Below are 48,712 nucleotides of genomic sequence, written 5' to 3'. Positions count from 1 at the left end.
GCCCGTGGAGTTCGAGGCAAACTGGACGCCGCACGGGGCTGCTGCGCAGCAGCCCCGTGCGGCCTAACGCTAACGCTATCACCTATTCCCTGTCTCACAACAGGGGTGCAGTCCAGCAGTAGGCAGTAGGCAGTAGGCAGTAGGCAGTAGGCAGTAGGCAGTAGGCAGTAGGGCTGTCTTCCTATTGCCTACCGCCCAATCCCTATTCCCTAGGCCGCGGCAGCGGCCAACCCCGCATCCAGCCCCTCGGCGATCTTCACCACATCGGCGGCGGTGATGATCAGCGGCGGCGACAGGATGATGTTGTTGCCGGAGACGCGCAGCATGACGCCTGCCTCGTAAGCGCCGTCCGCGACGGCGGCCATCGTCTTCTTGTCGACAGGCTTCTTGGCGGCGCGGTCCGAAACCAGCTCGAGCGCCGCCATCAAGCCCTGGTAGCGGACGTCGCCGACCAGCTGGTGCTTGGCCTTCAGCGCCTCCAGCGCCTTGCCGAGCTCGACGCCGCGCGCCGCCGCATTCTCGTTGACGGCCAGCCGCTTGGTTTCGGCGAGCGCCGCCAGACCGGCCGCGCAGCCGACCGGATGGCCCGAGTAGGTATAGCCGTGGCCGATCGCGCCGAAGCTCGTCTTGTCGGCCTCGAAGACTTCGGCGACCTTGCCGCTGATCACGGTGGCGCCAAGCGGGAAATAGCCCGATGTGATCGCCTTGGCGATGGTCATGAAATCCGGTTTCGTGCTGGAGAGCCGCGAGCCCGACCAGGCGCCGGTGCGACCGAAGCCGGTCACCACCTCGTCGGCGATCAACAATATGTCGTGGCGGTCGCAGATCGCCCGCACCATCGGCATGAAGCTCTCATGCGGGACGATGACGCCGCCGGCGCCGAGCACCGGCTCCATGATGAAGGCGGCGATGGTGTCGGCTCCCTGAAAGGCGATCTCCTCTTCGATCGCCCGGGCGCAAAGCTTCGCCAGCTTCGCCGGGTCGGTCTCGTCGAATGGGTTGCGATAGGTCATGGGTGCCGGCGTATGGAAGACGCCGGGCAAAAGCGGCTCGTAGTTGCGGCGGAAATTGGCGTTGCCGTTGACCGAGGCGCCGCCGAAATGCGTGCCGTGATAGCCCTTCTTCAGCGCCAGGAATTTCGTGCGGTCGGCCTGGCCGCGGATCTTCCAGTATTGCCTGGCAAGTCGCAGCGCCGTCTCGACCGAATCCGAGCCGCCCGAGGTGAAGAAGGCGCGCACCATGCCCTCGGGCGCGAACCATTCGGTGAGCTCGTAAGCGAGCTCGATCGACGGTCCGGTCGAGGTGCCGCGAAAACCGGAATAATAGGGCAGGGCGTCGAGCTGTGCCGTCATCGCCTTCTTGATCGGATCGCAGCTGTAGCCGAGGTTGACATTCCAGAGGCCACCGACGGCGTCGAGCACCGTGCGGCCCTCGGCATCGGTTACCGAAACGCCTTCGCCTTTCATGATGATCTTCGGCGGGCTTGCCCGCATTTCGGCCGGATGCGCCATCGGATGCCAGATCGGCTTGGCGTTGTTTTCGGTGAGGAAGTTGATGTCACGCATCGGGAGGGACTCCGTTTTTCCAATCAGGAGAGCGTCAGCCCGAAAGGACTGAGCGCCTCGGCATAGCTTCGCGCCGGCTCTGCGACGTCGAAATGAACGGTGAGCATGCCGGCGGCGACCGCGCCGTCGACATTGCGCTTCTGGTCGTCGACGAAGACGCAGGCCGAAAGCGGCAGCTGCATCGCCTCACCGACCATCGCATAGGCGCGGGCATCGGGCTTGAGGATTTTTGTGTAGGTCGCATCGACGATCGTCTCGAAAAGCGAAAGCAGCGGCAGGCGTTGTCGAAAATCGGCGCCATAGAACAGGTCGAGCTCGTTGGAGAGGATGGCGAGCCGCACGCCGGCTTGATGCGCGATGCGGATCGCACGCTCGGCCTCGGGCCGCACCACCGCCTGCGGATCGGCGCCGCGCGCCCGCTGCACGAAGGTCGACATATCCTGCCAGTCCTCGCCCACCAGTCGGCCGACCTCGTGTGTGCGCGTTCTCCAATAGTCGCGTTCGCTGATCTCGTCGGCCTGCATCGAGCGCCACAGCGCATCGGAAGCCGGATCGAAGGGCCCGCGCCAGTCGAGCGTGCCCGGCTTGAGCCCAAGCGCCTGCTCGGTCAGCGCATGCGTCTCGAACAGCGTGCGCGTGACCACGCCGCCGAAATCGAGCACCAGCGCCTGCGGCTTCACTTCGCTCATGCCGCTTGCCTGCCGGTCACGCCGGGCGGCACGATGCCTTCGGCCACCCAGCGGTCGAAGATCTCCAGCGCCTTGGCGCTGAAGGCGACGTCGTTGATGTGGCCGGAGATCTCATGCAGCTCGGCATTCTCCGGCACGCGCGTTCGCATCTCTTCGACAAAAGCCGACAGCGCCTCAGGTTCGTAGAGCGGCTCGCCTTCCTGGTCCCATTGCTGGATGCCGCCGGCGGGCAGGATGAAGGCCGTCGGACCGGTCGCTGCGGCGAGCTTGTCGCCGATGGCGCGCGCGATCTCCTGGCGAGTTGCGCCGTCGGAAGTCACCGAGGCGAGCAGCCGGTTATGCGCGTGGTACGGCCGCTCGGCGAAGCGCGACGGCACCGCCTGCCAGGTCGGGAAGTCCACCATGTCGATGGCGCCGGGCGCGACGATCTGCGGAATGCCCTGCCGCCCGGCATTCTCCAGCCGGTCGGTGCCCGAATTCACCACCGAGCCGGTGAGCTGGTTGGCGAGCTCCTGCAGGCTGAAGTCGAGCACCGCGACGAAACCCTTCTGCGCCGCGATCGCCTCCAACGCGCGTCCGCCCATGCCGGTGGTGTGGAAGACGATGACCTCATAGCCGCGCTTTTCCAGCTCCGGCTTCAGCGTCACCATATATTGCAGGCAGCTCTTGCCCAGCGAGCTCATGCCGACCTTCGGCCGCGACATGTCGGGTTTGACGACAGCCCGCGCGGCGCCGACGACGGCGCCGCTGGCCTGCGACAGCACTGCCTTGCAGGCGCTGTTGAGCCCGTAGAGGCCGCCGGCCCACAGGATCATCATCAGGTCGGTGGCGATGCGCTCCGGCGGCACGAGATGCGAATAGGCAATCGTCGAGACGACGAATTTGGGCACGCCGAGCGGCAATGCAAGCGCGACGTCGAGCGCAAGGTCGGTGCCCATCGAGCCGCCCAGCGCGATGAAGCCGTCGATCTCGCCTTCGTCATGGAGCGAGCGCGCGAGCCGCGAGGCGCCGAGCGCCATCAAGGTCATCGCCGTGTTCTCGTCACCGCTGGCGATGATCGCATCGATCGTCGTGTCGGCGGCCTTGGCCACGGCATACCGGTCGTGCTCCGGCCTGTAGGGCGGATCGCCAAGCACGCTGACGTCCATCATCACGGCAACGCCGCCGACGGCCTCGATGCGCTCGCGCATGAACAGAAGCTCGTCGGCCTTGGTGTCGCCGGTGCCGATAACCAGGATTCGGCGTTTCTCCTCCACGTCAATCTCCCTGCAGTCTCTTGTTGGTTGTCATGCCCGCTTCTGGCCGGGCAGCCGGCCGAACAGCCGTTCACCGATCTCGCGGCCCGCGGCGGTCACGCCGATGCCGAGCCGCTCGATATCGGCCTTTTGGGTACGCACTCTTGGCGCCGCCACCGCGATGGCGCCGATGGCGTAACCATCGGTGCCGAGAACCGGCGCGGCGACGCTCATCACGCCTTCCTCGAAACCCTGCGAGCCGATGGAATGCCCGCGCGCGCGGGCGGCGGCGACTTGTTCGGCCAAAGTGTTTGCATCGCCGATGGTGAAGGGCGTGAAGGCCGGCATCGGTCCGGCGAGGATGGCTTCGCGGATGCGCTCCTCGGTGAAAGCCAGGAAGGCGATGCCGGACGCCGTCGCATGCATCGGCAGCACTTCGCCGGGCGGCACGCTGACCCTGTTGGCTTTAGGCGATTCGACCACATGAACGGTGATCAGGCCGCGCCTGGAATATTCCGACAGATGCACCGTCTCGCCGGTCTCGGCGGCCAGCGCATCGACCACCGGCACCGCCATGCGCAGGAAGGGGAACTGCGCCTCGCGCATCAGCGCCAGCCGCGTCAGGCCGGCGCCGAGCCGGTAGAAGCGTGTCGCCTCGTCCTGCTCGACCAGCCCTTGCGCGATGAGCGAAACCAGCAACCGGCGCGTCGTCGCCTTGTCGAAACCGGCGGCCTTGGCGATATCGGCAAGCGCCGCCTCGGGCGCGCCGCTGCCCAACAGCTCCAGCAGCGAAATGGCTTTGGCCACGGTGCTCATCGCGTCTCTGTTCCTCCTCCAGATACTTAACGTGCGAATTAACTTGACAGCAAGTCGATTCCTTTGCAAGTCTAATATCGAAATGCCGTTGCAAATAGTGAAATGAACTTCGGACCCGCCAGAAGGTCCTCGGCATCTCAGGGACACTTGGTTTCCGCTAAGCGGAATGGAGGGAAAAATGACGACCATTGAAGCCGGCTCAGCGAACCGGCTAAGGAAGAACAGCCTTGGCGTCGGCGCCATCACCTTCATGGTGATCTCGGCCGCAGCACCCCTTACGGCCGTTGCCGGCGGCACACCGCTCGGCATGCTGATGGGCAACGGCGCCGGCTTTGCCGGCACCTATCTGATCGTGACGCTGCTGCTGCTCCTGTTCGCGGTTGGCTATGTCGCCATGTCGCGCCACATCGGCAATGCCGGCGCCTTCTACGCCTATGCCGCGCGTGGGCTGGGTGGCCTCTCCGGCGGCGCCGTCGCGCTGATCGCCATCCTGTCCTACAACGCCATGCAGATCGGCGTCATGGGCCTGTTGGGCGCGGCCACTTCCGGCCTGTTCGCTGGCTGGGGCATCAACCTGCCCTGGTGGGTGTGGAGCTTCATCGCCATCGCCATCGTCGCCGTGCTCGGCTACCGCCAGGTCGACCTGTCGGCCAAGATCCTGACGGTGCTGGTGCTTGCCGAATACGTCGTCGTGCTGATCCTCGACCTCACCATCCTCAAGACCGGCGGCGACAGCGGCCTGTCGGCGGCGCCCTTCAGCTGGAGCCAGATCACCAGCGGCGCGCCGGCCATCGCCATCCTGTTCTGCTTCGCCGCCTTCATCGGCTTCGAGGCGACGACCATCTATGCCGAGGAGGCGCGCGACCCGAAGGTGACCATCCCGCGCGCCACCTATTTCTCCGTCATCCTGATCGGCCTGTTCTACATGATCACCGCCTGGCTGATGGCGGTTGGCGCCGGCGTCGAAAAGCTCTTGCCGTCGCTGCAGGCCTTGCAGGATCCGACCACCTTCCTGTTCGGTCTCTCCGACCGCTATGCCGGAACACTGCTCACGCACGCCATGAGCATCCTCTTCGTGTCGAGCCTGTTCGCTGGCGTGCTGGCCTTCCACAACGCGGTCGCCCGCTACATCTACGTCGCCGGCCGCGAGAAACTTCTGCCGCAGTCGATCGGCGTGACGCATTCGGCGCATCAAAGCCCGCATGTCGCCTCGGTCATCCAGACCGTGCTTGCGGCCGTCGTCGTCGGGCTGTTCGCGGTGCTTGGCCTCGATCCGGTGCTGGCGCTGTTCTCGTGGCTCACCAACGTCGCTACGCTCGGCGTCATCGTCATGATGGCGGTGGCCTCGCTTGCGGTCGTGATGTACTTCCGCGCCAATCCGTCCAACCAGGAGAACGGCCTGAAGACCACGATCCTGCCGGCGCTGACCTTCATCGCCTTCGTCGTCATCATCTACCTGATCGTCATCAATTTCGGCAGCCTGTCGGGAGCCGGCGGTTTCCTCGGCGTGTTCCTGCCGGCGCTGGTGCTGATCGCCGCCGTGATCGGCCTGCTGCTGGCGGGCGCATTGAGGGGCCGGGATCCGACTGCCTTCGAAAGGCTCGGCCAGCCGCTCGGCGATTGAGGGATAGGCGATTGACGGACAAGGCAGGGCGGCGTCCGCGCCGCCCTACTTTAACGTAGCGGGAGCAGCGGCATGAGCTTTGCCGATGATATCACGGTCGAGGCGCTGGAAGCCGATCCTTATCCGATCTACGCCGAGCTCAGGCGCAGCGCTCCGGTCGCTTTCGTGCCGGCGGTCAACCTGTGGTTCGTCACCCGCTGGAAGGACGTCGAGCTGGTGGCGAAGTCGCCAGAAATCTTCTCCGCCATCGTCAGGGCAGGCGTCTCTCCGGTCGAGCGTTCCTTCGGCAAGCCGACCATCCTCACCACCGACGGCGAGGTCCACAAGAACCTGCGCCAGGGCGTCGACCCGAAATACCGGCCGCGCACCGTCGCCGCCTATGCCGGCGATCTCGTGCGCTCGATTGCCGAACCTTATCTCGATGAGATCGCCAAACGCGGTTCCGCCGAACTGATGGCCGACTATTTCGAGCCGGTGTCGACGCTGAGCCTGGCGCGCTCGCTTGGCTTGATGGACATCGACATGCCGACCTTGCGCCGCTGGTTCTATGGGCTCGCCCAGGGCGCCATCAACTTCGAAAAAGATCCGAAGCGCCAGGAGATCGCCGACACGATCGGCGCCGAGGTCGGTGCCGCCGTCCTGCCGACGCTTGAACGGCTGACCCGCGAGCCGGATGACTCGGCGCTGTCGCACATGCTGCATGACGGCATGCCCGAGGGCAAAACCCGCGCGGTCGATTTCCTGATGCCGACCATCAAGGTCATCCTGCTTGGCGGCATGCAGGAACCGGGACACGGCGCCGGCTCCATCCTCGTTGGCCTGCTGACGAACCCGCGGCAACTGCGCCAGGTGCTCGACGATCCGGAAACTTTCGTGCCCAAGGCGGTGGACGAGGGCCTGCGCTGGGTGGCGCCGATCGGCACGCAGACGCGCGAGACGACCCGCGCCGTGGAGATCGGCGGCGCGACCATCCCGGCCGGCGCGCCGGTCGCCGCGCTGGTCTCCTCGGCCAGCCGCGACGAAAGCCGCTTCACCGATCCCGACAGCTTCGACATCCATCGCGACGAGGGCAACCACGCCGCCTTCGGCTTCGGCCATCATTTCTGTTCTGGCCGCTTCTTTGCGCGCGAGCAGATGTGCCTTGCGGTGAGATTGCTGCTGGAGCGTTTTCCCGACCTGCGCCTAGTGCCGGGCAAGCAGCCGGTGTTCCGCGGCTGGGAGTTCCGCGCGCCGGCGACACTTCATGTAGAATTTGGAGCAAACTGATAATGATCAACCAGGACACCATCGACACGCTGCGCAAAGCGGAGGTCGGCGCGCGGCGTCTGTTCATCGATGGAAGCCCGGTGGACGCGCAGAGCGGCGTCAGCCTGCAGGTGATCTCGCCGATCGACGGCCGTCCCTTTGCCAGCATCGCCGATGGCGGCGCCGCCGATGTCGACCGCGCCGTCGCCTCGGCGCGTAAGGCGTTCGCCAAAGGCTCCTGGTCGCGCGCCGCCCCCGCCTTTCGCAAGAAGGTGCTGGCGAAATTCGCCGAGCTGGTCGAAAAGTATGCGCTGGAACTGGCCGTGCTCGGGGTGCGCGACAACGGCACCGAAATCGGCATGGCCTACAAGGCCGAGCCGCTCTCCGCGGCCGGCACCATCCGTTACTACGCCGAGGCGATCGACAAGATCTATGGCGAGATCGCGCCGACGGCCGACAATGTGCTGGGCCTGATCCACAAGGAGCCGCTCGGCGTCGTGGGCGCCATCGTGCCGTGGAATTTTCCGTTGATGATCGGCGCCTGGAAGATCGCGCCGGCCTTGGCCGCCGGCAACGCGATCGTCGTCAAGCCGCCGGAGATCGCCTCGTTGACATTGCTGCGGCTGGCGGAACTCGCCACCGAGGCCGGACTGCCGGAAGGCGTCTTCAATGTCGTCACCGGGCGGGGTTCGGTCGCCGGCGAGGCGCTCGGCCTGCACATGGATGTCGACGCCATCGCATTCACTGGCTCCGGCCCGGTCGGCCGCCGCCTGCTCGAATATTCCGCACTCTCCAATTTGAAGCGCGTCTTCCTCGAGCTCGGCGGCAAGTCGCCCAACATCGTCTTCGCCGACGCGCCTGATTTGAAACAGGCGGCGGTGGTCTCCGCCAACGGCATCTTCCGCAATTCCGGACAGGTCTGCGTCGCCGGCTCGCGGCTGCTGGTCCAGGCCTCGGTCTATGACCGCTTCATGGAGGAACTCGTCAAGGCAACCACGAAGCTGAAGGTCGGCGATCCGCTCGATCTCGGCTCCGATGTCGGCGCTGTGTCGAGCGCCGAGCAACTGACCAAGAATCTCGGCTTCGTCGCCAAGGCTACGGAGGAGGGCGCCCGCCTCGTCACCGGTGGCGAGCGCATCCTCACCGAAACCGGCGGCAGCTACATGGCGCCGACGATCTTCGAGAACGTGACCGAGAAAATGCAGCTTGCCCGCGAGGAAGTGTTCGGCCCGGTGCTCGGCATCATGCGCTTCGAAACCGAGGAAGAGGCGATACGGCTCGCCAACGCCACCGTCTATGGCCTTGCCTCGGCCGTGTGGACCTCGAACCTGTCGACCGCGCACCGCATGGTCCGCGCCATCAATGCCGGCGTCGTCCACGTCAACACCTATGGCGGCGCCGACATCACTGTGCCGCTCGGCGGCTTCAAGCAATCCGGCTTCGGTCGCGACAAGTCGCTTCACGCGATCGAGAAATACACCGACCTCAAAACGGCGTGGATCAGTCTCGGCTGACCTCAACGGGTCCCCAGGATGAAATCGGCGCAGCGGTCGCCGATCATGATCGCCGGCGCGTTGGTGTTGCCGCTGGTGAGGCGCGGCATGATCGAGGCATCGGCGATGCGCAGGCGCGGCACGCCGCGCACGCGAAGCTGCGGGTCGACCACCGCCCGATCGTCCGTTCCCATCCGGCAGGTGCCGCAGGGATGATAGACGGTCTTGGCGTGGCGGATGATGTGGTCGGTTATCGCCTCGTCGCCGAGATCATCGGCTTTGCCGGGCGCAAGCTCTTCGGCGACGACTTCGCGCAGCGCCGGCTGGCGCAGGATCGCGCGCGCGACCTTCATGCCGGCGAGCAGCAGGGCAAGGTCGTCGGCATGCGACAGGAAGCCAGTGGTGAAGCGGATCGGATCGCCTGGCTTTGGCGAGCGCAGCCGGACCGAACCGCGCGACTTGGGCCGCAGCACGCACGGGTTCAACTCCATGCCGTGGCGTTCGACCGAGCCGTGCTCGGCGTTCTCAATCATCACCGGCAGCACATGGAACTGTATGTCGGGCCGGCCGTCGCCGTCGGTGTCGAAGAAGCCGCCGCTCTCGACCACGTTGGAGGCGAGCAGGCCGCGCCGGAACAAAAGATATTCGAGGCCGTGCCGCAGCGCCTTGAGGCCGCGATCCTCGCCGAGCAGCGAGACGGGCCTGCGGGTCAGCGCGTAGAGCGGCGCTGCGACATGGTCCTGCAGGTCCTGGCCGACCCCAGGCATGTCGCGGATGACGGGAATCCCCATCTCAACCAGATGCGCGGCCGGGCCGAGACCGGACAGCATCATCAGCTTTGGCGTGGCGAGCGCGCCAGCGGCAAGGATCACTTCCACCCTGGCCGAGGCTGTATGGTTCTGTCCGTCCGGCGTCGTGTAGGACAGTCCGGTCGCGGCGCCGTTCTCAAGCGTCAGTGCCGTCACCAGCGCATCGGTGACGATCTTGAGATTGGCGTTGCCGGCGAGTGGCCGCAAAAACACCTTGGCGGCCGACTGCCTTTCGCCGTTTGCCGTCGTGGTCTGGTAGAAGCCGACGCCCTCCTGCCGTTCGCCGTTGAAGTCGTCATTGAAGCGGTATCCAGCCTGCTGGGCGGCGCGCACATAGGCGAGCGACAGTGGGTGCCGGTAGCGCGGATCGGAGACCGGCAGCGGACCGTCGCTGCCGTGCCGCTCGCCGGCGAGGCGTTCATTGCGCTCCAGCCGTTTGTAGACCGGCAGCACATCGTCCCAGCCCCAGCCCGGGCAGCCGAGATCGCGCCAGCCGTCATAGTCCTCCGGCTGGCCACGGATATAGAGCATGGCGTTGATCGAGGAGCCGCCGCCGAGCGTGCGCCCCTGCGGGATCGGCAGCGAGCGGCCGCCGACGCTTGGCTCCGGCTCCGACTGGTAGATCCAACTGCGCGCCGTGCCGATCACCTTGGCGAAGGTGGCGGGCATGTCGACGAAGCGCGTGTTGTCGGCCGGCCCCGCCTCGACGACGAGCACGCGCTTGCCCGCTGCGACCAGACGGCTCGCCAGCGTGCAGCCGGCCGAGCCGGCGCCGGCGATGATGTAGTCGTAAGCCTCCGTCATCTGGTCAGGCGTAGCGCATGATGGCGGTCTTGGTTTCGAGGTAGCCCTCGATTGCCGCGCGGCCGTGTTCGCGACCGATGCCGGACTGCTTGAAGCCGCCGAAGGGTGCCGCCGGGTCGAGCGTGTTGTGCGAGTTGACCCACACCGTGCCAGCCTTGAGGCCGTGGATCGCCGTCATCGCCTTGCCCATGTCGCGGCTCCAGATCGAGGCCGAAAGGCCATAGCGCGTGTCGTTGGCGACGCGGATCGCCTCGTCAAGATCGGCGACCGGCATCGCCGCCACGACGGGGCCGAACACCTCCTCGCGCACGATCTCCATATCCGCCTTCACATGATGCAGGATGGTCGGCGCCACATAGTGACCTTTCGCCGGCACCGGCCGCGCGCCGCTCACCCGTTCGACCCCGGCTGCCAGACTGCGCTCGACGAAGCCTTGCACGCTGTTGCGGTGCTTGGCCGAGACCAGCGGATTGATCTGCGCGTCCGCATCGCGGCCGGCGCCCATCGTCATGCCGTCGGCGATCTCGGCGAGACGCGCCAGTGTGCGGTCATAGATCGGCTTCTCGATCAGAAGCCGCGCCGCCGAGGTGCAGACCTGGCCCTGGTTGAAGAACATGCCGAGCCCGGCGAGCAGCGGCTCGATGCCGTCCTCCATGTCGGCAAGCAGGATCATCGGCGATTTGGAGCCGAGCTCCAGGGTAAAGCGGGCCACGCGGTCGACGGCGGCGTGGCCGATGCGCTTTCCCACTTCCGTCGAGCCGGTGAAGGTCAGCTTGTCGATGCCGGGATGCCGGATCAGCGCCTCGCCGGTCACGCTGCCGCTGCCGGTGACGATGTTGACTACGCCGGGCGGGAAGCCGGCAGCCTCGATCAGCTCGGCAAGCCTGAGCAGGCCGAGCGGCGTTTCCTGCGGCGGCTTCAGCACGATCGTGCAGCCGCAGGCCAGCGCCGGCGCGATCTTCCACATGCCGATCAGCAACGGAAAATTCCACGGCACGATGGCGCCCACGACGCCGACCGGCTCCATCACCGTCATCGCGTGGTGCTTGGCGCCTGGCGGCACCGGAATGGAAACCTGGAAGGTCGAACCTTCGATCTTGGTCGCCCAGCCGGCATAATAGCGCAGCCAGTCGACGGTGCCGCCGGCGCTCAGCATGCGCGCGACACCCAGCGACTTGCCGTTCTCGATGCTCTCGACCTCGGCCAGAAGGCCGGCATCGGCCTCGATAGCGTCGGCAAGCTTCAGCATCAGGTTCTGGCGGTCGACAGGCCGCATCGAGGCCCATGGCCCCTCGAGCGCCGCGCGCGCCGCACGCACCGCCTGGTCGACGAGTTCGGGGCCGCTCTCCGGCACATAGGCGACGACCTCGCCGGAAGCGGAATCATCGACAGCCAGCCCTTCGCCGGCGAGACCATCGACGAAACGTCCATTGATGAAGGGCCGATGCGGCCGCGACAGGAATGCGGCGGCAGCCGCGCTGATCGGCGGCACGGTTCTCTCGTTCACGCCATCCTCCTCGATGCTGATGAACATTTTTGCCGAGGGTTATGGAGCGCGCCGGCGACGTTCAAGCCGGCGCGGCCGCGAGTGCGCTCTCAGTCAAAACAAAGTTCCCGCTCGGACAAGACGCCTCGCTCGAGGCCAATCAAGATCGCGGGATGAGATCGGCCACGCCGGCACGTCTCCGTGGTCCTGGAAGGTGAAGACGATTTGAGCGCGGTTCTCGGCAATCCGATGGTCACCACAGCTGCGCTACCGCTGCTGCTCGGCATCACGCTGGCGCTCGCTGCGCGCTTTGCCGTGCCGGCCGCATCGCCGGTGGTCACGCTATTCTGGGCGGCGCTGCTGCTGTTCTTCTACTGGGACACGCTCGGGCCACCGGCCGTGCCGCCGGTCGCGGCCAGTCAGAAGCTGATCTATCTCGCCTTCGCCGGTATCGTCATCGGCCTGCCGCCTGGGCGGGTGCTCGGCCGTGCAACGAGTTTTGTCGCCGCCATCGCTTTTGCGGCTGCCTTCCTGTGGCTCGGTTGGCGGCGGCTGGCCGGCGGCTCGCTTGACCTGCAGATGATTGCCGCGCTGGCTGTCGGCCTATTGGCGCTGATCGGCGCCGCGCTGCTCATCGGACGGCAGCCTTCGCCGTCGCCCTCGGCGGAAGAGCCGTTCCTGGCACCGGCGGCGGTGCTCGCTTTGTCGTTCTCCGGCGCCATCGTCTCGGTGCTCGGCGCATCGATCGTCACCGGGCAATTGCTAGGCTCGATCGCCGCGCTGATCGGCGGCTGGTGCCTCGTGCAGTATCTCGCGGTATTGCGCGGCGGCGCGGCCGCTTCGTGGAGCAAGGGCGTCGAATTCCTGCTGCTCTACGCCTCGGCCACGGTGCTGATCCAGGTGGCGCTGCTCGCGCCCAAGGCCAATCCCGCGGCGCTCATCCTGTCATCCCTGCCGCCGGTCGTTGCCGTGCTTATGCGCGGCCCGCTGCAAGGCCTGCTTCCCGGCACGCGGCCCCTGCGGCCGCTCGTTGCCGGCATCCTGATCGCCGCTCCGGCGATTCTGGCCATCATGACGGCGATCGTCTGGGCGCCGCATGGGGCCGCCCTCGGCTTTTCCTGAGCCGGGTCCAAAACAACCAACAACAGGGAGAAACATGTGAGGACGAGAAAACTGATTGCGGCGCTCGCTTTCGCCGGCGCATCCATGCTGGCCGTGGCGGCTCATGCCGACAATTACGAGATCGACGGCCAGCACGCCTGGGTCACCTTCACCGTCAAGCACGGCATCTACGGCATCGCCCATGGCCAGTTCGACGGCGTCAAGGGCACGATCGCGTTGGACAAGGCCGATGTCAGCAAAAGCAGCGTCAAGGCCGAGCTCGATGTCGGTTCGATCCATACCGCCTTCGACCAGCGCGACAGCGATCTGAAAGGGCCCGACTTCTTCAACGCCGCCGAGTTCCCGACGATCAGCTTCGAAAGCACCAAGGTCGAGAAGGTCGACGACAAGACCGGCAAGGTCACCGGCAATCTCACCATCAGCGGCGTCAGCAAGGAAGTGACGCTCGATGTGAAGCTGCTCAACGAAGCGCCGGCGCCATGGGACGCGACGTTGACCAAGGCGGCTTTCAGCGCCACCGGCAAGGTCAGCACCGCGGACTTCCCGATGGCCAAGGCCGCCGACGGGTTCGGCCTAGGGCCTGAGGTCGAGATCGTCATCGATCTCGAGGCGATCAAGAAATAGGCCGCCGCTAGCCAAACGCATGATCCCGCGCGGCAAAGGTCGCGCGGCATCCCAGAAGAACGCAGGAGTGCGCTCTCAGTCAAAACAAAGTTCCCGCTCGGACAAGACGAAAAAGGGCAGCCGTCGCACACTCCAAACCAACGATCGGCAGCATTTGGGCCTCGCGCCCGCAAGGACGGCAGGATGAGATTTTCCGGCAAGACGGCCTTCATCACGGGCGGCGGCACCGGCATCGGCGCGGCTGTCGCCCGGCGCATGGCCGCCGACGGCGCCAAGGTCGTGCTGATGGGCCGGCGGCGCGAGCCGCTCGAGGCCGTGACCAGGGACATTGGCGGGCTGGTCGTGCAGGGCGACGCCGCCGATGCCAAGGCGGTGCGCGCCGCCCTTGCCGAGGTCCACGAGAAGATCGGCCCGGTCGATATCCTCGTCGCCAATGCCGGTGGCCATGGCGTCGGCCCGACGGTGACAATGAGCGACGAGACCTGGGCGCTGGCGACGCGCACCAATCTCGACACCGCTTTCGTCTGCGCCCGCGAATGCCTGCCGGATCTGATCGCGCAGAAGGGCAACATCGTCGTCATCGCATCGATCGCCGGCCTGTTCGCCGGGCCGGCGGCGGCGGGCTACGTCACCATGAAGCATGCCTGCGTCGGCTTCGGCAAATCGCTGGCGCGCGATTATGGCCGCCAGGGCGTGCGCACCAACATCATCTGCCCCGGCTGGGTGGCGACGGCCATGGCCGACGAGCAGATGCAGGTGGTCGTCGATAAGCACGGACTGGGCTCCATCGAGGAAGCCTACAGGCTTGTCACCAAGGACGTGCCGCTCGGCCGGCCGGCGACTCCGGAGGAAGTATCCAACGTCATCTGCTTCGTCGCTTCGAGCGAGGCGGCGATGATGAACGGTTCGATCCTGACCGTCGATGGCGGCGCGACCGTCGTCGACTTGCCCACACTTGCTTTTGTCGATTGATTTGGAGATGGCGATGAACGACCAGAACAGACCCGCCGACTGGAAGCATTTCGACGACTTCGCCGCCGGCATTGCCACCAACCGGCTGCCGAAGACCGATGCATTGCGCGGCCAGACCTTCAAGATCACGCTGAAGACCGGCCGTACCATCGATCTCGCCTTCACCGCCGCCGACACCGTGGCCTGGAGCGAAGGCGCAGAGGCCGGCGCAGACTGGTACGAGGCGCTGGAAGTCGCGCCTGGCATCTTCTTCATCAACATGACCTTTGCCGCGAGGCCGGCCGAGGACGAAGCCTTCATCGTCGACACCAGGACGCGGCGCGTGCTGTCGGTGCGCGAGCGGGTGCGCGAGCCCGGTGAAGCGCCCGGCGAGCCGCGCGTGGCGCAGACCTATTCCGCCGGCGTGCTGGGCGATCCCGCCGTGCCGCCGACCGGCCGCGAGCCGGCGCCGACGCGCGACCTGATCGGCCTGACCGCGCACTACACCTACAGCCCCAACCACGTTTACGAACATATTTACTTGAGCTCGCAGCGCTATGCCTGGCAGAATCTCGTCGGCGTCCAGCGCGGCCATGGCGACGTCGATCTCGCCACCACGTGGAAGTTCGCCGAGAACCTTTATGTCTTCGGCTTCCGCGAGTTCATCATCCCGGTCGCCTCACTGTTCTTCTACAACTGGGACACGATGCGCTCGACCGGCAAATTCCTCGGCGTGACCAGCCAGGGCAAGGTCGAGAACAAGCCCGCCGGCGCCTTCATCGAGAAGAAATCCAGGGCCGTGTACGACCACGGCCAGGAACCGGTCTGAGCGTTGGGATCAGCATCATGGGCAACAGCAATTACGACGCCATCAAGGCCCACTATGCCGGCTCCGACGCCAAGGATCTGGCGGCGATGATGGCGCCGATCACCGAAAGCACGGCCTGGACCGAGATGGCCGGCTTTCCCTATGCCGGCACCTATGTCGGCCCCGATGCGGTCATCGCCGGCGTCTTCAAGCGCATCGGCGAGGACTGGGACGGCTATACTTTCGCGCTGGAGAAACTGGTCGACGGTGGCTCGACCATCGTCGGCATTGGCACCTATTCGGGCACCTACAGGAAGACCGGCAAGCCGATGACGGCGCGCGTCGTCCATGTCTGGGAGATGCGCGATGGCAAGGCCGTGAGTTTCGAGCAGTTCACCGACACCAGGCTGGTCGCGGCCGCGATGGGCTGAGGAGGCATCGGCGTGAGTGAAATGCGGGCTCGCCTTGGGAGGGTTGGTCCGATGAAAACCTGGGAGGATGGAAATGGAAATCAGTCTGAAGGGAATGCTGGCCGGCCTGTTGCTGTCCTCGGCGCTTGGTCTCGGCGGCACGCTCGTCGCCAATGCCGCGGGCGACGAAATCGTTATCGGCGCGCCGATCTCGCTGACCGGTCCGCTCGCCGGCGACGGCAAGGAGCAGAAATGGGCCTATGAACAGGCCGTCGCCGACATCAACAAATCAGGCGGCATCATGGTGAAATCGGCCGGCAAGAAGCTGCCTGTCAGGCTTGTCGTCGCCGACGATGAAAGCTCCGAGGGCAAGGTCGCTTCGGCGCTCGAAAACCTGATCAAGGTGCAGAAGGTCGACGCGCTGCTGTCGACCCATTCCGGGCCGATGAACATCGCCGGCGCCATCGTCGCGGAGAAATACAAGAAGTTCTACATGATCACCACGGCCTTCCCGTTCGAGTGGCAGCCGTTGAAGCTGAAATATTCGGCGCTGTTCTTCTTCCATCCCGGACCCGGTGCCGAGGTGCCGTTCCAGATCTGGGACAAGCTGCCGGCCGGCGAGAAGCCGAAGCATCCGGCGCTGGTCTCGGAAGACTCGCCCGACGGCAAGGGGTTCGGCGGCGCCTTCGAGGCGGCAGCCAAGAAATACGGCTACAGCTTCGCCGTGGACGATCCCTGGGCGATCGGCGCCACCGACTATTCGGCTTTGATCACCAAGCTCAAGGCGGCGGACGTCGACGCCATGCTGGTCTTCGGCTCGCCCGCCGACACCATCACGCTGCTGCGGCAGATGAAGGAGCTCGGCTTCTCCGTGCCTTATTTGCATGGCTGGAAGGGCACCTGGACCGGCGAATTCCACGAAGCGCTCGGACCGGACTCCGACTACATCCTGACCGACGGCTTCTGGTCGGCGAGCTACCCTTACAGGGGCGCCAAGGAGCTCGGCGACCGCTACGAGGCCGAGTTCAAGAAGGACTCCGTCACCGTCGGCGCCTTCTACGCCAACGCGCAGGTGCTCGCGCAGGCGATCGAGAAGGCCGGCAGCACCGATGCCACCGCCATCCACGACGCGATCTTCGGCCAGGAGTTCAAGGACACCGTGGTCGGCGACCTGAAGTTCGACGAGACCGGCTTCGCGCTGATCCCCAGCGTCGCCACGCAATGGTGGCAGGGCAAGCATCAGCTCATCTATCCGGACGGCAACTGGACCTACAAGCCGGCCCCGGCCTGGGACAAGCGCTGAACGAACAGATGCGGTGGAAGCGGCGGGCGCATGATCGCGAAGCCAGGCGCCCGTTCGCTTCCCGCCTGCCCGTTTGGATCGCTTGGCAATGAGTCGGTTTGAGCGCCTAATCCTTTGTGCTCCCGCTGGAAGGAAACGAAAAACACGATGCAGGCGGACGAAACCTTGCTGCGCCTCGAGGCGGTCAAGAAGCGCTTCGGCGGGCTTGTCGTCCTCAACAACATCGACATCGCCGTCGGCGGCAACGAACTCATCGGGCTGATCGGCCCCAACGGCGCCGGCAAGTCGACGCTCTTCAACGTCATCACCGCCATTTATGCGCCGACCGAAGGCCGGGTGTCTTTCCGCGGCAAGGACATCACCGGCATCGCGCCGCACCGCATCTCAAGGTTGGGCATCGCCCGCACCTTCCAGCTGGTGCGCACCTTCCTCACCATGACCGCTTTCGAGAATGTCATGGTCGGCGCCGTCTACGGGGCAGGGGGCCGGGTCAAGCACGCGACCGAGGCGGCGAATGCCGCGCTGGAACTGGTCGGCCTCACTGCCAGGCGGGACATGCGCACCGCGCATATGACGCTCTCCGACCGCCGCATGCTGGAGATCGCGCGCGCCGTCGCCTCCGATCCGGCATTGCTGCTCCTCGACGAGCCGATGGCCGGCCTCAACCCGACCGAGATCCAGCGCATGGTCGACGTCATCCGCCGCGTGCGTGCCGACCGCGGCATCTCGATGCTGTGGGTCGAGCACAAGGTCGACGCCATCATGAAAGTGTGCAGCCGCGTGATCGTGCTCGACCATGGCGAGAAGATCGCCGACGGCACACCGCGCGAAATCACGCAAAACCGCAAAGTCATCGAGGCCTATCTTGGCGAACCGGCTGCTTGAAATAAGCGATCTCGAAGTCGCCTATGGCGATGTCGGCGCGCTGTGGGGCGTCTCGCTCCATGTCGATCCCGGCACGATCGTCGCGCTCGTCGGCGCCAACGGCGCCGGCAAGACGACGCTGCTTAGGACCGTTTCGGGCCTGCTCAAGCCGAAGGCGGGCGATATCCACCTGTCGGGCCAGTCGATCATAGGCAAGGCGCCTGAAGCGATCGCCAGCATGGGCATTGCCCATGTGCCGGAAGGGCGCGGCCTGTTCCGCCAGATGACGGTGCTGGAGAATCTCGAGCTCGGCGCGTTCCAGTCCAACGCTCGTCCGCGCACCAAGGAGCTGCTGGAGAAAGCCTACACGCTCTTCCCGCGCCTGAAGGAACGCGCGCAGCAGAAGGCCGGCTCGCTCTCCGGCGGCGAGCAGCAGATGCTGGCGATCGCGCGGGCCACCATGTCGGAGCCGTCGCTGCTCATCCTCGATGAGCCGTCGCTGGGCCTCAGCCCGCTCGTCGTGCAGCAGATGTTTGCGCTCATCCAGACCTTGCACGGCCAGGGCGTCACCATCCTTTTGGTCGAGCAGAACATCCACCAGGCGCTCAAAGTGGCCGACTACGCCTTCGTGCTGCAGACCGGCTCGCTCGCCATGCAAGGCACCGGCGCCGACCTCATCGCCGACCCCGAAATCCAGAAGGCCTATATGGGCGTGTTGGAGTAGGAAATGTTCAATCTCCCGCCACCCGAGATCCTCTTCCAGCTTTCGCTCAACGGCGCGCTTGGCGGCGCCATGTATGGCGTCGCCGCCGTGGGCTTGAGCCTGATCTTCGGCACCATGCGGCTGATCTTCCTCGCCCAGGGCGCGATGATCATCCTCGCCGCCTATTTCGTGCGGGCGCTCTTCTACGGCCTCGGCATCGACCCGTTCCTGTCGCTGCTGATCGTCGTGCCGGTCGGGCTCGTCGTCGGCTGGCTGATCTACCAGGGCCTGTTCCGCAGGGCCGCCGCTGAAGCAGACCGCAACGTCTCGCTGCTCATCGCCGTCGGCTTGATGTTCCTGGTCCAGAACCTGATGACGGTGATCTGGGGTGGCAACACCGCCGGCGTGGTGACGAGCTACACGGCGAGCGGCATCGAGCTTCTGGGCGTGCGTACTTCCTTCACCCGCTCGATGGGCTTCCTGATCGCGCTCGCCGGTACCGGCCTGGTGGTGCTCTTCCTGCGCAAGACGATTGTCGGCAAGGCCGTGCGCGCCGCTTCCGAGGACATGGACTCAGCAATGCTGATGGGCATCAGCCCGCACCGCGTCAACGCCATAGCATTCGCCATCGGCATTTCGCTGGCGGGCGCGGCCGGTGTCGCGGTGGCGACGACCTTTCCGTTCAACCCCTTCGCCGGCTTCATCTTCAGCCTGAAGGCGCTGGTGGCGCTGGCGCTGGGCGGCATCGGCAACGTCACCGGCGCTCTGGCCGGCGGCATCCTGCTCGGCCTGATCGAGGCCTATGTGCAGTTCTTCATCTCGGGCGGGTGGACGAATGCGATTGCCTACGGCGTCTTCCTCCTGGTGCTGATGTTCAAGCCGGAAGGCCTGTTCAGCCGGCCCTACAAGAAGGCGTGATGCGATGAGCCGAGCCTTGCAATGGATCGCAACCGTCGTCGTCGCGGCGCTCGCGCTGCTGCCGTTTCTGCCCGGCGCCGTCGACGCCTATTATTTCTCCTTCCTGTTCTTCGTCTTCCTCTATGCCATCATGGCGCAGAGCTGGAACCTGGTCGCCGGCTATGGCGGTCAGATAAGCCTCGGCAGCCACGCCTTCTTCGGGATCGGCGCCTACACCACCGCCATCCTGTGGAGCGGCAACTATCTCTGGGGCTCGCTCTATGACAGCCACCCAAACATCTACTATTTCGATCCGGTGACGATGCTTTTGGGTGGCGTTGTCGCGGCGCTTGCGGCGGTCATCATCGGCCTGCCGCTCCTGTCGAAACTGCATGGCGACTATTTCGCGCTCGGCACGCTCGGCTTCGGCGAGATCGTCAAGGTGCTCTTCGTTAATGGCGGCGACTTCACCGGCGGCGCCTTCGGCATCGTCGCCCCTGCGAGCAGCTTCGACACGCTGCGCCCCCACTACTGGGTCGGCCTCGGCCTGATGGTCGCCACCGCTCTGGCCATCCGCGCGCTGATGCGCTCGCGCTACGGCCTGGCGCTGATCGCCGTGCGCGACGACGAGATGGCGGCCTCCGCCAACGGCATCGACACGCTCAAGGTCAAGGTCGCCGCCTTCGCCGGCAGCGCCTTCATCGCCGGTGTCGCCGGCAGCCTCTACACCTTCTACATCTTCCATGTCGGGCCGGACTCGGTGTTCGACCTCGACTGGATGCTCCTGCCGCTGATGATGACGGTGGTCGGCGGCACCGGCACGATCCTGGGGCCGATCCTCGGCGCGCTGGTGATGTACGCCGTCTTCGATCTCGCCCGCATCGTCGTGCCGGACTACCACCCGGTGATTTCGGGTCTGACGATTATCCTGGCGATGCTGTTCCTGCCGAAGGGCATGATGCGGCTTGGCGCAATGCGGCGACTGAAGCCGGCAACCTAGCTCATCAACTTCGGCAATCCCGCCGCCCGCCGAGGCGCACCGTTTTCTGGGGCGAGCGAACAGTTCGGCAAGATCGTCATGGTGGTTTGAGGCGCTTCAGCAGGAAAAGCGACTATCCGCTTGGCAAGCGGTGCCGCTCGGGACAAACTGGTCATCCGCGTGACGCCTCAAGGAGACTCCGACAATGACCGCCAATGTTTTTTCCGGCTGCATGCCTGCGCTGATGACGCCCTGCACCGATGACCGCCTTCCCGACTTCGACGCGCTGGTGCGCAAGGGCCGCGAGCTGATCGCTGCCGGCATGTCGGCCGTCGTCTATTGCGGCTCCATGGGCGACTGGCCGCTCTTGACCGACGCGCAACGCATGGAAGGCGTCGAGCGCCTGGTGAAGGCCGGCGTTCCGGTGATCGTCGGCACGGGCGCGGTCAACACCGCCAGCGCCGTGGCCCACGCCGCTCACGCGCAAAAGGTCGGCGCCCGCGGCCTGATGGTCATCCCGCGCGTTCTGTCGCGCGGCCCGTCGGTGGCGGCGCAGCGTCACCACTTCAAGGCGATCCTTGCCGCTGCCCCCGACTTGCCGGCCGTCATCTACAATAGCCCCTATTACGGCTTTGCCACGCGCGCCGACCTCTTCTTCGCGTTGCGCGCCGAGCATCCGAACCTCGTCGGCTTCAAGGAGTTCGGCGGCCCCGCGGATCTGCGCTACGCGGCTGAAAACATCACCAGCCGCGACGATGAGGTTGCGCTGATGATCGGCGTCGACACCGCCGTCTTCCACGGCTTCGTCAATTGCGGAGCGTCCGGCGCCATCACCGGCATCGGCAATGTCCTGCCCAAGGAGGTGCTGCATCTGGTGGGCCTCAGCCAGGCAGCCGCGAAAGGCGATGCCGAAGCGCGCCGGCTGGCGCAGGAACTGGAGGCAGCGTTGGCCGTGCTTTCCTCTTTCGACGAGGGTCCGGACCTCGTGCTCTATTTCAAGCACATGATGGTGTTGAAGGGTGATCCCGAATACCGGCTGCACTTCAACGAAACGGATGCGCTGAGCGACAGCCAGCGCGGCTATGCCGAGCAGCAGCTCAAGCTGTTCGACACCTGGTACGCCCAGTGGTCGAGGCAGCCCGTGATGGCGAGATACGCGGCCTGAGTTGATCTGGGAGTGTCAGTGCACCACCGTCCGCACGCGCTCCCTTAGCTCCCTGGGCGCCACATCATACTTGCTCTTGAACGCCCGCGAGAAATGCGCGCTGGAATTGAAGCCGCAGGCAAAGGCGATTTCGGAGATCGAGGCCGAGGCGCGGGCGGGGGAGAGCAGTTCCTCCTTGCTGCGCTCCAGCCGCCGGTCCCAGACGAAGCGCTCCAGTGTGGCGCCTTCGCCTTCGAAGGCGCGGTGCAGATAGCGGCGGGAGCAGCCCATGTGGCGGGCGATGTCCTCGGCCGAGAGATTGGAACGGGCAAGGTTGGCGTCGATATAGGCGACGATGCGCTCGCGCAGCGCTTCCAGCGGCGAGCGGCGGAATTCCGGCGTCATCGGCTTGGCCTGGATAAGGCCGTTGACGAGCTGGACCAGACTGTCGCCGACGCGGCGGCAGCCGGCTTCGTCGAGCTTATGCGCCTCGCCGATCGCCATCTGCATCAGGCCCGACACGATATGGGTCAGGCTGTCGTCCTCGCCGGGCAGCGGCAGCGGCGCCATCAGCCGCGCCAGCGTCTCGTCGCCGAAGGTCGAGCGCGGCACCTGCAGGATGAGCTGGTCGACGTCGGAAAGGTTCTGCAGCGAATAGCTGCGCACCGGGTCGTAGATGATCGCCGCGCGCGGGCCGAGGTCGATCGCCGTCTGCTGCTGCTCGAAGCGGCTGCGACCCTTGCGCTGCATCAGGATCTTGATCGCGTCGGGATCGAAGCTGCGCCAGAAGGCGCGGTCGTTGAGGACCAGATGCGACTTGGCCCGGATCTCGGACAGGCGGCAGGCGCCGAGATTGACCGAGACCAGCTTCGGCAGCGACGGCGCCTCGCCGCGCGAAAAGCGCTGGGTGATCGGGCCGAACAGCATCCGCGACGCGGACAGGAACGCCTCGCCGTCGGCGACGCTCACATGGTGGCCGTGCATCGTTTCCTCCTCCGGTTCATGATCCGCAAGGATCATGTCCAAGTGCCCGTTTTCACGGGCTCCCGTCTTTTCGCGGGATTGAGACGCAACGGCGGAGCCGATGCAACCGGAAAGGAAGTTAACATGCTAATCATCTTCGCCGCAACGGCGCAGATGAGCAATAAACAGGCCGGCGTTTGCCGCCGGCCTGTTCGTAGGTTTGGATCAGGCGGCCTTGACCTTCAGCTCTTCCTCGCCGCGCACCATCCTGGTCACGCCGGCGAAGTCGAGCTTGCCGGAACCGAGCACCGGCACTTTCGGCACGACGCGCACTTCGGCCGGCACCATCAGGTCCATGGCGCCGTTCGCCTTGGCGAAGGCCAGGAAGTCGGCGCGGGTGGCGCCGGAAGCTTCCGTGATCAGGATCAGCTTCTCGCCCTTGCGTGCGTCCGGCACCGTGGCGACGGCCGACGGCGAGCCTTTCCAGAGTTCGCCGGCCAGCGCCTCGATCGCGGCCAGCGAAACCATCTCGCCGGCGATCTTGGCGAAGCGCTTGGCGCGGCCGCGGATCGAGATGAAGCCCGCATCGTCGACGGTGACGACGTCGCCGGTGTCGTGCCAGCCGTCTTTCAGCGGCTCGATCACGCCCGGATTCTCGGCGCGCAGGTAGCCGGCCATGACGTTGGGGCCGCGCACGAACAGCCGGCCGCCCTCGTCGACACCGGGCACTGGCTCCAGCCGGTACTCCATGCCGGGCATGATTTTGCCGACGCTGCCCGACTTGTTGTACATCGGCGTGTTGATGGCGATCACCGGCGCGGTTTCGGTCACGCCATAGCCTTCCAGGATGCGCAGGCCGAATTTCTCCATATAGGTCGTGCGCGTCGCGGCCTTGACCGGCTCGGCGCCGGCGAAGCAGTAGCGCACCGAACGGAAGTCGTAAGGGTGCGCCGTGCGGGCATAGCCGGCGAGGAACGTATCGGTACCGAAGATGATCGTCGCGTTCGAGGCATAGATCAGTTCCGGCACGATGCGGTAGTGCAGCGGCGAGGGGTAGAAATAGACCGGCACGCCCGAGATCAGCGGCAGCACCGTGCCCGCCGTCATGCCGAAGGAGTGGAAGATCGGCAGCACGTTGAACACCTTGTCGCCCGAATGGAAGTCGATGCGCGAGGCAGCCTGGGCGGCGTTGGCAAGGATGTTGCGGTGGGTGAGCACCACGCCCTTCGGCGTGCCTTCCGAGCCCGAGGTGAACAGGATTGCCGCCGGATCGTCCGCCTTGCGCGCCACCCGCGGCGTCGCCTTGCGCAGCAGGCCGAGCAGCTTGTCCTTGAGGCCGATCGTGGCCCGCAGGTCGTCGAGCCAGACGATGTCGACCGAGCGGCCGATCTCCTCGACCATCGGCCCGAGCTTTGCCTGTTCGACGAAAGCGCGGGAGGTGAGCACGGTGCGCACCTCGGCCGCCTTGCAGGCCGACAGGATGTTCGCCGCGCCCGCGGTGAAGTTGATCATCGCCGGAACCTTGCCGGCCGACATGACGCCGAGAAGTGCTGCGCAGGCGCCGTTGGCGTTGGGCAGCATGATGCCAAGCGTCTGCTGGTCGCGATAGAGGTGCTCGAACTTCTCGCCGAGCACCGCGGCGCCGGTGAGCAGCTTGCCGTAGCTCAGCGAACCGGTGACCGGATCCTGCACGGCGAGCTCTTTCATGCCGCGCTCGTTGGCCGTCTCGATGATCGTCTCCAGAACGGTCTTGTTGATGTCCTGGGTGCGGAAGACGAGGTCCGACATCACCTGGTAGAGCGCCGAGCCCGCCGCGGCGCGGCGCTGGCGGCCCTTCAATTCCTGCGGCACTTCGAGCTTCACCGGCTCCAGGATGGTCACCTTGACCTTCGGGAACAGGCGGCGGCGCACATGCTGCGAGGAGAGCCGCGAGAAGTAGCTTTTCTCCAGCCCGTCGATGCGCACCGGCACCACCATCGAGCCGGTCTTGTCGGCGACCATTGCGGCGCCATCATAGACCTTCATCAGGCCGCCGGTGACGGTGATGCGCCCTTCCGGGAAGATGACCAGCGGATCGCCGCCCTGCACGATCTTGATAAGGGTGCGGGTCGACATCGGCTTGGCCGGATTGAGCGGCAAAGCGCGGGCAAGCTTCATGAACGGCTTCATCCACCAGGCCTGGGCGATCGCGTAGTCGATGGCGAAGACCGGCTCCTCGTCGGTCAGCGTCAGCGCCAGCGGGCCGTCGAGGAAGCTGACATGGTTGAGCGCCAGGATCGGCGCCTTGCCGGCCGCCTTGAGGTTCTCGATGCCCTCGACCTCCAGCCGCAGGAAGGCGCGGAACAGGATCGAGACGAAATCGCGGAACGGATTGGTCGGCAGGAATTTCAGCATCAGCCAGGCGGCGATCGCGTTGGCGACGACGAGGCCGAACAGGATGCCCGCGATCGAGACGCCAGCGGCCTGGATCGCCGCGACGAGGATCCCGCCGACGGTCATGAAGCCGGCATTGACGATGCTGACCGCGGCAACGACGCGGGCGCGGCGTGCCTCGGGCGACCAGGCCTGCACGGCGGCGAAAGTCGGCACCACCAGGAAGGCGGCGGCAATGGCCATGCCGGCGAGGTCGATGGCGACACGGATGGTGTTCGGCCCGGCGAAGAAGGCGGAAAGCGTCTCGGCCCGAGGCGAGGGCTGCATGCTGCCGATGGTCCAGGCCAGATGCAGGCCGAAGAGCGCGAGCAGCGCCGTGCCGACCGGCGCGGGCAGGAGCACCATGCGACCTTGCGACATCCAGGCTGCGATGGCCGAGCCGATGGCGATCGAGACGGCGAACACGGCAAGATAGGCGGTGACCGCGATCTCGTTGCCGCCGAGCGAATCCTTGATCATTGCCGGCAGGATCGAAAGCACGATGGCGCCGACCAGCCAAAACCACGAGGTCATCAGGCCGGCGCGCCAGATGCGCGTGTCGGTGCGCAGGTCGCTGACTTGCCGCCAGGTCGAACGGAAGATGTTCTTGTCGATGACAAGGTTCGGGGCGGCCGAGCCTGTGGAAGGGATGTAGCGGCTGACGAACCAGCAGCCGACGGCCAAGGCCATCATGATCGGCCCGAACACCCAAACGCCGATGCCGTCGGCGGAGACGACGCCGCCGGCGATGGTGCCGCCCAGGATCGCCGCGAAGGTGGCCGACTCGATCCAGGCATTGGCCTTGGGCAATTCCTTGCGCTCGAGATGATCCGGCAGGATGCCGTATTTGATCGGCCCGAACAGCGCCGAGATGACGCCGAACATCAAGAGCGCCGTCATCAGCACGGGAATAGAGGACAAGGCGATGCCGACAACGGCCACGGCGGCCGCGGCGATCTCGGTGAATTTCAGCCGCCGCGCGATCAGCGCCTTGTCGAAGCGGTCGGCGATCTCGCCGCCCAGCGCCGAAAGCAGCAGGAAGGGGGCCATGAAAATGGCGCCGGCCAGCGTCACCAGCGATGCGGCCTGATCCTTCGCCAGCGTGAAGAGAATGAGGAACACCAGCGTGTTCTTCAGGAAATTGTCGTTGAAGGCCGAGAGGAATTGCGTCCAGAAGAGAGGCGCGAAGCGCCGCGACATCATCAGATGGGTGTTCATGGCAATTTCCATTGGGCAAGGCCGTCTGGCAATCCGGCAGGACTGGGCGGACACTTGCGCGGTTTGAGCCTTGTTTAGCGGGAAGCGGTTAAGCTTCGTTACTGCGATTGATGCCAATCCATTTGTTTCTTGTTCTTGGTGCATGGAATCTGTCGTCCATGATCGGTCTCCAGGCCTTCCAGGCACTCGACTGTTTGCGGGCATGGCTGTCGGCGAGCATCGATATGATCCTTTCGTTTCAGCGTTAAGCCGGATCGGAGGCGGTCTGTTTCAGGCCGGATACAATCCAGTGAACATTGTTCATATACGCAACATAGCACATCTTGAACGATGTTCAACATAAAAATGAACGACGTTCATAACTCGAATCGGATAGGTTAAGAATGAGGAAAGCAGGGATACGAAGCTTCGAACGCGCCCGGCGTTTCACGCCTCGCCGGTCAGCCGCGCCGAGATCAGCCGGGCTGCCCTGACTGCCGCCTCGCCTTGTCCGGCCGCTGTCGCGTCGTCGACGCGCGAGACGGGGGAGGCGACGGCCAGCGTGCCGATCGGTTGGCCGTCGGCGCCGAGGATGGCCGCGCCTATGCTGTGCACGCCTTCCTCATAGCCCTGGGCGCTGCGCGAATAGCCGCGTGAAGCGGCAAGCGCGATGGCTTTCACAAGGTCATCCGGCTGGGTCATCGTGAACGCGGTGAAGGCCTGCAGCGGCTTTTCCAGATAGGCGCCGACCGCTTCCAGGCGCGAGGCGGCGAGGAAGGCGATGCCCGACGCCGTCCCATGCAGCGGCAGCACCTGGCCGACATCGACATTGACGCGGTTGGCCTTGGCCGACAGCTCGACATGCAGCGTCAGCAGCGCGCCGGCGCTGAACTCGGACAGATGCACCGTCTCGCCGGTTTCGAGCGACAGCTCGCGAATGACCGGCGCGGCCAGCCGCACGAAGGGGAAATGCGCGTCGCGGATGCGGGCGAGCCGCGACAGGCCGGCGCCCAGCCGGTAGCGGCGACTCCGCGGCTCCTGCTCGATCAGCCGGTGCGCGGCAAGCGCCATCAGAAGCCGCCTGGCGGTCGCCTTGTCGAGGCCGGCGCGGCGGGCGAGGTCTGAGAGGCCGATCTCCGGCTCGTGCAGCGTGAACAGCTCCAGCAGCGACACCGCCTTGCCCACCGTGCTCATCGTCCGTTCTCCAAGATACTTCGCATGTGAATTAACTTGACAGGCGCCCTTTCTGCCTTCAGTGTGCCTATAACATACAAAACACTGGTTCGAATAGTGAACCGATTGGGAACGGCTACGCGCCCCGAAATTTTGCGCGTCAGGGAGAGTTCAGCGCCGTGACGGCCGCCAGCAAGACCGCTTTGCAATCCGCAACGATCGAAGACTTGCTCGACCGCGAGCAGGCGCGGTTCCTCGACACGCATCCGCGCTCGGCCGCTGCCTGGGAAGAGGGCAAGACGCATTTCCTCTATGGCGGGCCGTCGCATTGGATGCGCCGCTGGGCCGGCGGCTTCCCGGTCTATGCCGCTTCGGCGCGTGGCGCGCACATCCGCGACATCGACGGCCGCGACTATGTCGACTTCGCGCTTGGCGACACCGGCGGCATGTGCGGCCACGCGCCCGAAGCGGTGACGCGCGCGGCGCTCCACCAGTTGCAGAACGGCACGACGATGATGCTGCCCACCGAGGACAGCCTCTGGGTCGGCGCCGAGCTGACGCGCCGCTTCGGCCTGCCTTACTGGACCCTGACTACGTCCGCCACCGATGCCAATCGCGGCGCCATCCGCATCGCGCGCATGATCACCGGCCGTCCCAAGGTGCTGGTCTTTTCCGGCTGCTATCACGGCGGCGTCGAGGAGGCGCATGTCGAGATCCGCGACGGCAAGATCGGCATGCGCAACATGATCCACCCGAACGGCGTCGACCATTCGGCCGTCTCCCGGGTGGTCGAGTTCAACGACGTCGCGGCGCTCGAGGAAGCGCTGTCGCATGGCGACGTCGCCTGCGTGCTGACCGAGCCGCTGATGACCAATTTCGGCATGATACCGGTCGCCGATGGTTTTCACACGGCACTGCGCGAGATCACCCGCCGCACCGGCACGGTGCTGATCATCGACGAGACGCACACCATCTCCAGCGGCCCCGGCGGCTACACCGCGCTGCACGGGCTGGAGCCGGATATACTGGTGGCTGGCAAGGCGATCGCCGGCGGCATTCCGGCCGGCATCTTCGGCGTCTCGCAGGCTATCGCCGAGCGGCTTTGGAAGATCGTGCCGATGGTCAATCCGCGCGTGCGCCAGTCGGCGCATCTCGGCATCGGCGGCACGCTGGCCGGCAACGCGCTCACCCTCGCCACCATGCGCGCGGTGCTGGAAGAGGTGCTGACGCCGGCCAATTTCGAGCTGATGATCGCCAACGCCACGCGCCTTGCCGAGGCCGCGCGCAAAATCATCGCCGACAACAGATTGCCGTGGCATGTGACGCAGACCGGCGCTCGCGCCGAGATCATGTTCATGCCGAACTCGCCGCGTAGCGGCGCCGACGTCATCGCCGGCCGGCGTGGCGACCTCGAGACGCTGTTGCACGCCTTCTACATGAACGAAGGCATACTGGTGACGCCGTTCCACACCATGTTCCTGATGTGCCCGGCGACGTTGCCGGCCGATGTCGACCGCCACACGGAGGTCTTCGGCCGTTTCGTCGATCTCGTCGGCGGCGCGGGCGTCGTCTGAGCGATGGCGACCCCGTTCGACCTCTCGGGCAAGGTGGCGCTGGTGACCGGCGGCGGGCGCGGGATCGGCGCGGCAATCGTCACCCGCTTTGCCGAGGCCGGCGCCTCGGTGGTGATCGCCAATCGAACGCTCGACGTCGCCGAGGCGCTTGCCGCCGAACTGTCGGCGCGCGACCTCTCCGCCCGCGCCGTCACGCTTGCCGGGCTGGATCGCGCGGCGCTGCACGCGCTGGTCGGCGATGTTGTGCGCAAATCGGGCCGGCTCGACATCGTCGTCCACAATGCCGGCGGCTGCCCCTGGGCATCGGTCGAGGAGCTCGACGAGGACAAGCTCGACGAGGCGCTGTCTATCAATCTAAAAGCCTGCTTTTGGCTGGCGCAGGCGGCAGCGCCTGCGATGCGCGCCAACGGCTTCGGCCGCATCCTGGTCACTTCATCGGTCTCGGCGCGCGTGGCGATAGCCGGCGGCGCGCATTATTCGGCGGCTAAGGCCGGCGTCAACGCCTTCATTCGTGGCGCCGCCTTCGAGTTCGCGCGCGACGGCATCACCGTCAACGGCGTCGAGCCGGGCTTCATCGCCAAGCCCGGGCGCGGCACGATGAGCAAGCCTGAGGTGGCTGACCGTCTGGGGCAGTTCATCCCGATGGGCCGTCTCGGCGAGGCCGACGACATCGCCTACGCGATGCTCTATCTCGCTTCGAGCCAGGCGAAATACACCACCGGCCAGACCATCGTAGTCGACGGCGGCTCGACCTTGCCGGAGACCGGATATGCCGTCGAGCGGCACTGGGGGCTCGCATGAGCCGCCGCCTGGAAGGCCGCACGGCCCTGGTGACGGGCGCCGCCACCGGCATGGGCCGCGCCACCGCCGAGCTGTTCGGCCGCCACGGCGCGAAAATCGTCGCATTCGGCCATGGCGGCGAGGTGCTGGAGGAAGCGGCCACGGCGAGTGGCGGCACTGCCGTGCGCGGCGACATCACCGACGCCGGCGATATTGCCCGCGCGATCGAAGCCTGTGGTGGGCGCCTCGATATCGTCGTCAACGCCGCCGGCGTCATGATCCTCGACGAGCCGGAAACACTGAGCGACGAGACCTGGGCGAAGAGCTTTGCCGTCAACGTCACCGGCGCGATGATGGTCTGCCGCGCGGCACTCCCGATGCTCAAGGCGCGCGGCGGCGCGATCGTCAACATCGCCTCAGTCGGCGCCTTCAACGCCAGCGGCCAGAACGCCGCTTATTCGGCAAGCAAGGCGGCGCTCGTTTCCTATACGCGCTCGCTTGCCTTCGCGCATGGCGTCGACGGCATCCGCGCCAACGCGGTGGCGCCTGGCTGGGTGCGCACGCCGATGAGCGTCTACGAGATGAAGGTCGCCGCAGGCGCCAACGGCTCGACGCCGGAGGACGAGTTCAAGGCGCTGACCAACCGCATCGCTTTGCGCCGCATCGCCGAACCTGAAGAGATCGCCTCCTGCTGCCTGTTCCTTGCGTCCGACGAAGCGTCCTTCGTCACCGGCGCGGTGCTGGTCGCGGATGGCGGCGGCCGTGCGCCGACGCAAAACAGGGCGGTGTGACGTGATCTGAAGTTTCGCCTGTCCGTTGGCGCGTGGAGGTGCCGGCCGGCGGGAGTGGAGGAGAAAAAATGCCCGACAGAAGTGCCGACCTGGTTTTCACCAATGGCCGCATCTATACGCTCGACCGCAGGCGGCCCTGGGCCTCGGCCGTCGCCGTCAAGGGCGGCCGCATCGTCGCGGTCGGCGAGGGCGCCGATGTCGCCGCGCTGACAGGCACCGCCACCCGCGTCGTCGATCTCAAGGGCGCGATGATGATGCCGGGCATCGTCGACGTGCATGCGCATCTGATGATGGGCGGCCAGGCCGAGCTTTTCGAACTGCGCTTCCCGCCGACCGCGAGCTTCGACACGCTGATCGCGCGCGTCGGCGAGGCGGCGGCCAAGGCGCCGGAAGGCTCCTGGATCATCGGTGGCCAATGGGGCAGCGATCTCCTGCCGAAGCTCAATCGGTTGGAAGCGCTGGCGGTGCTCGACCGTGTCAGCCAGGGTCGGCCAGTGATGCTGCGCGACGACACCTATCACAACCGCTGGGTCAACTCGCAGGCGCTTGGCCTAGCCGGCCTGTCCGCTTCGTCGCCCGATCCGGAGAAGGGTTCGATCGGCCGCGATCCGGCGACCGGCGCGCTGACCGGCATGATGATCGAATCCGCCGCCGGCATCGTCGAGCGCACCATCGCGCAGTCCGGCCATTACACCGAAGAGATGGACCGCGCCGCGATGGCGCGCTCGATCGCGACGCTCAACTCCTACGGCGTCACCGCATTCCTCGACGCCGCCGCCATGCAGCCGATCCTCGCGGCGCTGAAGGGCCTCGACGATCGCGGCGAGCTGACCGCTTGGTCCGTCTCGGCCATGCCGGCGGTCGAGCCGTCCTTCATGTTCGGCATTGCCGGCGACGAGCTGATCGCCCTGCGTGAGCAATATCGCGGCGTTCACGCCAAGCCGGATTTCGTAAAGATCTTCCTCGACGGCGTGCCGGGCGCCCGCACCGCCGCCTTCCACGAGCCCTACACCAAGGACCCGGTGCTCGGCTGCTGCTTCCGCGGCTCGACCATCGTCACCGTGCCGGAGCTGATCCGGTGGGTCGGCAAATGCGAGAAGCTCGGCCTCGGCGTGAAGATCCACTGCGCCGGCGATGCCGCCGTCAGCCAGGCGCTCGACGCGATCGATGTCGTGCGCTCCTTCAACGGCTCGACGACGGTGATGCATCACATCGCGCATGCGAGCTACATCGCGCCGGACGACATCGCCCGCTTCGCCGAGCTTGGCGTCGTCGCCGATCTCTCGCCCTTCCTGTGGTATCCGACGAGCTTCCTCGAAGGCCACAAGCAGACCATGGGCGAGGCGCGCGCGCTGCGTTTCTGGCCGAACAGGGATTTGCTCGCCGCCGGCGCGTTGCTTGCCGGCGGTTCCGACTGGCCGGTGATGCCGAATCCCGATCCATGGGACGGCATCGAAGGCCTCGTGACGCGCCGCAACCCGAGCGGTGAGTTTCCGGGCGCCGCGCTCTGGCCGGAGCAGGCGATCGACGTCGCCACGGCGCTCGAGATCTTCACCATCAATTCCGCCCGCGCCATCGGCCTCGCCGACACCGTCGGCTCGATCGAGATCGGCAAATCGGCCGATCTCATCGTGCTCGATCGCAACGTGCTGGAGACGCCGGCCGACGATCTCGCCGACACAAAAGTGCTGACGACCTGGTTCGAGGGGAGGGTGGTCTATGAGCGCGCCTGATCCTTCGAGCGATGCAAAGATCCCGGTGACCGTGCTCACCGGCTTCCTCGGCAGCGGCAAGACGACCGTGCTCAACTGCTTGCTGCGCCAGCCCTCGCTGGCAGGTGCCGCCGTGATCGTCAACGAGTTCGGCGCCGTCGGGCTCGATCATTTGCTGATCGAGGCCAGCGAAGAACAGTTCACGCTGCTCGACAATGGTTGCATCTGCTGCACCGTGCGCGGCGATCTGGTCGCCACGCTGAAGGAGCTCGACGCTAAGAGCCGTGCCGGCGAAACGCCACCGCTTTCGCAGGTGATCATCGAGACGACCGGCCTCGCCGATCCGGCGCCGATCCTGCACACGCTGATGGCCGAAGCTGAGCTCATGACTCGCTTTCGCATCGGAAGTGTGGTTACCACCGTCGATGCGGTGAATGGCGCGGCGACGCTTCACCGTCACCCGGAAGCAGCCAAGCAGGTCGCCGTCGCCGACCGGCTGCTGATCACAAAGACCGATCTCGTCTCGAACGAGGCACTCGGCGATATGCTGCAGCAACTGGAGCATTTGGCGCCGGCCGTCGAGCAAACCATTGCCCGCAACGGCGAAGTCGACCTCGATCTGCTGGCGAGCCTGCCTGCTGACGCAGCGGATGTGACCCGCATCGCCGGGCGGCTCGAAGCCGTCGCGCATCACGACCATGGCTGCGAACCGGATTGCCATCATGGTCACGATCATCATCAGGGCACCCATCACGGCATCCGGACTTTCAGCTTCGTCATCGACAAGCCGCTCGAGTGGGGCGCCTTCGCCCGCTGGCTCGACTATGTCGCGGCGCTGAAGGGCGAGGACCTGCTGCGCTTCAAGGGCCTCGTGCGCACGACGGACGATCCCGGGCGGCCGCTTGTGCTGCACGGCGTCCAGCATGTCTTTCATCCACCGGCGCGGCTCGACCGCTGGCCGTCGGCGGACCGCCGTACCCGGCTGGTGTTCATCGTCCGCGACATCGAGCGCGAGACCATTGCCCGCACGCTGGTGAAGTTCGCCGCGATCGACGCCGCGAGCCTCGCTTCGCCCGTGCTCGCCGCCGCCTGAAACCAATAACGCATGACAAAAATGGGAGACTGAAACATGCATTGGAAATCGAGACTGCTCGCAGCGGCACTCGCCGGCATCGGCCTTGCCGCCATGGCCGGCACCGCATCCGCCGCTGGCCCGACCTGCAAGGATGGTGCCATCAAGGTCGGCGCCGTGTCGACCGTCACTGGCCCGGCCGATTTCTCGGAAGTGCCGAAGGCGACGCAGGCCGCTTTCGATGCCGTCAACGCGGCAGGCGGCATCAATGGCTGCAAGATCGGCTACACGATCGCCGACGACAAGGCGGACCCCGCGGTGGCAGCCCAGGCCGCGCGCGACCTGATCGACAACAAAGAGGCGGTGGCTCTGGTCGGTTCGGCCAGCCTGCTCGACTGCGCCGTCAACTCGGCCACCTACAGCCGCAAGAAGATCCTTTCGGTGCAGGGCCTCGGCGTCGACGCCGCCTGCTTCTCCTCGCCCAACGTGGCGCCGGTCAATGTCGGCCCATATACGCTGTCGACCGCGATGGCGTACTACGCCACCAACGAGCTGAAGACGAAGAAGCTCTGCGCCTTCTTCATCATCATCGGCGGCACCCAGGAGGCCTACAAGAAGGCGATCGAGAACTGGGAAAAGATCAGCGGCCAGAAGATCCACCTGCTCGACCTGACACTGCCCTTCCAGGGCGATCTCACGCCATACGTCATTAAGGCGCGCGACGCCGGCTGCGACGCGGTGCTGACCAACCAGGTCGAGCCGCAGGTGGTGCAGTTGATCAAGACCGTCGATGCGCAGAAGATCACCGGCATCAACTGGCTGTTCCTGGCGCCCGGCTACACCGAGCAGGTCGCCAAGGCGCTGGCCGACACCAAGCAGCCGATCTATGTCGGCACCGAGTGGGAGCCCTACACTGAGAAGGGCTCGGCGGCCAACGCGCAGTGGATCGCCGACATGCAGAAGGCAAACCGGCCGCTCACCGCCTTCTCGCAGGGCGGCTACCTCGCTGCGCAACTGTTCCTCAAGGTGGTCGCCTCGATCGACGGCGAGGTGACGCGCGAAAGTGTCGCCAAGGCACTGCACGACATGCAGCCGCTCACCAACCCGCTCGCCGGCTCGCCTTACGTCTTCGGCAAGGCCAAGACGCATTCGCCGATGCAGGCCACCAAGGTGATGAAGCTCGAGGCCGGCGCCTGGAAGGTCGAGACGCCGGACTGGGTCGTGCTGCCGCAGGCCAAGTGATCCTCCCGGGCGTCGGCACCGCCTCTTATGGCCAGCCTCTTTCTCTCTGTGGACGGAGAGAAATGTCGGGCACGGCGATGAGGGGCGGCGCCGGCCTCGGCACATATTCGGGGCCGATGCCGGCCCGCTTCCAGATTGGGAAAAAATGAACGCATTGCTCACATCCGCCGTGGCGGGACTGACGGCCGGGGGCACCTATGCCCTGCTCGGCGTCTGCGCCGTCTTCACCTACCGGCTCGTCGCCGTGGTGAATTTCACCGGGGCCGCGATCGGCACCGCCGGCACCTTCGTGCTGATCGCGCTGTTCGAGGCCGGCTTCCCCATCTGGCCCTCGGTGTTGGCGGGCATCGCGGCAGGCACGGCGACCGGCGTCGCAATCGGCTACATCATGACGCGGTGGTTCGGCGAAGCGAGCGCTTCAACCAAGGCGGCCGTGACGGTGGCGTTGCTCGTCGGCCTGATCGCCGTCGGGCTGCGGCTCACCGGCGGCCAGCATCCGCACAACATGCCGGATCTGTTCCCCGGCTCCGCCTTTCGTCTCGCCGGCGTCGAAGTGACCATCGCCTCGGTGCTCACCATCGGGCTCGCGGTGCTGTTCACAATCCTCTCCAACCTCTTCCTCAACCGCACCAAGGTCGGCCTCAATCTGCGCGCGCTGGCGGACCGGCCGATGGCGGCGGAACTGCTCGGCGTGCGCGTGCAGCTCCTGTCGCTGCTGGTCTGGGGCATGACCGGCGCTTTCACCACTTTCGCATTGATGATCATCGCGCCGCAGCGCTCACCGAACTTCATGACGCTCAGCCTGCTCGTGGTGCCAGCGCTTGCCGCGGCGCTCATCGGCGTCTTCCGCAGCTTCTGGTGGACGCTCGCCGGCGGCATCGCGCTCGGCATCGTCGAAGGGCTGGCGAGCTCCATCGACAGCGTCAGCCAGTATCGCAGCGCCATTCCCTTCCTGGTGGTGCTCGCCGTTCTTCTCTGGTCGCAGCGGGAGGCCCGCTGGGATGAAGCGCGCTAGCTTGAGAGCCTCCTTGATCGTCATCGTCGTGGCGCTTATCGCCGGCGGCGTCGCCTATGCCGGCCTGCTGCCCTCCTACTGGGTGTTCCTGGCAACTTCGGTGCTGATCATCGGTGTCGCCTTGCAGAGCCTCGGTCTCGTCGCCGGCCGCACCGGCATGATCGCGCTCTGTCAGATGTCCTTCGCCGGCGTCGGCGCCTGGACTGTCGGCTATCTCAACCTCGCCGAGGCGCCGGGCGGGCTGGCGGCGTGGATCCTGGTCGGTGGCCTTGCCGCCGTGCCGTTCGGCGTCGCCATCGGCCTGCCGGCGCTGCGATTGCGCGGCATCAACCTCGCCATCGTCACGCTCTCCTTCGCCACCGCCTTCGACACCATCCTTGCCACCATGACCTATCCCGGCCAGACCGATTTCCTGCAGGTGCCGCGGCCGGAACTGTTCGACAGCGACGAGGGCTATTTCGTCTTCGTGCTGCTGTTCTATGTGGCGATCGCTGTGGCGCTCGAATTCATCAGCCGCTCGCGGCTCGGCGCGTCCTGGTTGGCGGTTCGCCATTCGGAGCGCGCCGCCGCGGCGCATGGCGTCAGCATCGCCACCGCCAAGCTCACGGCCTTCGCGCTCAGCGCCTTCGTCGCCGGCATTTCCGGCGGTCTGCTCGCCGGCTATCTCGGCACGCTGGTCGCCGAGAATTTCAGCATGATGCAGTCGCTTTCGCTCTATGCTGTGTCGGTGATGACCGGCGCGCATTTCGCCGGGGGCGCGATCATCGGCGGCTTGCTCGTCGTGATGTTCCCGGAAATCCTGCGCCGGCTCGACTGGCCGCAGGACATCGGCAATGTGCTGTTCGCCATCGGTGCCACCCAGGCGCTGTCGACCGGCGAGACGATGAGCGAAACCTTCCAGCGCCAGTTCCGCAAGCTGCTGCCGGCGCGTACGCCGAAGACCGCTGCCACGTCTGGCTCTGAATTGCCGGCGGCAATCGAGCGCACCGCCGGTCCGGCGCTCACCATTGAGGGTCTGACCGTGCGCTACGGCAGCGTCGTCGCGCTGAACAATGTCAGCCTGAGCGTTGCCGCCGGCACCGTGGCCGGCCTGATCGGCCCGAACGGCGCCGGCAAGTCGACCTTCATCGATGCGGTCGCCGGCTTCCTGGCCTCCTATCAGGGCAGTGTGCGGCTGGGCGGCAAGCCGCTCGAAGGCGTGCCGGCGCATTTGCGCGCCCGCGAGGGCGTGCGCCGCACCTGGCAGACCAACCGCATCGCGCCGGAGCTCACCGTCGGTGGCTATGTGGCCTTGGCGGCCAAGGGCCTGTCGGCAAGCGAGACCAGGGCAATCCTCGACTGGCTGGACTGTCCGCATCCCGACACGCTGGTTGCTTCGGTCGATGCCGGCACCAGGCGGCTGCTCGACGTCGCCGGCGTCGTCGCCGCGCGCCCGGCCGTCGTGCTGCTTGACGAGCCCGCGGCCGGCCAGTCGCATGAGGAGACGCTGCGGCTCGGCCAGCGCATCGCCGAGATCCCGAAACTGTTCGGCTCGGCGGTGCTTTTGGTCGAGCACGACATGGATCTGGTGCGGGCGGTCTGCTCGGAGGTCACCGTGCTCGACTTCGGCCAGGTCATCGCCTCCGGTCCGCCGGCCAAGGTGCTCAGCGAGCGGGCGGTGAAGAAGGCCTATCTCGGCATCGAGGAAGAGAGCGTGGCGGCATGAGCAGGCTCGTCGTTTCCAACCTGTCGATCGATCGCGCCGAGCTACCCGTCGTCACGTCGGTCGATCTCGTGGCCAAGAGCGGCGCGATCAGCGTCGTGCTCGGCGCCAATGGCGCCGGCAAGACGACGCTGCTCGAAGGCCTGTCGGGCATCATCCCGGTTGCCGCCGGCAGCATCGCCATCGACGGCCGCGAGTTGCAGAAGGCGCGTCCGGGCGCCCGTTCACGCGAAGGGCTTGCCCATGTCGAGCAGGGCCGCACCGTCTTCCGCCAGCTGACGACGGAAGAGAATTTGCACGTCAGCCTGCATCCCGGCGCCGATATCGCGGAAGCCTATGCGCTGTTTCCCGAACTGGTGCAGCGCCGCACGGTCAAGGCGAGCCTGCTTTCCGGCGGCGAGCAACAGATGCTGGTCATCGCGCGAGCGCTTCTCACCCGGCCCAAAGTGCTGCTGATCGACGAGATGTCCGCCGGTCTCGCCCCGGTCATCGTCACGCGGCTTATGACGGCGGTGCGTAAGCTCGCCAACGATGGCCTGGCCGTCGTGTTGGTGGAGCAGTTCGCCGCCCTTGCGCTGTCGATCGGCAACCGCGCCTATGTCATGCGCCGCGGCCGCGTCGTCTATGACGGCGACTGCGCGAAGCTGCGGCAATCGCAGGACGAACTGCACCGGCTTTATCTCGGCGGTGCGGAGACGTCTGTGCCGGCCTGACCGGTACTGTCAGGAGAGCAACGGAACGTTAGACAATGTCTCGATTTTGCGGCGGCTGGAGCTACACCAGCGCGCCGCAAACGGCTATCTATCGCTGCGGAATCATGCTTCGGGGGTGAGGCGCGGCTTGCAGCTGGATTTGAAAACCATCGAGGCGCTCGCGCCCGACCAGGCCTCGCTCGGCGCTGCCGCCAAGCTGACCAAGCGCTCGAACTGGCCCCGTCTCGAAGCGCATGAACAGCTGCCGTTGATCTGGGGCGAATGCCAGGGCTCGGGGTCCAACCCGTACCGCGTCGCGTTCGATACCTCCGATCACGGCTATAAATGCACCTGTCCCTCTCGAAAATTTCCCTGCAAGCATATTCTGGCGCTGGCCTGGATCGGCGCCACGGCAGCCGACAGCTTCGCCCGTGTCGATCAGACGCCGGACTGGGTCAACGACTGGCTCGGTCGGCGCCGCAAGCCCGGCCAATCTCCGACGCCGGTGGCAGCCAGCTCTGAAGGCAAAAGCATCGACGAGGCGTCGCGGCCTGCGGAAAGCGCGCCCGTCGAGGACGCCGCCGCCGCCGAGCGCCGCGAGGCGGCGCAGCGTAAGCGGGCCGAGGATACGCGCAGCGCGGTTTCCGCCGCGCTCGACGAGCTTGACCAATGGATCGCCGACCAGCTTCGGCTCGGCCTCGCCGGCTTTGTCGACGCCTCGAGCGAGCGCTGCCGCCGCATCGCGGCACGACTTGTTGATCTCAAGGCAACGGCGCTGGCCGGCCGCATCGATGAATTGCCGGCGCGGCTGATGGCGCTGCGCGGCGAGGAGCGGCCGGACGCTGCGATCCGTGAGTTGGGCAAGCTGGTGCTGCTCGCCAAGGCGTGGCGTACCGCGCCCGACGATGCCGAGCTGAAGCGCCTGGTCTCGACATCGGAAACGCGCGACCAGATCCTCGCCAATCCCGACGCCGTGCAGGTCGAGAGCGACTGGGAGGTTTTGGGCGAGAAGATCGAGACCCGCCGCGACGGCCTCGTTAGCCACGCGACATGGCTGCTCGATCTGAAAAGCCCGACCCCGCGTTTCGCCGTCCTGTTGGATTTCTTCCCGGCCTCAGCCGGCCGGCGGTCCGGCGCCTTCGCGCCGGGCGACCGCTTCAAGGCGAGGCTGGTATTCTATCCGTCGCGCCATCCGCTGCGGGCGCTGGTCGCGGAATGGTTGGGTGATGTGGCGCCGGGCAGTTGGCCTTCTTTCGCCCCGGATGCCGCTGGCGATCCGCTGGCCGCCTACGCCGCCTTCCAGGATGGCGCGCCATGGCTCTCGGATTGCCCGATCATTCTGCCGGCCGGCGCGATCGCGCAGGACGAGAAGGACGGTACCTGGTGGCAGGCGGTGAACGATCCGCATGGCATTGCCCTGCCTGTCGCCGGCTCCGTCGACCCGACCTTGCTCGGCCTGGATCTCACGGCGACGGCTGCGCTCTGGAACGGCGCCAGACTCGAGCTTCTGGCGTCGCAGAGCAATATGGGGAGGCTCGATCTGTCATGAACGAGCTCGATCAGCCAGGGCTCGCGAGGTTGCGCGACGGCTGGATTTCGGGCGGCGCCGCTTTCGAGCTTGCCCCCGTCGAGTGGAAGGAGGCCGCCGCGGCTTCCAGTCCCGACGAACAGGAGCGGCGGCTGTTGGCCATCGCAGCGCAGGCGCTCGATGTCGCGCTTCGCCCCGCGGCGCCGAAAACGTTGAAGCGGCGCCCGCCGCTGCCGGTGCTGGCCCTGCCGATGCTCCCTGAACGGTTGCGACCGCCGCTGCGGGCCGCGCTGAAATATGCAGCCGATGCGAGGCTCAAGACCCGGGTGGCCACGCTCGTCGCCAGCCGCGGCTTCGTCACCCATCCGATGGACTGGATGCCCGCCGCATCCGACCAGGCTGCCCCGGAGGTCTATGCTCCCTGGGTCGACTGGCAGGCGGGCGCGGATGGCGAAAAGCACTCCCGACGCGAACATCTGACGGCGGAAACCTGGGATGATTTCTACCCCGCAGCGCGCCGCATTGCTTTGGTCGATTTGCGGCGCGCTGTGCCTGCCTTGGCCCGCACGTTGATCGAGACCAAGGGGGCAAGAGAGTCTGCGGAGGTCAGGCTTGCGCTCATCGAACTCATGCGCTTCGGCCTGGGCGCCGACGACGTGCCGTTCCTGCAAAGCCTATCTTCCGATCGCTCAGGCAAGGTGCGAGAAATGGCTGGCCGGCTGCTGGCCAGGCTGGGGGAGCGTAGCTACCCAACAGATGGCGGCACGGAGGATCCGACAGGTGAGTTGGCCGCTCTCATCGAGGAAGGCAAATCCGGCTTCCTTCGCCGCCGTACCACCTACGCACCGATAAAACTCAAGTCGCCCGCGCAACAGGCCCGTCGCGCCGACTTGTTCGCTTCCTGCTACTTCGGCGATCTCGTCGCGCGCTTCGGCAAGACAGAGCCTGATTTCATCGGCGCATGGCAGTTCGGCGTCGATGACAATGCCGATCGTTTTCTCGTTCTAATGGTCTCGGTGTCCGGCAGCGATGCGGCGGTGGCCTGTTTGGCGGATATGCTCGTCGCCGAAGGCGGCAAGCTGACGCTTCTCGTCCTCCAGCTCATGTTGCGTTTGGACAGCGGCAGGAAGCGTCTCCTGATCAGGCAGATCTTGAATGACGCGCAGAATCTGCACGCGCTCAGCTTGGTCGAAGGCGCGGAGGCAGGCTGGCTGCAATGGGGCGACCTCGCAAACGGCAAGACGCTTTCGGCGCTGCGCTCCGCCGTCTCGGGTGACAACGACGTCATGAAACGAAGCGCCGAGCAGTATCTCGAGGCCATAGGTTTTCTCGCCACGGCGGCGACGGCGGAGAAACTAATCGGCGACGTCGCCGCCGCCGGTCTGCCGCCCGCATCGCCATCGCTCAGCCTGCTGCGCCTCAACGCGGCGCTGGCCGGAAACACAACCAAATGATCAATTCGGAGAAGATCGCATGAACGCAGCCATCCGCCTCCCGGCCGAGCAGGTCTATGCCGCCGAACTTCAGGCGCTCGCGCGCGGCGACGATCGCCAGAAGCCCGCCGGCTGGAGCCTGTCGCCCAAGGCCGTGCTGACCTATCTGATGGGCGGCAAGGCGAGCGACGGCACGATAATTTCGCCGAAATATGTCGGTCGCCGCCAATTGATGGAAACGGCGGTAGCCACGCTCGCGACCGACCGCGCGCTGCTTCTGCTCGGCGTCCCGGGAACGGCGAAATCGTGGGTATCGGAACATCTCGCCGGCGCCATCATGGGCAATTCGACGCTGGTCGTGCAATGCACCGCCGGCACCGACGAAAACCAGATCCGCTATGGCTGGAACTATGCCCAGCTCCTGGCAAAGGGCCCGAGCCAAGAGGCGCTGGTGCCGACGCCGCTCTACCGCGCCATGCAGGACGGCAAGCTCTGCCGCCTGGAAGAGCTGACGCGCATGGGCTCCGACGTGCAGGACACGCTGATCACCGTGCTGTCGGAAAAGATGATGCCGGTGCCGGAGCTGAACACCTCGATCTACGCCCAGCGCGGCTTCAACATCATCGCCACCGCCAACAACCGCGACAAGGGCGTCAACGAACTTTCCTCGGCGCTGAAGCGGCGCTTCAATGTCGTGGTGCTGCCTTTGCCGGACGACATGGCGGAGGAAGTCTCGATCGTCTCCCGGCGCGTCGGCGAGATGGCCGGCGGGCTGGACCTGCCGGTGCCGAAGAATGTCGGCGAGGAGATCGCCCGCGTGCTGACCATCTTCCGCGAGCTGCGTTCCGGCTCGACCGCTGACGGCAAGGTGACGCTGAAGACGCCGTCGGGCTCGCTGTCCACCGCCGAGGCGATCGCCACGATGGTTAGCGGCCTAAGCCAGGCGGCATGGTTCGACGACGGCAAGCTGCATGCCGAAGGGCTCGCGCCAAGCCTTGTCGGTGCGATCGTCAAGGATCCTGTCCAGGACAAGGTGGTGCTGGAGGAATATCTGGAGACGGTGCTGAAGAAGCGGCCGGACTATGCCGGTTATTACGCGGCGCTCAACGCGGCGATCTGAGCTATGACGGGAGGCGGCATCAGCTATTTCGGCATTCGCCATCACGGGCCGGGCTCTGCCGAGAGCCTGGCCAAGGCGTTGCAGGAATTGCAGCCGGTCGCCGTGCTGATCGAAGGGCCGGTCGATGCCTCGCCGTTGCTGCCGCTGCTCGCCAGTCCCGACCTGAAGCCGCCGGTGGCGCTGCTCTGCTATCCGGAGGACGATCCCGCCGCGACCAGCTTCTGGCCCTTCGCCGAGTTCTCGCCGGAATATCAGGCGGCGTTATGGGCCGTCGCCAACAAGGCGGCGCTGCGCTTCATCGACCTGCCGTCGGCCGCGCGGCTTGCCGCGAAGACGGCTGAAGGTTCGACCGACATCGATGCCGGCGAAGCAGAGCCCACGCAAGAGCAGGGCGAAGAACCGACGCGCATCCAGGATCCGATCGGCACTTTGGCGCGCGCAGCCGGCTATGAGGACGGCGAGAGCTGGTGGTCGGACATCATCGAGCAGAATCCGGAGCCCGGCCCGATCTTCGCGGCCATCGCCGACGCGATGACGACGCTGCGTGACGGCGAGGGGGCGATCGGCAAATTCGAGGCGATGCGCGAGGCGCATATGCGGCTCGAGATCGCCGCCGCGCGGAAAGAATTCGAAGGCCCGCTGGCCGTCGTCTGCGGCGCCTGGCATGTGCCGGCCTTGCAGGCGGCGCACACGCAAAAGAGCGACCAGGCGCTCCTGAAGGGCATCGGCCGGCGCAAGACCATGATGACCTATGCGCCATGGACCGGACCGCGCCTGGCGCTGGGCTACGGCTACGGCGCCGGCGTCGTCGCGCCCGGATGGTGCAAGCATCTGTGGCAAACGCGCGGGCAGGGCGACGCCTCGGTGCTCTGGCTGGCGCGCATCGCCTCGGTGCTTCGCGCCAAGGGCCACATGATCTCGACCGCGTCCCTGATCGAGGCGGAGCGTCTTGCGCGGGCGCTCGCCGCCATCCGCGAACGGCCGAAGCCGGGCTTCGAGGAACTGCGCGATGCCTCGGTCTCGGCGCTCTTCAACGGCGAGGCCTTGCTGTGGAGGATGGTCGAGGCCGAGCTGCTGCTCGGCGCCGATGTCGGCGAGATCCCGCCCGACACGCCGCTGGCGCCGCTGATCGACGATTTGCAGCGCAACCAGAAAGCCGCGCGGCTGAAGCCCGAGGCGCTGGAGCGGGAACTTTCGGTCGACCTGCGCAGCGAGAGCGGGCTGTTTCGCTCCACGCTCCTGCACCGGCTGAACGTGCTTGGCGTAGCATGGGGCCGGCTGACGGATGTCGGACGCAGCCGCGGCACGTTCCGCGAGCGCTGGATGCTGGCCTGGCAGCCGGAATATGCGGTCCGCCTGGTCGAGAACCTGGTCTACGGCCCGACCATCGAGAAGGCCGCCAATGGCCGGCTGATCCAGATGATCGGCGCAGCTGCGACACTCGATGCTCTGGCCACGCTGGTGCAAAGCGCAATTGCGGCGGCGTTGAGCGAAGCATCCGCCGCTGGCCTCGCAGCGCTTGAGGAAAAGGCGGCGCACAGCAGCGAGTGCCTGGAGCTGCTGGCCTCGGTGCCGCCGCTGGCCGACATCATCCGCTACGGCGAAGCCCGCAAGACCGAGACTGAACGTCTCGCCGGCCTGCTGGAACGGCTGATCATCGAGGGTTCGATCGCTCTGCCTTACGCGGCGCGCGATCTCGACGCGCAGGCCGCCGCCGCGCTGATGGCAGCGATGCGCAAGACCGACGAGGCGATCAAGCTGGTCGAGCCGGGCGAGCATGTTGTGGAGGCATGGCGCAATGGGTTGGCGGCCGTGCTCGATTCGTCGCGGTCCACGGCGCTTGTTGCCGGCTGCGCCGCGCATCTGCTCTACGAGGCAGGCCGGCTCTCAGCGGATGAGACCGCCGACCTCTTGGCAAAGCGCCTGTCGCCGGGAACGCCCGTGATCGATGCGGCCGCCTTCTTCGAAGGTTTTTTCAGCGGCGCCGGCCAGCGGCTGATCTACGACGAGGGTTTGCGTGGCGCCGTCGATGCCTGGCTGGCATCGCTCGACGAGGAGGCTTTCGTGGCGCACCTGCCGCTGCTGCGCCGCGTCTTCTCCAATCTCGACAGCATGGAGCGCCGGCGGCTGATCGAGGCCGTGCTCGGCAAGAGAGCGAGCCTGCCCGCCGGGCTCACGCCCGCGCCTGACGGCGGTGAGGCATGGCGCAGGCATTTCGCTCTTCTCGGCAAGTTGCTCGCGGGGGAGGCCAGCCATGGTTGATGAAGCCACCGGGCCGGAGCTCGATCCGACCGGAGACAACAGGGAGCGCCGCTGGCGGCTGGCGATCGGCGCCGACGACGAGACATCATCGGCGCTGTCGGCCGAGGACCGGCGCCTGTCGACGGCGCTCGACGCGCTCTATGGCGATGGCAGCGGCGACACCGCCGGTGACCCGCGCAAGCGGCGCGGTGGGCTGGGCCGCTCGGCGCCTCGCGTCGCGCAATGGATGGGCGATATCCGGTCGTTTTTCCCAGAGCAAGTCGTCCAGGTCGTGCAGAAGGATGCCTTCGAGCGCCTGAACCTGAAGCAGATGCTGATGGAGCCGGAATTCCTCAAGGCGATCGAGGCCGACGTCAATCTCGTCGCCGACCTCGTCTCGCTGCGCTCGGCGATGCCCGACAAGACCAAGGACATCGCCAGGTCCATCATTTCCGATATCGTCGCCAAGCTGATGCAGCGCCTGGAGCAGAAGACCGCCGAAGCGATCCGCGGCGCGCTCGACAAGTCGCGGCGCACCAACCGGCCGCGCCAACGCGACATCGACTGGCCACGAACGATCACGGCCAACCTTCGCCACTACCAGCCGGAGCACAAGACCGTGGTGCCCGAAAAGCTGGTCGGCTTCATGCGCCGCCAGCGCCGCCTGGTCGACCTCGACGAGGTGACGCTCTGCGTCGACCAGTCCGGCTCAATGGCAAGCTCTGTGATCTACGCCTCGATCTTCGCCGCCGTGATGGCGTCGCTGCCGGTGGTGCGGACCAAGCTGGTCTGCTTCGACACCGCGATCGTTGATCTGACCGAAGAGCTCAGCGATCCGGTCGAGGTGCTGTTCGGCGTCCAGCTCGGCGGCGGTACCGACATCAACCAGGCGGTCGCCTATTGCGCCGAACGCATCGAGCGGCCGACCAAGGCGCATTTCGTGCTGATCACCGATCTCTACGAAGGCGGCAACGGCAAGGAGCTTCTGCAAAGGCTGGCAGCCCTCGTCCGCTCGGGCGTCAATGTCGTCGTGCTCCTGGCGCTCACCGACCAGGGGCGTCCCGGCTACGATCCGTCGATGGCGGGGTCCGTCGCGGCGCTGGGCATTCCGGTCTTTGCTTGCACGCCCGATCATTTCCCGGACATGATGGCGGCAGCACTCAGTCGCGAGGACATCGGCGCCTGGGCGGCCGGAGCCGACATCAAGCTCATCCGGGCGGACGCCGAAACGCCGAACGCGGCCGAGTAAACCTGCCGCTCGCGCTCAAAACGGCTTCTCACCGATCACCTCGAAGCGCTCGACTTCGCAGTGCTCGCCGACCAGCGACAACACGTCCGTCGAAGGTGCGTTCGCGTCGGGCTGCTTCCACTGAACCATGAAGGAAAAAACGAAGCGGCTGCGTTCGGCATCGTGTTCCATGCCGACGAAACGTGCATCGTAGCCAATCGGCCGCACCATGTCCTGAAGGTCCGGCGGCGAACTCTTCGGCCATGAGACCGACAGGATCGCTTTGTGGTCGCGCGGGATTTTCAGATCGACCCATTTCAACGCCTGCAGCGTCACCATTGTCAGTACCGTCGCGATCATGCCGAGGCCATACTGGCCGCCGCCGAAGGCCAGTCCAATCATCGTCATGATCCACATCGTGGCGGCGGTGGTGACGCCGGTGACGAGATCGCCGCGCCGCAGGATGGCGCCGCCGCCGATGAAGCCGACGCCGGTGAGCACGCCGAGCGCGAAGCGCATTACGTCCATGCGCACGAAGGAGTCTGGCGCCTTACCGGATACATCGAGCAGCATGTTGGCCTGGACCATGGCCACGCAGGCCGCAAGACCGACCAGAATTGTCGTGCGCAGTCCGGCCGAATGGCCGCGCGCCTCGCGGTTGAGGCCGATGAGGAAACCGGCGAGCACCGTCAGCAACAGCCGCCCGACAAGGTCGAGCCAGGTCGGATGAAGCGGCATGTCGCAACAAAGCGTCTCGAACATCGTTTAGACAGGGCGGCCTAAGTCACCGCGTCTCAATTTCATCTGCGACGTTCAACCGGACAGAGCCGGGAATGGTTCCCTGACCGATGCCCGGGACATTCGCACTGCCTTCAATGCGCGACGAGGCTGACCACCAATGCCAGCACCACAATGCCGACCAGCCCGGCGATGAAAATGATGCGGCGGGCACGCGTGCGCAGGATGATCTCGCCCTGTCGCGCGTCTTGGCCGGAAAAGACCGGTCCTTCGCTATCGCGATCCTTGCTCATGATTGCTCCTTCCTTTGGACGGATCCGGAAGGTCTCTGAGCAGGAACCAATTTGTCGGTGTGAAGTTCCGCCGTAATTCGGCAGGAAGAATGCCCGCGACCGGGATTGAACCGGTCGCGGGAGATATTCGCGTCAGCCGAATTTCGGGTCGAGGCTGCCCGATTTGTAGCGCCTGGCCATCTCCGAAACCGGCAGCGGCTTGATCTTCTGGGCGTTGCCGGCGGTGCCGAACTCCTCGAAGCGCTGCTTGCAGAGCTTCCGCATCGCCGCCATCGCAGGCGTCAGATATTTGCGCGGATCGAACTCCGACGGGTTCTCGGTCAGCACCTTGCGGATGGCGCCGGTCAACGCCATGCGGTTGTCGGTGTCGATGTTGATCTTGCGCACGCCATGCTTGATGCCGCGCTGGATCTCTTCCACCGGCACGCCCCAGGTCGGCTTCATCTGGCCGCCATATTTGTTGATGATCTCCTGCAGCTCCTCCGGCACGGAGGACGACCCATGCATGACCAGATGCATGTTGGGCAGGCGGCGGTGGATCTCCTCGATCACGTTCATCGCCAGCACCGCGCCGTCCGGCTTGCGCGAGAACTTATAGGCGCCGTGGCTGGTGCCCATGGCGACCGCCAGGGCATCGACATGCGTGTCCTTGACGAACTGCACAGCCTGTTCGGGGTTTGTCAAAAGCTGGTCATGGCTGATCGCGCCTTCGACGCCGTGGCCGTCCTCCTGCTCGCCGCCGCCGCTTTCCAGCGAGCCCAGCACGCCGATCTCGCCTTCTACCGAGACACCGCCCCAATGCGCCATGTCGACGACGCGGCGCGTGATGCCGGAATTATAGGCATAGTCGGCCGGCGACTTGCCATCTTCCTTCAGCGAGCCGTCCATCATCACCGAGGTGAAGCCGTACTGGATCGCGGTGACGCAGGTCGCTTCATTGTTGCCGTGGTCGAGATGCATGCAGACCGGGATGTCGGGATGGATCTCGACCAGCGCGTCGATCAGCTTGGCCAGCACCACGTCATTGGCATAGGCGCGCGCGCCGCGGCTGGCCTGCAGGATGACCGGCGACTTGGTCTCCTCGGCCGCCTCCATGATGGCGAGGCCCTGTTCCATATTGTTCATGTTGAAGGCAGGCACGCCATAGCCGTGTTCGGCGGCATGGTCGAGCAATTGTCTCAGTGTGATGCGAGCCAACGAATAGTCTCCCGTATCTGGTTCGAGCCCGTGTTTGAAAAGGCCGCCCGGGCGTCGGGCGGCCCCGTTGCTTCTGGCCGGATTTCGCACCCACCGCAACCTTTTGAAGCCTTTTCGGCCGCAATTCTTGTTGCAGGGCTGAAATCCGGCCTCAGTTGGACCTAAGCGGCGATCCGCGCACGCGCGGCGAGGATCTCGACGCAGGCCTTCGCCGCCTCCTTGCCCTTCACGGTGAAATGCTCGTGGAAGAAGCGATGGTGCTCGGCGCTATCGTGAAAATTGTGCGGCGTCAGCACGGCCGACAGCACCGGCACGCCGGTCGCAAGCTGCACGTTCATCATGCCGTCGATGACGGCACTCGCCACGAAGTCGTGGCGATAGATGCCGCCATTGACGACAAAGGCGGTGCCGAGGATCGCGGCATAGCGTCCGGTCGCGGCCAAGGTCTTGGCGTGCAGCGGGATTTCGTAGGCTCCCGGCACGTCGAAGACCTCGACCTCGAAACCGCCGAGCGCGGCCAGTTCCGCCTTGAAGGCTTGCACGCATTGGTCGACGATATCGGCGTGCCAGCGCGCGCGAATGACGGCGATGCGGCGAGTTTCATAGTCTTTTGGGGAATGCTGATTCATGGGTCCATCCTTCGGTTTCGAACCAGAATCAGGACGCACGACGCAAAATGCGGCCCGCGCGAGCGGAACCGTCTTTTACGATCGTTCTCTTTCATCCGGACTTTAACCGTCGGCCCCGGAATCACACCGGATCTGCTGACCTTTCCGATAGGCTGGAAAGCGCTCGCGGGCTTGGGGCGAACCCCCCTTACCGCCGGTGGGGACTTTCACCCCGCCCTGAGAACATTAACGCGGAAGGTATGGAGGGGGCGGCAGGCGCTGTCAATTGGCGATTAGCCGATCTCCCCCTCGTGGGGGAGATGCCCGGCAGGGCAGAGGGGGGCGTGAAGGATCGCGGCCCGCAGGATCAAAGCTCCTCGCCCCACGGATGTGGGGAGAGGTGGCTCGGCGAAGCCGAGACGGAGAGGGG

General features: G+C 66.0%; 41 protein-coding genes and 1 riboswitch. Of the genes, 28 read left to right on the top strand and 13 right to left on the bottom strand.

What is annotated here, in order from left to right:
- Positions 1-209: 209 nt before the first annotated feature.
- Genes FJ471_RS17265 through FJ471_RS17250 form a run of 4 tightly spaced genes read right to left on the bottom strand, consistent with a single transcriptional unit; the run spans position 210 to position 4,305 of the window.
- Positions 210-1,565, bottom strand: coding sequence for an aminotransferase class III-fold pyridoxal phosphate-dependent enzyme (locus tag FJ471_RS17265; RefSeq protein WP_140805081.1), 1,356 nt, complete (start codon positions 1,563-1,565; stop codon positions 210-212).
- 23 nt (positions 1,566-1,588) lie between these two features.
- Positions 1,589-2,254 carry an HAD-IA family hydrolase gene (locus tag FJ471_RS17260; protein WP_140805080.1) on the bottom strand — a complete coding sequence of 222 codons (666 nt, stop codon included), beginning with the start codon at positions 2,252-2,254 and terminating at the stop codon, positions 1,589-1,591.
- Positions 2,251-3,510 (bottom strand): Tm-1-like ATP-binding domain-containing protein, encoded by a 1,260-nt coding sequence (locus FJ471_RS17255; protein WP_140805079.1) that lies wholly within the window; start codon positions 3,508-3,510, stop codon positions 2,251-2,253. Before FJ471_RS17255 ends, FJ471_RS17260 begins: the two co-directional genes overlap by 4 nt.
- Before the next feature lie 30 nt (positions 3,511-3,540).
- Positions 3,541-4,305, bottom strand: coding sequence for an IclR family transcriptional regulator (locus tag FJ471_RS17250; protein ID WP_140805078.1), 765 nt, complete (start codon positions 4,303-4,305; stop codon positions 3,541-3,543).
- A gap of 178 nt (positions 4,306-4,483) precedes the next feature.
- On the opposite strand from FJ471_RS17250, the gene FJ471_RS17245 reads away from it, so the two are divergent.
- The 3 genes from FJ471_RS17245 to FJ471_RS17235 all read left to right on the top strand — a co-directional run bounded on the left by FJ471_RS17245 (position 4,484) and on the right by FJ471_RS17235 (position 8,688).
- Entirely contained in the window at positions 4,484-5,929 is a 1,446-nt protein-coding gene (locus tag FJ471_RS17245) for an APC family permease (protein ID WP_140805077.1), read from the top strand.
- 72 nt (positions 5,930-6,001) lie between these two features.
- Positions 6,002-7,195 carry a cytochrome P450 gene (locus FJ471_RS17240; protein ID WP_140805075.1) on the top strand — a complete coding sequence of 398 codons (1,194 nt, stop codon included), beginning with the start codon at positions 6,002-6,004 and terminating at the stop codon, positions 7,193-7,195.
- A gap of 2 nt (positions 7,196-7,197) precedes the next feature.
- Positions 7,198-8,688, top strand: coding sequence for an aldehyde dehydrogenase (locus FJ471_RS17235; protein WP_140805073.1), 1,491 nt, complete (start codon positions 7,198-7,200; stop codon positions 8,686-8,688).
- A gap of 2 nt (positions 8,689-8,690) precedes the next feature.
- Here FJ471_RS17235 and FJ471_RS17230 read toward each other — a convergent pair whose 3' ends face one another.
- Positions 8,691-10,280, bottom strand: coding sequence for a GMC family oxidoreductase N-terminal domain-containing protein (locus FJ471_RS17230; protein WP_140805071.1), 1,590 nt, complete (start codon positions 10,278-10,280; stop codon positions 8,691-8,693).
- 4 nt (positions 10,281-10,284) lie between these two features.
- A complete protein-coding gene (locus tag FJ471_RS17225; protein ID WP_140805069.1) occupies positions 10,285-11,787 on the bottom strand; it encodes an aldehyde dehydrogenase family protein in 1,503 nt (500 codons plus the stop codon).
- Positions 11,788-11,991: 204 nt separating this feature from the next.
- On the opposite strand from FJ471_RS17225, the gene FJ471_RS17220 reads away from it, so the two are divergent.
- The 11 genes from FJ471_RS17220 (at position 11,992) to FJ471_RS17170 (ending at position 21,592) form a co-directional block, all read left to right on the top strand.
- Entirely contained in the window at positions 11,992-12,888 is an 897-nt protein-coding gene (locus FJ471_RS17220; protein ID WP_140805067.1) for a hypothetical protein, read from the top strand.
- Positions 12,889-12,924: 36 nt separating this feature from the next.
- Positions 12,925-13,512: a YceI family protein gene (locus FJ471_RS17215; RefSeq protein WP_224670705.1), complete on the top strand. Its 588-nt coding sequence runs from the start codon at positions 12,925-12,927 to the stop codon at positions 13,510-13,512.
- 183 nt (positions 13,513-13,695) lie between these two features.
- Positions 13,696-14,484, top strand: a complete 789-nt coding sequence (locus FJ471_RS17210; protein WP_140805065.1) for an SDR family oxidoreductase — start codon at positions 13,696-13,698, stop codon at positions 14,482-14,484.
- A gap of 13 nt (positions 14,485-14,497) precedes the next feature.
- Positions 14,498-15,292, top strand: coding sequence for a MoaF C-terminal domain-containing protein (locus tag FJ471_RS17205; RefSeq protein WP_140805063.1), 795 nt, complete (start codon positions 14,498-14,500; stop codon positions 15,290-15,292).
- Positions 15,293-15,309: 17 nt separating this feature from the next.
- The gene (locus FJ471_RS17200) at positions 15,310-15,702 is read left to right on the top strand and encodes a nuclear transport factor 2 family protein (RefSeq protein WP_140805061.1); all 393 of its coding nucleotides are present in this window, start codon (positions 15,310-15,312) and stop codon (positions 15,700-15,702) included.
- Positions 15,703-15,775: 73 nt separating this feature from the next.
- Entirely contained in the window at positions 15,776-16,984 is a 1,209-nt protein-coding gene (locus FJ471_RS17195) for an amino acid ABC transporter substrate-binding protein (RefSeq protein ID WP_181179493.1), read from the top strand.
- 147 nt (positions 16,985-17,131) lie between these two features.
- Positions 17,132-17,869: an ABC transporter ATP-binding protein gene (locus FJ471_RS17190; RefSeq protein ID WP_140805057.1), complete on the top strand. Its 738-nt coding sequence runs from the start codon at positions 17,132-17,134 to the stop codon at positions 17,867-17,869.
- Positions 17,850-18,572, top strand: coding sequence for an ABC transporter ATP-binding protein (locus FJ471_RS17185; protein ID WP_246684751.1), 723 nt, complete (start codon positions 17,850-17,852; stop codon positions 18,570-18,572). The genes FJ471_RS17190 and FJ471_RS17185 overlap by 20 nt, the downstream gene beginning before the upstream one ends.
- A gap of 3 nt (positions 18,573-18,575) precedes the next feature.
- Positions 18,576-19,469, top strand: coding sequence for a branched-chain amino acid ABC transporter permease (locus FJ471_RS17180; protein WP_140805053.1), 894 nt, complete (start codon positions 18,576-18,578; stop codon positions 19,467-19,469).
- Positions 19,470-19,473: 4 nt separating this feature from the next.
- Positions 19,474-20,448 carry a branched-chain amino acid ABC transporter permease gene (locus FJ471_RS17175; protein ID WP_140805052.1) on the top strand — a complete coding sequence of 325 codons (975 nt, stop codon included), beginning with the start codon at positions 19,474-19,476 and terminating at the stop codon, positions 20,446-20,448.
- Positions 20,449-20,632: 184 nt separating this feature from the next.
- Positions 20,633-21,592, top strand: a complete 960-nt coding sequence (locus FJ471_RS17170) for a dihydrodipicolinate synthase family protein (RefSeq protein ID WP_140805050.1) — start codon at positions 20,633-20,635, stop codon at positions 21,590-21,592.
- Between the two features lie 15 nt (positions 21,593-21,607).
- Here FJ471_RS17170 and FJ471_RS17165 read toward each other — a convergent pair whose 3' ends face one another.
- From FJ471_RS17165 to FJ471_RS17155, 3 genes are all read right to left on the bottom strand, one after another.
- Positions 21,608-22,555 (bottom strand): helix-turn-helix domain-containing protein, encoded by a 948-nt coding sequence (locus FJ471_RS17165; protein WP_181179490.1) that lies wholly within the window; start codon positions 22,553-22,555, stop codon positions 21,608-21,610.
- 204 nt (positions 22,556-22,759) lie between these two features.
- Positions 22,760-26,164 (bottom strand): acyl-[ACP]--phospholipid O-acyltransferase, encoded by a 3,405-nt coding sequence (locus tag FJ471_RS17160; RefSeq protein ID WP_140805046.1) that lies wholly within the window; start codon positions 26,162-26,164, stop codon positions 22,760-22,762.
- Between the two features lie 426 nt (positions 26,165-26,590).
- A complete protein-coding gene (locus FJ471_RS17155; RefSeq protein ID WP_140805044.1) occupies positions 26,591-27,337 on the bottom strand; it encodes an IclR family transcriptional regulator in 747 nt (248 codons plus the stop codon).
- Positions 27,338-27,495: 158 nt separating this feature from the next.
- On the opposite strand from FJ471_RS17155, the gene FJ471_RS17150 reads away from it, so the two are divergent.
- From FJ471_RS17150 to FJ471_RS17085, 14 genes are all read left to right on the top strand, one after another.
- The gene (locus FJ471_RS17150; RefSeq protein ID WP_246684750.1) at positions 27,496-28,890 is read left to right on the top strand and encodes a transaminase; all 1,395 of its coding nucleotides are present in this window, start codon (positions 27,496-27,498) and stop codon (positions 28,888-28,890) included.
- Between the two features lie 3 nt (positions 28,891-28,893).
- The gene (locus tag FJ471_RS17145; RefSeq protein ID WP_140805042.1) at positions 28,894-29,691 is read left to right on the top strand and encodes an SDR family oxidoreductase; all 798 of its coding nucleotides are present in this window, start codon (positions 28,894-28,896) and stop codon (positions 29,689-29,691) included.
- Positions 29,688-30,461, top strand: a complete 774-nt coding sequence (locus FJ471_RS17140) for an SDR family oxidoreductase (protein ID WP_140805040.1) — start codon at positions 29,688-29,690, stop codon at positions 30,459-30,461. Before FJ471_RS17145 ends, FJ471_RS17140 begins: the two co-directional genes overlap by 4 nt.
- Positions 30,462-30,529: 68 nt before the next feature.
- Positions 30,530-32,194, top strand: coding sequence for an amidohydrolase (locus FJ471_RS17135; RefSeq protein ID WP_140805038.1), 1,665 nt, complete (start codon positions 30,530-30,532; stop codon positions 32,192-32,194).
- On the top strand, positions 32,181-33,266 hold the full coding sequence (locus FJ471_RS17130) for a GTP-binding protein (protein WP_140805036.1): 1,086 nt from the start codon (positions 32,181-32,183) through the stop codon (positions 33,264-33,266). The genes FJ471_RS17135 and FJ471_RS17130 overlap by 14 nt, the downstream gene beginning before the upstream one ends.
- A 36-nt stretch (positions 33,267-33,302) precedes the next feature.
- On the top strand, positions 33,303-34,487 hold the full coding sequence (locus FJ471_RS17125) for an ABC transporter substrate-binding protein (RefSeq protein WP_140805034.1): 1,185 nt from the start codon (positions 33,303-33,305) through the stop codon (positions 34,485-34,487).
- A 145-nt stretch (positions 34,488-34,632) separates the two neighbouring features.
- Positions 34,633-35,502 (top strand): branched-chain amino acid ABC transporter permease, encoded by an 870-nt coding sequence (locus tag FJ471_RS17120; RefSeq protein ID WP_140805032.1) that lies wholly within the window; start codon positions 34,633-34,635, stop codon positions 35,500-35,502.
- Positions 35,489-37,207: an ATP-binding cassette domain-containing protein gene (locus FJ471_RS17115; RefSeq protein WP_140805030.1), complete on the top strand. Its 1,719-nt coding sequence runs from the start codon at positions 35,489-35,491 to the stop codon at positions 37,205-37,207. Before FJ471_RS17120 ends, FJ471_RS17115 begins: the two co-directional genes overlap by 14 nt.
- Positions 37,204-37,917: an ABC transporter ATP-binding protein gene (locus tag FJ471_RS17110; RefSeq protein ID WP_140805028.1), complete on the top strand. Its 714-nt coding sequence runs from the start codon at positions 37,204-37,206 to the stop codon at positions 37,915-37,917. Before FJ471_RS17115 ends, FJ471_RS17110 begins: the two co-directional genes overlap by 4 nt.
- 127 nt (positions 37,918-38,044) lie before the next feature.
- The gene (locus FJ471_RS17105; RefSeq protein WP_140805026.1) at positions 38,045-39,445 is read left to right on the top strand and encodes an SWIM zinc finger family protein; all 1,401 of its coding nucleotides are present in this window, start codon (positions 38,045-38,047) and stop codon (positions 39,443-39,445) included.
- Positions 39,442-40,878, top strand: a complete 1,437-nt coding sequence (locus FJ471_RS17100) for a DUF5691 domain-containing protein (RefSeq protein WP_140805024.1) — start codon at positions 39,442-39,444, stop codon at positions 40,876-40,878. The genes FJ471_RS17105 and FJ471_RS17100 overlap by 4 nt, the downstream gene beginning before the upstream one ends.
- 19 nt (positions 40,879-40,897) lie before the next feature.
- Positions 40,898-41,977, top strand: coding sequence for an AAA family ATPase (locus FJ471_RS17095; protein WP_140805022.1), 1,080 nt, complete (start codon positions 40,898-40,900; stop codon positions 41,975-41,977).
- 3 nt (positions 41,978-41,980) lie between these two features.
- A complete protein-coding gene (locus FJ471_RS17090; RefSeq protein WP_140805020.1) occupies positions 41,981-44,239 on the top strand; it encodes a DUF5682 family protein in 2,259 nt (752 codons plus the stop codon).
- A complete protein-coding gene (locus FJ471_RS17085; RefSeq protein ID WP_140805018.1) occupies positions 44,232-45,467 on the top strand; it encodes a VWA domain-containing protein in 1,236 nt (411 codons plus the stop codon). The genes FJ471_RS17090 and FJ471_RS17085 overlap by 8 nt, the downstream gene beginning before the upstream one ends.
- A gap of 15 nt (positions 45,468-45,482) precedes the next feature.
- On the opposite strand, the gene FJ471_RS17080 is transcribed toward FJ471_RS17085, so the two are convergent.
- The 4 genes from FJ471_RS17080 to FJ471_RS17065 all read right to left on the bottom strand — a co-directional run bounded on the left by FJ471_RS17080 (position 45,483) and on the right by FJ471_RS17065 (position 48,303).
- Positions 45,483-46,184 carry an MgtC/SapB family protein gene (locus tag FJ471_RS17080; RefSeq protein WP_246684749.1) on the bottom strand — a complete coding sequence of 234 codons (702 nt, stop codon included), beginning with the start codon at positions 46,182-46,184 and terminating at the stop codon, positions 45,483-45,485.
- Positions 46,185-46,318: 134 nt separating this feature from the next.
- Positions 46,319-46,477, bottom strand: coding sequence for a peptide ABC transporter permease (locus FJ471_RS17075; protein WP_140805014.1), 159 nt, complete (start codon positions 46,475-46,477; stop codon positions 46,319-46,321).
- Positions 46,478-46,609: 132 nt separating this feature from the next.
- Complete coding sequence (fba, locus tag FJ471_RS17070) at positions 46,610-47,674, bottom strand: class II fructose-bisphosphate aldolase (protein WP_140805012.1); 1,065 nt, start codon at positions 47,672-47,674, stop codon at positions 46,610-46,612.
- Positions 47,675-47,835: 161 nt separating this feature from the next.
- Complete coding sequence (locus FJ471_RS17065) at positions 47,836-48,303, bottom strand: 6,7-dimethyl-8-ribityllumazine synthase (protein ID WP_140805010.1); 468 nt, start codon at positions 48,301-48,303, stop codon at positions 47,836-47,838.
- A 79-nt stretch (positions 48,304-48,382) separates the two neighbouring features.
- Positions 48,383-48,531: riboswitch (FMN riboswitch) on the bottom strand.
- Between the last annotated feature and the right edge of the window lie 181 nt (positions 48,532-48,712).

Origin of the sequence: Mesorhizobium sp. B2-7-1, from assembly GCF_006440735.1 — a bacterium.
Classification (GTDB): domain Bacteria; phylum Pseudomonadota; class Alphaproteobacteria; order Rhizobiales; family Rhizobiaceae; genus Mesorhizobium.
This window is presented reverse-complemented; position numbering and strand designations above follow the sequence as displayed.

Bases quoted from the DNA above. Each gene is read 5' to 3' on its own strand.
- FJ471_RS17265 (WP_140805081.1), bottom strand. From the start codon at position 1,565: ATGCGTGACATCAACTTCCTCACCGAAAACAACGCCAAGCCGATCTGG.
- FJ471_RS17260 (WP_140805080.1), bottom strand. From the start codon at position 2,254: ATGAGCGAAGTGAAGCCGCAGGCGCTGGTGCTCGATTTCGGCGGCGTG.
- FJ471_RS17250 (WP_140805078.1), bottom strand. From the start codon at position 4,305: ATGAGCACCGTGGCCAAAGCCATTTCGCTGCTGGAGCTGTTGGGCAGC.
- FJ471_RS17245 (WP_140805077.1), top strand. From the start codon at position 4,484: ATGACGACCATTGAAGCCGGCTCAGCGAACCGGCTAAGGAAGAACAGC.
- FJ471_RS17240 (WP_140805075.1), top strand. From the start codon at position 6,002: ATGAGCTTTGCCGATGATATCACGGTCGAGGCGCTGGAAGCCGATCCT.
- FJ471_RS17235 (WP_140805073.1), top strand. From the start codon at position 7,198: ATGATCAACCAGGACACCATCGACACGCTGCGCAAAGCGGAGGTCGGC.
- FJ471_RS17230 (WP_140805071.1), bottom strand. From the start codon at position 10,280: ATGACGGAGGCTTACGACTACATCATCGCCGGCGCCGGCTCGGCCGGC.
- FJ471_RS17210 (WP_140805065.1), top strand. From the start codon at position 13,696: ATGAGATTTTCCGGCAAGACGGCCTTCATCACGGGCGGCGGCACCGGC.
- FJ471_RS17205 (WP_140805063.1), top strand. From the start codon at position 14,498: ATGAACGACCAGAACAGACCCGCCGACTGGAAGCATTTCGACGACTTC.
- FJ471_RS17200 (WP_140805061.1), top strand. From the start codon at position 15,310: ATGGGCAACAGCAATTACGACGCCATCAAGGCCCACTATGCCGGCTCC.
- FJ471_RS17195 (WP_181179493.1), top strand. From the start codon at position 15,776: ATGGAAATCAGTCTGAAGGGAATGCTGGCCGGCCTGTTGCTGTCCTCG.
- FJ471_RS17190 (WP_140805057.1), top strand. From the start codon at position 17,132: ATGCAGGCGGACGAAACCTTGCTGCGCCTCGAGGCGGTCAAGAAGCGC.
- FJ471_RS17180 (WP_140805053.1), top strand. From the start codon at position 18,576: ATGTTCAATCTCCCGCCACCCGAGATCCTCTTCCAGCTTTCGCTCAAC.
- FJ471_RS17175 (WP_140805052.1), top strand. From the start codon at position 19,474: ATGAGCCGAGCCTTGCAATGGATCGCAACCGTCGTCGTCGCGGCGCTC.
- FJ471_RS17170 (WP_140805050.1), top strand. From the start codon at position 20,633: ATGACCGCCAATGTTTTTTCCGGCTGCATGCCTGCGCTGATGACGCCC.
- FJ471_RS17165 (WP_181179490.1), bottom strand. From the start codon at position 22,555: ATGCACGGCCACCATGTGAGCGTCGCCGACGGCGAGGCGTTCCTGTCC.
- FJ471_RS17160 (WP_140805046.1), bottom strand. From the start codon at position 26,164: ATGAACACCCATCTGATGATGTCGCGGCGCTTCGCGCCTCTCTTCTGG.
- FJ471_RS17155 (WP_140805044.1), bottom strand. From the start codon at position 27,337: ATGAGCACGGTGGGCAAGGCGGTGTCGCTGCTGGAGCTGTTCACGCTG.
- FJ471_RS17145 (WP_140805042.1), top strand. From the start codon at position 28,894: ATGGCGACCCCGTTCGACCTCTCGGGCAAGGTGGCGCTGGTGACCGGC.
- FJ471_RS17140 (WP_140805040.1), top strand. From the start codon at position 29,688: ATGAGCCGCCGCCTGGAAGGCCGCACGGCCCTGGTGACGGGCGCCGCC.
- FJ471_RS17135 (WP_140805038.1), top strand. From the start codon at position 30,530: ATGCCCGACAGAAGTGCCGACCTGGTTTTCACCAATGGCCGCATCTAT.
- FJ471_RS17130 (WP_140805036.1), top strand. From the start codon at position 32,181: ATGAGCGCGCCTGATCCTTCGAGCGATGCAAAGATCCCGGTGACCGTG.
- FJ471_RS17125 (WP_140805034.1), top strand. From the start codon at position 33,303: ATGCATTGGAAATCGAGACTGCTCGCAGCGGCACTCGCCGGCATCGGC.
- FJ471_RS17120 (WP_140805032.1), top strand. From the start codon at position 34,633: ATGAACGCATTGCTCACATCCGCCGTGGCGGGACTGACGGCCGGGGGC.
- FJ471_RS17115 (WP_140805030.1), top strand. From the start codon at position 35,489: ATGAAGCGCGCTAGCTTGAGAGCCTCCTTGATCGTCATCGTCGTGGCG.
- FJ471_RS17110 (WP_140805028.1), top strand. From the start codon at position 37,204: ATGAGCAGGCTCGTCGTTTCCAACCTGTCGATCGATCGCGCCGAGCTA.
- FJ471_RS17100 (WP_140805024.1), top strand. From the start codon at position 39,442: ATGAACGAGCTCGATCAGCCAGGGCTCGCGAGGTTGCGCGACGGCTGG.
- FJ471_RS17095 (WP_140805022.1), top strand. From the start codon at position 40,898: ATGAACGCAGCCATCCGCCTCCCGGCCGAGCAGGTCTATGCCGCCGAA.
- FJ471_RS17090 (WP_140805020.1), top strand. From the start codon at position 41,981: ATGACGGGAGGCGGCATCAGCTATTTCGGCATTCGCCATCACGGGCCG.
- FJ471_RS17085 (WP_140805018.1), top strand. From the start codon at position 44,232: ATGGTTGATGAAGCCACCGGGCCGGAGCTCGATCCGACCGGAGACAAC.
- FJ471_RS17080 (WP_246684749.1), bottom strand. From the start codon at position 46,184: ATGCCGCTTCATCCGACCTGGCTCGACCTTGTCGGGCGGCTGTTGCTG.
- FJ471_RS17075 (WP_140805014.1), bottom strand. From the start codon at position 46,477: ATGAGCAAGGATCGCGATAGCGAAGGACCGGTCTTTTCCGGCCAAGAC.
- FJ471_RS17065 (WP_140805010.1), bottom strand. From the start codon at position 48,303: ATGAATCAGCATTCCCCAAAAGACTATGAAACTCGCCGCATCGCCGTC.